The 57,671-nt window shown below is 42.4% G+C and carries 44 protein-coding genes, 1 tRNA gene and 1 pseudogene (2 of these 46 cut by a window edge); 19 read left to right on the top strand and 27 right to left on the bottom strand.

The annotated features are described in order from the left end of the window. From pgaB to sdhC, 11 genes and pseudogenes are all read right to left on the bottom strand, one after another. Window positions 1-113: the 5' end (the start) of a poly-beta-1,6-N-acetyl-D-glucosamine N-deacetylase PgaB gene (pgaB, locus tag ACTJIX_RS09145; RefSeq protein WP_392388378.1), read on the bottom strand. Its footprint begins 1,693 nt before the window's first position; only the first 113 of its 1,806 coding nucleotides appear in the window; the start codon lies at window positions 111-113; its stop codon lies beyond the left edge, outside the window. Then, a complete protein-coding gene (locus tag ACTJIX_RS09150) occupies window positions 113-2,566 on the bottom strand; it encodes a poly-beta-1,6 N-acetyl-D-glucosamine export porin PgaA (protein ID WP_076753229.1) in 2,454 nt (817 codons plus the stop codon). Before ACTJIX_RS09150 ends, pgaB begins: the two co-directional genes overlap by 1 nt. A 149-nt stretch (window positions 2,567-2,715) precedes the next feature. After that, window positions 2,716-3,606, bottom strand: a complete 891-nt coding sequence (gene sucD, locus ACTJIX_RS09155) for a succinate--CoA ligase subunit alpha (protein WP_004810828.1) — start codon at window positions 3,604-3,606, stop codon at window positions 2,716-2,718. Between the two features lie 11 nt (window positions 3,607-3,617). Continuing rightward, window positions 3,618-4,787: pseudogene (sucC, locus tag ACTJIX_RS09160) on the bottom strand (ADP-forming succinate--CoA ligase subunit beta); the annotation flags it as partial. A 179-nt stretch (window positions 4,788-4,966) separates the two neighbouring features. Continuing rightward, window positions 4,967-6,397 (bottom strand): dihydrolipoyl dehydrogenase, encoded by a 1,431-nt coding sequence (gene lpdA, locus ACTJIX_RS09165; RefSeq protein WP_440611369.1) that lies wholly within the window; start codon window positions 6,395-6,397, stop codon window positions 4,967-4,969. Window positions 6,398-6,464: 67 nt separating this feature from the next. Then, window positions 6,465-7,679, bottom strand: coding sequence for a 2-oxoglutarate dehydrogenase complex dihydrolipoyllysine-residue succinyltransferase (odhB, locus tag ACTJIX_RS09170; RefSeq protein WP_004810833.1), 1,215 nt, complete (start codon window positions 7,677-7,679; stop codon window positions 6,465-6,467). 18 nt (window positions 7,680-7,697) lie between these two features. Next, window positions 7,698-10,520 carry a 2-oxoglutarate dehydrogenase E1 component gene (locus ACTJIX_RS09175; protein ID WP_440611370.1) on the bottom strand — a complete coding sequence of 941 codons (2,823 nt, stop codon included), beginning with the start codon at window positions 10,518-10,520 and terminating at the stop codon, window positions 7,698-7,700. 837 nt (window positions 10,521-11,357) lie between these two features. Then, a complete protein-coding gene (locus tag ACTJIX_RS09180; RefSeq protein WP_004810837.1) occupies window positions 11,358-12,068 on the bottom strand; it encodes a succinate dehydrogenase iron-sulfur subunit in 711 nt (236 codons plus the stop codon). 14 nt (window positions 12,069-12,082) lie between these two features. Next, on the bottom strand, window positions 12,083-13,981 hold the full coding sequence (locus ACTJIX_RS09185; RefSeq protein WP_004810838.1) for an FAD-binding protein: 1,899 nt from the start codon (window positions 13,979-13,981) through the stop codon (window positions 12,083-12,085). A 12-nt stretch (window positions 13,982-13,993) separates the two neighbouring features. Beyond that, on the bottom strand, window positions 13,994-14,356 hold the full coding sequence (gene sdhD / locus ACTJIX_RS09190) for a succinate dehydrogenase, hydrophobic membrane anchor protein (RefSeq protein ID WP_004810840.1): 363 nt from the start codon (window positions 14,354-14,356) through the stop codon (window positions 13,994-13,996). Then, complete coding sequence (sdhC, locus tag ACTJIX_RS09195; protein ID WP_008301879.1) at window positions 14,356-14,754, bottom strand: succinate dehydrogenase, cytochrome b556 subunit; 399 nt, start codon at window positions 14,752-14,754, stop codon at window positions 14,356-14,358. The genes sdhD and sdhC overlap by 1 nt, the downstream gene beginning before the upstream one ends. Before the next feature lie 1,002 nt (window positions 14,755-15,756). On the opposite strand from sdhC, the gene gltA reads away from it, so the two are divergent. The 3 genes from gltA to ACTJIX_RS09210 all read left to right on the top strand — a co-directional run bounded on the left by gltA (window position 15,757) and on the right by ACTJIX_RS09210 (window position 19,679). Beyond that, window positions 15,757-17,031, top strand: coding sequence for a citrate synthase (gltA, locus tag ACTJIX_RS09200; protein WP_008301877.1), 1,275 nt, complete (start codon window positions 15,757-15,759; stop codon window positions 17,029-17,031). Window positions 17,032-17,217: 186 nt separating this feature from the next. Then, a complete protein-coding gene (locus ACTJIX_RS09205; protein ID WP_440611371.1) occupies window positions 17,218-17,712 on the top strand; it encodes a hypothetical protein in 495 nt (164 codons plus the stop codon). Between the two features lie 341 nt (window positions 17,713-18,053). Continuing rightward, window positions 18,054-19,679, top strand: a complete 1,626-nt coding sequence (locus ACTJIX_RS09210) for an NAD+ synthase (RefSeq protein WP_076753227.1) — start codon at window positions 18,054-18,056, stop codon at window positions 19,677-19,679. A 208-nt stretch (window positions 19,680-19,887) separates the two neighbouring features. Here ACTJIX_RS09210 and ACTJIX_RS09215 read toward each other — a convergent pair. Further along, window positions 19,888-19,964: transfer RNA gene (locus ACTJIX_RS09215), tRNA-Met, on the bottom strand. 175 nt (window positions 19,965-20,139) lie between these two features. On the opposite strand from ACTJIX_RS09215, the gene ACTJIX_RS09220 reads away from it, so the two are divergent. Then, window positions 20,140-20,544, top strand: a complete 405-nt coding sequence (locus ACTJIX_RS09220; protein ID WP_076754880.1) for a hypothetical protein — start codon at window positions 20,140-20,142, stop codon at window positions 20,542-20,544. Between the two features lie 259 nt (window positions 20,545-20,803). Next, a complete protein-coding gene (locus ACTJIX_RS09225) occupies window positions 20,804-21,250 on the top strand; it encodes a universal stress protein (protein WP_004810852.1) in 447 nt (148 codons plus the stop codon). Window positions 21,251-21,299: 49 nt separating this feature from the next. On the opposite strand, the gene ACTJIX_RS09230 is transcribed toward ACTJIX_RS09225, so the two are convergent. Together ACTJIX_RS09230 and ACTJIX_RS09235 are read right to left on the bottom strand one after the other, a co-directional pair. Then, window positions 21,300-21,632 (bottom strand): MGMT family protein, encoded by a 333-nt coding sequence (locus ACTJIX_RS09230; protein ID WP_076754878.1) that lies wholly within the window; start codon window positions 21,630-21,632, stop codon window positions 21,300-21,302. Window positions 21,633-21,752: 120 nt separating this feature from the next. Further along, window positions 21,753-23,252, bottom strand: coding sequence for a cation:proton antiporter (locus tag ACTJIX_RS09235; RefSeq protein ID WP_048882295.1), 1,500 nt, complete (start codon window positions 23,250-23,252; stop codon window positions 21,753-21,755). Between the two features lie 222 nt (window positions 23,253-23,474). On the opposite strand from ACTJIX_RS09235, the gene ACTJIX_RS09240 reads away from it, so the two are divergent. After that, complete coding sequence (locus ACTJIX_RS09240) at window positions 23,475-24,029, top strand: hypothetical protein (protein WP_076753226.1); 555 nt, start codon at window positions 23,475-23,477, stop codon at window positions 24,027-24,029. Between the two features lie 85 nt (window positions 24,030-24,114). Here ACTJIX_RS09240 and ypfJ read toward each other — a convergent pair whose 3' ends face one another. After that, entirely contained in the window at window positions 24,115-25,017 is a 903-nt protein-coding gene (gene ypfJ / locus ACTJIX_RS09245) for a KPN_02809 family neutral zinc metallopeptidase (protein ID WP_071319962.1), read from the bottom strand. A gap of 49 nt (window positions 25,018-25,066) precedes the next feature. Then, window positions 25,067-25,993: a DUF808 domain-containing protein gene (locus ACTJIX_RS09250; protein WP_076753225.1), complete on the bottom strand. Its 927-nt coding sequence runs from the start codon at window positions 25,991-25,993 to the stop codon at window positions 25,067-25,069. Window positions 25,994-26,182: 189 nt separating this feature from the next. Here ACTJIX_RS09250 and trpS point away from each other — a divergent pair, with 189 nt between their 5' ends. Next, window positions 26,183-27,196 carry a tryptophan--tRNA ligase gene (gene trpS, locus ACTJIX_RS09255; protein WP_071319960.1) on the top strand — a complete coding sequence of 338 codons (1,014 nt, stop codon included), beginning with the start codon at window positions 26,183-26,185 and terminating at the stop codon, window positions 27,194-27,196. A gap of 395 nt (window positions 27,197-27,591) precedes the next feature. On the opposite strand, the gene lysS is transcribed toward trpS, so the two are convergent. After that, entirely contained in the window at window positions 27,592-29,121 is a 1,530-nt protein-coding gene (gene lysS / locus ACTJIX_RS09260; protein ID WP_004810866.1) for a lysine--tRNA ligase, read from the bottom strand. Between the two features lie 376 nt (window positions 29,122-29,497). On the opposite strand from lysS, the gene ACTJIX_RS09265 reads away from it, so the two are divergent. Next, a complete protein-coding gene (locus ACTJIX_RS09265; RefSeq protein WP_004810867.1) occupies window positions 29,498-30,004 on the top strand; it encodes a YqiA/YcfP family alpha/beta fold hydrolase in 507 nt (168 codons plus the stop codon). A gap of 68 nt (window positions 30,005-30,072) precedes the next feature. On the opposite strand, the gene ACTJIX_RS09270 is transcribed toward ACTJIX_RS09265, so the two are convergent. Continuing rightward, the gene (locus ACTJIX_RS09270; RefSeq protein ID WP_005221224.1) at window positions 30,073-30,615 is read right to left on the bottom strand and encodes an adenine phosphoribosyltransferase; all 543 of its coding nucleotides are present in this window, start codon (window positions 30,613-30,615) and stop codon (window positions 30,073-30,075) included. 497 nt (window positions 30,616-31,112) lie between these two features. Between ACTJIX_RS09270 and rubA the strand changes: the two genes are divergently transcribed. The 4 genes from rubA to oxyR all read left to right on the top strand — a co-directional run bounded on the left by rubA (window position 31,113) and on the right by oxyR (window position 34,447). After that, window positions 31,113-31,277, top strand: coding sequence for a rubredoxin RubA (gene rubA, locus ACTJIX_RS09275; RefSeq protein ID WP_004783011.1), 165 nt, complete (start codon window positions 31,113-31,115; stop codon window positions 31,275-31,277). Window positions 31,278-31,355: 78 nt separating this feature from the next. Continuing rightward, window positions 31,356-32,534: an NAD(P)/FAD-dependent oxidoreductase gene (locus ACTJIX_RS09280; protein WP_440611372.1), complete on the top strand. Its 1,179-nt coding sequence runs from the start codon at window positions 31,356-31,358 to the stop codon at window positions 32,532-32,534. A gap of 56 nt (window positions 32,535-32,590) precedes the next feature. Next, window positions 32,591-33,535, top strand: a complete 945-nt coding sequence (gene estB / locus ACTJIX_RS09285; protein WP_004810873.1) for an esterase EstB — start codon at window positions 32,591-32,593, stop codon at window positions 33,533-33,535. A gap of 12 nt (window positions 33,536-33,547) precedes the next feature. Continuing rightward, window positions 33,548-34,447, top strand: a complete 900-nt coding sequence (oxyR, locus tag ACTJIX_RS09290) for a LysR family transcriptional regulator OxyR (RefSeq protein ID WP_004810876.1) — start codon at window positions 33,548-33,550, stop codon at window positions 34,445-34,447. 115 nt (window positions 34,448-34,562) lie between these two features. Here the strand turns inward: oxyR and ppk1 are convergent, their stop codons facing one another. Beyond that, on the bottom strand, window positions 34,563-36,644 hold the full coding sequence (ppk1, locus tag ACTJIX_RS09295) for a polyphosphate kinase 1 (protein WP_440611373.1): 2,082 nt from the start codon (window positions 36,642-36,644) through the stop codon (window positions 34,563-34,565). Window positions 36,645-36,772: 128 nt separating this feature from the next. Continuing rightward, entirely contained in the window at window positions 36,773-37,447 is a 675-nt protein-coding gene (gene mtgA, locus ACTJIX_RS09300; protein ID WP_440611374.1) for a monofunctional biosynthetic peptidoglycan transglycosylase, read from the bottom strand. A gap of 77 nt (window positions 37,448-37,524) precedes the next feature. Here mtgA and ACTJIX_RS09305 point away from each other — a divergent pair, with 77 nt between their 5' ends. Beyond that, window positions 37,525-38,343: a rhomboid family intramembrane serine protease gene (locus tag ACTJIX_RS09305; RefSeq protein ID WP_440611375.1), complete on the top strand. Its 819-nt coding sequence runs from the start codon at window positions 37,525-37,527 to the stop codon at window positions 38,341-38,343. A gap of 18 nt (window positions 38,344-38,361) precedes the next feature. Here ACTJIX_RS09305 and ACTJIX_RS09310 read toward each other — a convergent pair whose 3' ends face one another. After that, window positions 38,362-40,836: an ABC transporter permease gene (locus ACTJIX_RS09310; RefSeq protein ID WP_440611376.1), complete on the bottom strand. Its 2,475-nt coding sequence runs from the start codon at window positions 40,834-40,836 to the stop codon at window positions 38,362-38,364. 1 nt (window position 40,837) lies between these two features. Next, window positions 40,838-41,563, bottom strand: a complete 726-nt coding sequence (locus tag ACTJIX_RS09315) for an ABC transporter ATP-binding protein (protein WP_262467327.1) — start codon at window positions 41,561-41,563, stop codon at window positions 40,838-40,840. 78 nt (window positions 41,564-41,641) lie between these two features. Here ACTJIX_RS09315 and ACTJIX_RS09320 point away from each other — a divergent pair, with 78 nt between their 5' ends. Then, complete coding sequence (locus ACTJIX_RS09320; RefSeq protein WP_392388380.1) at window positions 41,642-42,208, top strand: arylesterase; 567 nt, start codon at window positions 41,642-41,644, stop codon at window positions 42,206-42,208. 35 nt (window positions 42,209-42,243) lie between these two features. Here the strand turns inward: ACTJIX_RS09320 and ACTJIX_RS09325 are convergent, their stop codons facing one another. Beyond that, a complete protein-coding gene (locus ACTJIX_RS09325; protein ID WP_004810892.1) occupies window positions 42,244-42,858 on the bottom strand; it encodes a carbonic anhydrase in 615 nt (204 codons plus the stop codon). A gap of 306 nt (window positions 42,859-43,164) precedes the next feature. Between ACTJIX_RS09325 and ACTJIX_RS09330 the strand changes: the two genes are divergently transcribed. Continuing rightward, window positions 43,165-44,202, top strand: a complete 1,038-nt coding sequence (locus ACTJIX_RS09330) for an alpha/beta fold hydrolase (protein ID WP_004810894.1) — start codon at window positions 43,165-43,167, stop codon at window positions 44,200-44,202. Window positions 44,203-44,216: 14 nt separating this feature from the next. Beyond that, window positions 44,217-45,224 carry a hypothetical protein gene (locus tag ACTJIX_RS09335; RefSeq protein WP_262467325.1) on the top strand — a complete coding sequence of 336 codons (1,008 nt, stop codon included), beginning with the start codon at window positions 44,217-44,219 and terminating at the stop codon, window positions 45,222-45,224. Between the two features lie 39 nt (window positions 45,225-45,263). Here the strand turns inward: ACTJIX_RS09335 and ACTJIX_RS09340 are convergent, their stop codons facing one another. Further along, complete coding sequence (locus tag ACTJIX_RS09340) at window positions 45,264-47,327, bottom strand: TonB-dependent receptor domain-containing protein (protein ID WP_262467323.1); 2,064 nt, start codon at window positions 47,325-47,327, stop codon at window positions 45,264-45,266. Between the two features lie 178 nt (window positions 47,328-47,505). Continuing rightward, window positions 47,506-48,144: a Fe-S biogenesis protein NfuA gene (nfuA, locus tag ACTJIX_RS09345; protein WP_004810902.1), complete on the bottom strand. Its 639-nt coding sequence runs from the start codon at window positions 48,142-48,144 to the stop codon at window positions 47,506-47,508. A 160-nt stretch (window positions 48,145-48,304) separates the two neighbouring features. Here nfuA and ACTJIX_RS09350 point away from each other — a divergent pair, with 160 nt between their 5' ends. Further along, the gene (locus tag ACTJIX_RS09350) at window positions 48,305-48,922 is read left to right on the top strand and encodes a rhomboid family intramembrane serine protease (RefSeq protein WP_008304768.1); all 618 of its coding nucleotides are present in this window, start codon (window positions 48,305-48,307) and stop codon (window positions 48,920-48,922) included. Window positions 48,923-49,123: 201 nt separating this feature from the next. Then, complete coding sequence (locus ACTJIX_RS09355) at window positions 49,124-50,665, top strand: hypothetical protein (protein ID WP_440611377.1); 1,542 nt, start codon at window positions 49,124-49,126, stop codon at window positions 50,663-50,665. A 371-nt stretch (window positions 50,666-51,036) separates the two neighbouring features. On the opposite strand, the gene ACTJIX_RS09360 is transcribed toward ACTJIX_RS09355, so the two are convergent. Continuing rightward, a complete protein-coding gene (locus ACTJIX_RS09360; protein WP_017401556.1) occupies window positions 51,037-52,656 on the bottom strand; it encodes an inorganic phosphate transporter in 1,620 nt (539 codons plus the stop codon). A 516-nt stretch (window positions 52,657-53,172) separates the two neighbouring features. On the opposite strand from ACTJIX_RS09360, the gene metH reads away from it, so the two are divergent. Further along, entirely contained in the window at window positions 53,173-56,859 is a 3,687-nt protein-coding gene (gene metH, locus ACTJIX_RS09365) for a methionine synthase (protein WP_262467321.1), read from the top strand. A gap of 99 nt (window positions 56,860-56,958) precedes the next feature. Here the strand turns inward: metH and ACTJIX_RS09370 are convergent, their stop codons facing one another. Continuing rightward, window positions 56,959-57,671: the 3' end of a hypothetical protein gene (locus ACTJIX_RS09370; protein ID WP_184103751.1), read on the bottom strand. It continues 3,070 nt past the right edge of the window; 713 of the gene's 3,783 nt are visible here — the last part of the coding sequence; the start codon falls outside the window, past its right edge — the gene reads right to left on this strand; it ends in the stop codon at window positions 56,959-56,961.

Here is a 57,671-nt window from a genome sequence, read left to right on the forward strand (position 1 = left end):
AGTGTTACGAACTGGTTTTCAGGCAGATCCATCGCTTTATTTTCAGCATGAGTATATGCCATAAAAAGACTTAAGCATCCTAATAGAGCGAGTTTATTTTTTATTGTTTTCATTAGAATCTCCCTTCAAATCCAAAACTTGCTTCGAGTCTATTTTCATCTTCACCGTCATAAGGGTGTTGCCCATAGGACACCCCATAATTCAGGGACCAAGTTCTGGTGATTTGCCAGAGGTGTTGATATTTCGCCAAATAAATCAGGCCTGAGTCATAATCTTCTTGGTCAAATACACCAAGATTTAATGAAAAACGTTGAGTCAACGACTGATCATAACTACGCCAGGTTACCCAATCATGTTCCAGACCTGCTTCTGCACTCCAACTTGAAGATGGATTGAAATAGGAAGTTTCTACATCATCTTTATTCGAGGCCCAAAATCCATATAAGTTCAAATGGGTTAAATGATGTGGAGCCTGGAAAATACGTTGCTTGAAATAGGTACCTAGTTCCTGACGCTCATTTCCGTCATCAATATCAGTAAACTGATAGCTCAATCCAGCCTTTGTAGATTCATGCTGTTGCCAGTTTAAGTCGAAACGATAAGACTGCCCTTCATGTTCATCCTGTATCTGCAATGGAATCTCTGCCTGGCTGTTATAAGCCAGACCATAATTCCAGTGATCACTTAACCAGTGATTCCAGGTTATATTCACACCAAAGCGATCACCCTCGGTCGCTTGTGAAAGTGCTATAGTGGCATACTTACGGTTATCGACCCATTCCAGTCCTACACCGATCCGTTGATCATCTCGCTTACCTTCTTCATACTCTCCACTACGGTACTGATGCTCCACAAAGGCCCGGTAATAATCCGAAAACCATGGGGTATTGAGTCGCGTCCAGCTTTGTTTCTCACGAGAACCATTCAGATTATTGACCAGATCTTGATCATCCGTTTCACTTTTCGCATAAAGACTATTATGTGAAATGGTAAACCGCTCACGATCTTTGAGCTCCTTATGACTACGTACTACCCCGGTATCAGTTCCTGCCCGCTCTAAAAGATCAGTATTGCTACTACGCCATGTCTGCACATCAAAGACAGCTTGTGCATTTTGCATGCTATTAATTCGGGTGGCTTGTGTTGATGGCTCTGTACCATTGAGTAAGGAAACCGTTGCCTGTGCTTGCAAAGGTTTTTCACGCCAACGCTGTATAGTCGCAAGATAATTGATGTAATTACGATTTCCTGGAGATTTATTTACCAGGTCCTGAAAATACAGTTCTGCCTTATCCAGCTGGTTTTTATAACTATAATGAAGACCTCTTAAGATCATATACTCATCCCGGTCCATATGAATCGTACGGTCTACACCTTTAGCCTGACTATAGAAGAAGATTGGTAAGCGCTGATCCATTTCCTTAATTACTTCATCAGCGGCTTTAAATTTTTCTTGTTCAATCAAGCTATAGTACAGACCTGCATAGACGTCATAGTCCACATAGTTCTTTTCTTTAAACAGACTGCGGTACAATATTTCCGCCTGCTTTGGTTTATGGTTGCGCAAATAGCTATCAGCTAGTGCATGTCTGGTATAGGCAGGCATCTGTTCTACCGGCTGATTGATTTTAGCCAGTTGGGCCAAAGCTTCAGCAGAACGTTGCCGTGCACTTAAGGCAAAAATATATTCATAATAAAATCTTTGACGTAACTCGGGATATTGGGCTAGCTCATTTTCATAAGCCTGCATTTCCGAAATCACCTGATCCAGCTCTGTATAGGCAATTTTGCCCTGATCCTTTTCACTTTGTACTTTATAGAAATCAATGGCATTACGAATATGTTGACTAAACTTGATCAGCTGTACTTCATGTTTGAGACGACTTTGCCCTTTACCCTGCTGCTGTAAATAACGGTTTGCACTGTCATAATCAGCACTGGCTGCCAAAGCCAGCACATACTGTTCCTGCACACTTTCCGAACGACTCATCGATAAAGCGCGAGTTGCGGTATTCAGTGCCTGTATAGGTTGTCTTAATAAGCGATAGGTATAAGCTAATTGTACCAGCTGATCAGCATTCAGCTGTTTCTGGTCAACTTTCCTGATTTGTTGCTCTGCCTGCTCCAACTGACCACTTTCCGCAAGCAACATGCCACGATATAAATCCCATGGAATATCACTTGTGCTGTTTTTCTGAAATTTTGCTGCATATTGTTCAGCCAGCAAAAATTTACCCTGATCACGCAATAACATCACTAGAGGCAGTTGCCCATAGACTGGATATATTGAAATTTTTAAGTGATTCAGATTGTAATCTTGCTGAATTAGGTTGGAATTATATTGTCGGCTTAACAAAATAAAGTCAGCCAGCAGGTTCATGTTCGCAGGATCTCTGCGTACCATTTCTGCGAGTATTTTAAAACCTTTTTGGGTATCCCCAGACTTAATTTGCTTGACCACCTGATGCCTTTGCGTGTCTGTAATAGCTGCATATAAAGGATTCAAGCTGATTCCTGTAGCAAGCAACACATAGGCGATTGAGTAATAATTATTGTTGTTTAGCATTGGCATTTGTCTTGTTATGTATTTTATTTATACAAACATTATAACAAAGTGCGATTTAGCTCACAATTTCATCCTGTCAGACCAAACTATTATGTATTTCTTCTAAAAAAAGCCCTCAATAAGAGGGCTTTATGTTGGACTTTTATTGTTTAGATTAAGCCTTTATCCTTCAGCAACTGATACATGGTCGAACCAAGCTCAGCAGGACTACGGGTATAAGCCATGCCAGCACGTTCAAAGGCTGCAAATTTTTCTTCCGCGGTGCCTTTGCCACCTGAAATAATCGCACCGGCATGTCCCATACGTTTTCCTTTCGGTGCTGTCACACCCGCAATATAACCCACCACAGGCTTAGTTACATTAGACTGGATATATTCAGCAGCTTCTTCTTCAGCTGTACCACCAATCTCACCAATCATGATAATAGCTTCTGTTTCAGGGTCTTCTTCAAACAGTTTCAAGCAGTCAATCTGGTTCATACCTGGAATTGGATCACCACCAATACCAATACACGTCGATTGACCTAGACCCAGTTTAGTCGTTTGCGATACAGCCTCATAAGTCAGAGTACCTGAACGAGAGATAATCCCGATCTTGCCTTTCTTATGGATATGGCCTGGCATAATTCCGATCTTGCATTCTTCAGGCGTAATAATACCTGGACAGTTTGGGCCAATCAGACGCGTGCCATTACCATTGGTTTCCAGATAGCGCTTGGCTTTTAGCATGTCCAGTGTTGGTACACCTTCAGTAATCACTACAATCAGCTCAATACCTGAGTCAACCGCTTCCACAATAGAGTCTAATACAAATGGTGCAGGTACATAAATTACAGAAGCATCGGCCTGAGTTTCTTTTACCGCTTCACGCATGGTATTAAATACTGGCAGATCCAGATGTGATTGACCACCTTTACCCGGTGTTACCCCACCGACCACTTTAGTACCGTAAGCAATTGCCTGCTCAGAATGAAAAGTTCCGTTTTTACCAGTAAAGCCCTGAACTAAAACTTTGGTGTCTTTATTAATTAATACGCTCATTGTGATACTCCTTAAGCTTTTACTGCAGCAACAATTTTTTCTGCAGCATCGGCCAGGCCATTTGCAGAAATTAATTTCAAACCAGATTCATCCAGTAATTTGGCACCAAGCTCAGCATTGTTCCCTTCAAGGCGAACCACAACCGGCACAGTGACATTTACTTCTTGAACTGCTGCAATAATTGCTTCAGCGATCATGTCGCAACGTACAATTCCACCAAAAATATTAATCAACACACCTTGCACAGAAGTATCTGCCAAAATAATTTTGAACGCCTCAATCACACGCTCTTTGGTTGCACCACCACCGACATCGAGGAAGTTAGCGGGCTGACCACCATAAAGCTTGATAATATCCATGGTAGCCATCGCAAGACCAGCACCATTGACCATACAACCAATATTACCTTCCAGGGCAACATAGTTCAGATCAAATTCAGAGGCTTTTAGCTCACGCTCATTCTCTTGTGATTTATCGCGTAGTGCCGCCACTTCAGGCAAACGATACAACGCGTTCGAATCGATCCCTACTTTGGCATCGACACAAAGAATGTCACCATTTTCACGGACTGATAACGGATTGATTTCAAACAGAGCAAAATCATTTTCCACAAAGGCTTGATAAGCCGCGGTCATGACTTTAACAAATTGGTTGATTTGTCCATCTTTAAGGTTTAAAGCAAATGCAACTTCACGTGCCTGGAACGGCAATAAACCAACGAGTGGATCAACTTCAACTTTAATAATTTTTTCAGGCGTTTCTTCTGCCACTTTTTCAATTTCAACACCGCCTTCAGTCGATGCCATAAAGGTAATACGGCGAGTTGAACGGTCTACCACAGCACCTAGATAAAGTTCACGCTCTACTGGATAAACATCTTCTGAGACCAGAATGCTGTTGACTGGTTGACCATTGGCATCGGTTTGATAAGTCACTAAACGTGAGCCAATAATTTGATTGGCATATTCAGCGGCTTCGTCAGCAGATTTAACTACCTTTACCCCACCCGCCTTACCACGCCCCCCGGCATGCACCTGTGCTTTTAATACGGCAAACTTTCCGCCCAGCTGTTGAAAAGCCTGTACGGTTTCTTCAGCATTTGTCGCAAGAATACCTTCCTGAACTGGCATGCCATATTTTTTTAATAACGCTTTTGCTTGATACTCATGTAAATTCATTGATTGACCTTTTACTACTTTTTCACTTTGTTATTACTGCGTCCAATATCCTGTGGCGCTGCAACATCGATATTGGAATTTATTAAAACGATGTTTTGATTCTTATCTTTATTTTTAGATGATTATTCATACAAAAACAACCACCAAATGTAAAAGAGCGGCCGGAGCCGCTCTTTTTTAGATTATTTACGCTTACGCTGGATCGCGTGAATTGCACGACCATCCACTGCCAAAGCAGCTTCATGTACGACTTCAGAGAAAGTTGGGTGACCGAAAGTCATCAACTGTAGGTCTTCTACTGAAGATACAAATTCAAGTGCGATCATACCTTGGTGAACGATGTCAGACGCAGCAGGTCCGATCACGTGCATACCAAGTAGACGGTCTGTTTTCGCATCAGCAACAAACTTCACGAAACCAGCATTTTCGCCAGCAGCCATTGCACGGCCGTTCGCAGCGAAACCGAATTGACCAGTTTTTACCTCAATACCTTTTTCTTTCGCTTGCTCTTCTGTTAAACCTACCCACGCCGCTTCTGGGTGTGTGTAAATTACAGAAATGATCGTGTCGTAGTTGACTTGTGCAGCGTGACCGTGAATACGTTCAACTGCCATTACGCCTTCTTCCATTGCTTTATGTGCAAGCATTGGACCACGTACCAAGTCACCAATCGCATATACGCCTTCAACAGAAGTTGCACACCAATCGTTTACTTCAACTAAACCACGTTCAGTCAATTTAATGCCTGAATCTTCAGCCAATAGACCTTCAGCATAAGCACGACGACCTACACAAACGATCAACTTGTCGAAAGTTTGAGTTTTGTCTTCGCCACCTTGAGTGTACTGAACAGTAACTTCACGGCCGTTAACTTCAGTACCAGATACTTTCGCACCAACACGGATATCCAGACCTTGCTTCGTCAATACTTTTTGGTAATCTTTTGCCAATGCTTTATCAGCTATTGGTAAGAATGCATCCATTGCTTCAAATACAACAACTTCAGCACCCAGACGACGCCATACCGAACCAAGTTCAAGACCGATTACACCTGCACCAATTACACCTAAACGCTTAGGCACTTCCTGGAATTCAAGCGCGCCAGTAGAGTCAACAATAATGTCTTGATCTACAGGAGCAACAGGAATATTTACCGGCACAGAACCAGTTGCAAGAATCACGTATTTAGGTTCTAAAACTTGAGTTTCGCCTTCATGTGAAACAAACTCAACTTTTTTACCAGCAAGTAATTTACCAGTACCTTTTAACCATTCAACGCCATTGCCTTTAAGCAGACCGTCGATACCCATGGTCAATTGGTTTACGATTTTATCTTTACGCGCAAGCATTTTAGACAAATCAAATGCGACTTCACCAGTCGTAATACCGTGATCATCTAGATGATGAACAGTATCTTCATAACGATGAGAAGAATCCAAAAGTGCCTTAGAAGGGATACAACCTACGTTTAAGCAAGTACCGCCTAGAGAAGGTTTACCTTTGTGAATACGTTTTTCGATACACGCAACTTTAAAACCAAGTTGAGCTGCACGAATAGCAGCTTCATAGCCGCCTGGACCACCACCGATTACAACTAAATCAAACTGAGACATTTGTATCTCCAAAAACGAGTTCAAAGGATCGCTTCGAACTCGCTCTGATTATTCTTAAAAACTAAAATTATAGATCAAGGATAAGACGTGCTGGCTCTTCTAACAATTCTTTGATTGTTACAAGGAAACCTACAGCTTCTTTACCATCGATTAGACGGTGGTCATAAGAAAGCGCTAGGTACATCATTGGCAAGATTTCAACTTGACCATTCACTGCCATAGGACGTTCCTGGATTTTATGCATACCCAGAATCGCAGTTTGAGGCGTGTTCAAGATTGGAGTTGAAAGCAATGAACCGAAAGTACCACCGTTGGTAATTGTGAAAGTACCACCAGTCATGTCTTCAATTGCAAGTTTACCTTCACGCGCCTTACCAGCGTATGCACGAATACCATTTTCAACTTCAGCATAGTTCATGCGGTCTGTATCACGAAGTACAGGAACCACCAGACCACGATCAGAAGAAACCGCTACACCGATGTCATAGTAACCGTGATAAACGATGTCGTCGCCATCGATAGACGCATTCACCGCTGGGTAGCGTTTAAGCGCTTCAGTTGCCGCTTTAACGAAGAATGACATGAAGCCTAGACGCGCACCATGACGTTTTTCAAACGCATCTTTGTACTGGTTACGCATTTCCATGATTGGTTTCATGTTGACTTCGTTGAACGTCGTCAGCATTGCTGTTTCTTGAGTTGCAGCAAGCAGACGTTCAGCAACACGTTTACGCAGACGAGTCATAGGTACACGTTTTTCAATACGCTCACCAACTGCAACACTTAATGGTGCAGCAGCAGGTGCTGCTGGTTTCGCTTGATGGTTCGCAACATCTTCTTTGGTGATGCGACCGCCACGACCTGTACCAGATACGTCAGATGCAGCAATACCAGATTCAGTTAAAGCTTTACGTACTGCAGGTGCCTGGTCAGCAACTTGAGTACGCTCAACGATCGGCGAATTACCCGCTTCAGTTTGTGCAGCAGCTTGCTCAACTTTCTCTTCAGATTGAACTGCTTGAGTTTGTGTAGCGCCAGAAACAGCACCTTCTTCAAATTGAGCAATCACTTCAGCAGAAAGCACTGTGTCGCCTTCATTTTTGATGATTGATGCAATTGTACCGTCAGCAGGAGCAACAACTTCTAAAACAACTTTATCAGTCTCAATATCACAGATCACTTCATCACGTGATACTGCTTCACCTGGTTGTTTGTGCCAAGTTGCGATCGTACCGTCCGCAACTGACTCTGGAAATACCGGTGCTTTAATTTCGGTTGCCATTACTTAGAATCTCCTGGATTATTCAGCATCGATCGCTAGAGCGTCGTTAACGAGCTGAGCTTGTTGTTTTGCATGCAAATATGGTGAACCACACGCCGGTGCAGCAGAAGCTTCACGGCCAGCGTAGCTAATACGAACCTGTTTACCAGACTTCATCACGTCGTCATACAGACGTGGCGCGATGAACAGCCAAGCACCTTGGTTCTTCGGTTCCTCTTGAGCCCAAACCAGCTCTTTCAGGTTTGGATACTGAGCAAGAACTTCAGCAAGACGTGCTTCTGGGTACGGATACAATTGTTCAATACGAACGATCGCTGTATTGTTCAATTCTTTTTCACGACGTTTTTCAACTAGGTCGTAGTAAACCTTACCACCACACAGCACCAGACGAGTTACGTCTGATTTGTTGATGTTATCTACTTCATCGATCACAGTCTGGAATGTGCCGCTTGCAAGTTCATCAAGGTTAGACACAGCTAACTTGTGACGCAGTAATGATTTTGGCGACATGATGATCATTGGCTTACGGATTGGGCGAATTGCCTGACGACGTAATGCATGGAAGATCTGTGCAGGTGTAGTTGGAGTCATCACTTGCATGTTGTCTTCTGCACATAACTGCAGGAAGCGCTCAAGACGTGCAGATGAATGCTCTGGACCTTGACCTTCGAAGCCGTGTGGTAGAAGCATAGTCAGACCACATACACGTTCCCACTTGGTTTCACCAGATGAGATGAACTGGTCGATCACAACCTGTGCACAGTTCGCGAAGTCACCAAACTGAGCTTCCCAGATGATCAAGCTCTTAGGAAGAGTCGTCGCATAGCCGTATTCAAATGCCAATACTGCCATTTCAGACAATAAAGAGTCATAGATCGCAACGCGTGGCTGGTTTACTTTGATATGGCAAAGTGGAATGTAAGTTGAGCCATCTACCTGGTTATGCAGTTTTGCATGACGGTGTGAGAATGTACCACGACCCACGTCTTCGCCAGTTAAGCGAACCAGGTAACCATCATCTAGAAGCGATGCATAGGCTAGAGTTTCAGCAGCACCCCAGTTCAATGGCATTTCACCAGTCTGCATTTTCAGACGGTCATCAATCACTTTAGAAACCTGACGCTGCATCACGAAGCCTTCTGGAAGCTCACGCATTTTACGACCAAGTTCTTTAAGACGTTCTAGATCACAAGTTGTATCCCACTCGTCTGTGTAGTCGTGACCTAAGTACGGAGACCAGTCTACGAACATTTTCTTGTTCGGCTCTAATACCAAGGCATTGGCAACGTGTTTACCTGCTTCAAGGTCTGAACGATAGTTTTCAACCATTTGATCTGCAGTTGCGCGGTCAAGGATGCCTTCTTGAACAAGTTTGTCAGCATACAAAGTACGAGTCGTCGCTTTCTTGTTGATGACTTGGTACATCATTGGCTGAGTTGCAGCTGGTTCATCCGCTTCGTTGTGACCACGACGACGATAACAGAACATGTCGATAACAACATCTTTACGGAAAGTATGACGGAAATCATGTGCAAGCTGAGCAACAAACAATACAGCTTCCGGATCATCACCATTGACATGGAAGATCGGTGCCTGAATCATTTTCGCGATGTCAGTACAGTATTCTGTAGAACGTGCATCACGTGGATCAGAAGTGGTGAAACCAACTTGGTTGTTCACAACAATGTGCACTGTACCACCAACGGTGTAGCCACGCGTTTGTGACATCTGGAAGGTTTCCTGATTGACACCTTGACCTGCAAATGCTGCATCACCGTGAACGATGATTGGTAATACGTCATCACCACCGATGTCTTTACGACGTACCTGACGAGCACGTACCGAACCTTCAACTACCGGTCCAACGATTTCAAGGTGTGATGGGTTAAACGCCAATGCCAAGTGTACTTCGCCACCTGGAGTCATTACGTTAGACGAGAAACCTTGGTGATACTTAACGTCACCAGAACCTTTCTTATGAAGAGACTTACCTTCGAATTCGCCAAACAGGTCAGCCGGGTTTTTACCCATGATGTTAACCAGAAGGTTCAGACGGCCACGGTGTGGCATACCGATTACAACTTCTTTACAGCCAACAGAACCTGCACGTTGAATCACTGCATCAACCATCGGAATGAAAGACTCACCGCCTTCAACACCGAAACGTTTTGCACCAACGAATTTATTACCTAAGTATTTTTCTAAGCCTTCAGCTGCAGTCAAACGTTCAAGTACATGTTTTTTCTGTTGTGTGTTGAAACCAAACTGGCCACGTGCACCTTCAAGACGTTGTTGAATCCAACGTTTTTCCTTGGTGTCAACGATGTGCATGTATTCTGAACCTACAGTACCACAGTATGTAGACTCTAATGCAGCAAGAATTTCAGCAAGTGTTGCTTCTTCTTTACCGATTGCAAGATTACCAGTATTGAATACTGTGTCTAAATCAGACTTGGTTAACCCATGCGCATCCAGTTCTAAGTCAAATGCTTGTTCGCGTTTTGCAAGACCTAATGGATCTAATTTGGCTTTCTGGTGACCACGGTTACGATAAGCCGCAATGAGTTGTAATACGCCAATTTGACGACGCTCGTGATCAGAACTTACTGTCGCTTGAATGACAGGCTGAACACGGCTTGAATTACGACCTAACAGTAGGAATTGCTCACGTACATTGCTGTGTGGTTGGTCACCTTTAGGGAACTTACCGAAGTATTCCTGCCAGTCAGCACCCACTGAGTCTGGAGCGGTCAGATACTGCTCATAAAGTTCTTCAATATACGCTGCACTATCAGCGCTAAGTTCAGTGTCAAGACGCAGAGCGTCAGCAACTTCTTGCATTTGTGGACCCATTTCCTATTGCAAAAACATTTTCAGGATGCTTTTTAAGCAAAACCCAGGATTAGTAATGTCAAATTGGTAAGATGACATTAGTCCCCCATAAGGCATAAGCCATGAGGCGCTATCACCACACCAAGAGCAACTCTTGATATGTTTAATGAACAATAACGCCCCTCAGCGGCATCATCACTCATCGAATACCCGATAAAAACCGAGCAATTTTTTTGCAAATCGACTTAGAAAAAACAAAGGCTTAAGCTGTATTTTTTCTAAAGCGACTCTGACTTACCTTTATATACCAGTCGTAGGTTTTTCCGTGTTTAAAAAGTGTACATTAATCCTTACATTTTTTGGATATAGTCTTATGCTAAATGCTATCACGATCTCGACTAATCAATTGATTTTTTTGACGAGAAATGTGTGTTTTTTAGTCAAATACATCAACCAGAAATTACTCTAACATAGGGAGCTTTAAATGAAAAACACAATCTCCGTAGACTAAAGTCCTACATCCATCCACTATACCACTGATAAACAAAAAGAGAGTAAATCTTCCAATCCACTCCCTTTGCAATCTTGCGTTATATAATAACATTATCGGGAATCTTTTTCAGGTCAGTTTTACATCTAAAAATCATAAATAAATCGAACTACATTATATTAGTGCACAAACCTGAGCAAAATGCTCTGAAATGATTCATCACCTTTTATGACTGCACCAGAGCTCCTGCTGATAACACTTGCTTTTCAACTAGTCTTCCCCTTTTCAGCGCCCCTATAAAGCAAAAAGCACACCAAGTGGTGTGCTTTTTGACAAACTGTTATTCGCAGTCTGAATTAGCCAGCCATATCTAGAAGCATGTTACGGATGTGACCGATTGCTTTGGTAGGGTTCAAGCCTTTAGGACATACAGATACACAGTTCATGATGCCTTTACAACGGAACAGCGAGAATGGGTCGTCAAGACGAGCCAAACGCTCTTGAGTTGCTGTATCACGTGAGTCAATGATGAAGCGGTAAGCATTCAACAATGCTGAAGGACCCAGGAACTTGTCAGGGTTCCACCAGAATGACGGACATGAAGTTGAACAGCATGCACAAAGAATACATTCATACAGACCATCAAGATGTTCACGTTCTTCAGGAGACTGCAGACGCTCTTTAGGCGGTGCAGGCTGATTGTTGATCAAGAACGGATGAATTTTGTTGTACTGATCGTAGAATTGATTCATGTCTACAACAAGGTCTTTAACTACTGGAAGACCTGGCAGTGGACGGATTGTGATTGTTTCTGGTAAATCATTCAGGTTCCACAGACATGCAAGACCGTTTTTACCATTAATGTTTACACCATCAGAACCACAAATACCTTCACGACATGAGCGACGGAACGTTAAAGATTCGTCTTGTACTTTTAATGCCAGAAGTGCGTCAAGCAACATACGGTGCTTGTCAGTCAATTCTAGTTTAAAAGTTTGCATGTATGGTGCTGCATCCTTATCAGGATCGTAGCGGTAGATATTAAATGTACGAGTACCTCTACTCATCTTACTTCTCCGAATTAGAATGTACGTGGTTTAGGTGGAATTGCATCAACCGACAATGGACGGTAACGTACTGGCTTATACTCAAGACGGTTGTCCGCAGAGAACCATAATGTGTGCTTCATCCACTCATCATCACGACGACCGTATGGGTATGCAGGATGGTCAGGAGACTCTTCAAAGTCTACCACCGTATGCGCACCACGGCATTCTTTACGCGCTGCAGCCGAAATTAGCGTTGCCTTAGCAACTTCATACAAGTTTTCAACTTCAAGTGCTTCAATACGTGCTGTATTGAATACTTTAGATTTGTCTTTCAAGTGAATGTTGCGCACGCGCGGTTCAATTGCAAGAATCTGTTTCACACCTTCTTCAAGAAGTGCAGATGTACGGAATACACCAGCGTGGTCTTGAACGATATCACGAATCGCATCAGCAACTTCCTGAGCATTTTCACCCGTAGTGGATTCGTCAAGTTTACGAATACGTGCAACAGTTTGCTCAAGTACAGTTGTAGGAAGCGGTTCATATTCATCACCGTGATGTTTAGTCACATAATCGATGATATGCTGACCAGCAGCCTTACCAAATACAACCAAGTCAAGCAGTGAGTTTGTACCTAGACGGTTTGCACCATGTACAGATACACAAGAACATTCACCAATCGCATAGAAACCTTTCACTGGTTTAGTGAAGTTACGGCCTTCTTGGTTAGTAGAGTATGTATCAGTGTTCTTGTCGTAGTGAGTAACCAGTGCTTCAGTTTCCGGAGACTCTGGAACAACAACCTGACCATGAATATTCGTAGGAATACCACCCATTTGATAATGGATTGTTGGCACTACCGGAATTGGCTCTTTGGTGATATCAACGTTCGCGAATTTCTTACCAATCTCAAATACAGATGGAAGACGTTTCATGATCGTATCCGCACCCAGGTGCGTCATATCAAGAAGGATATAATCACCTTTAGGACCACAGCCACGACCTTCTTTGATCTCTTGGTCCATAGAACGTGATACGAAGTCACGTGGTGCCAAGTCTTTCAAAGTTGGAGCATAACGTTCCATGAACGGTTCGCCATCTTTGTTACGAAGGATTGCACCTTCACCACGACAACCTTCAGTTAGCAATACGCCTGCGCCCGCAACACCTGTAGGGTGGAACTGCCAGAATTCCATATCTTGTAATGGAATACCTGCACGAGCTGCCATACCAAGACCGTCACCAGTATTGATATACGCGTTAGTAGATGCACGGTAAACACGACCCGCACCACCAGTAGCAAATAGAGTAGCTTTCGCCTGGAATACTGCAATTTTACCAGTTTCCTGATCGATAGCAGTTACACCAAGTACATCGCCAGCTTCGTTACGGATCAAATCAAGTGCGATCCATTCTACGAAGAATTGTGTACCCATTTTCACGTTGCTTTGATAAAGCGTATGAAGAAGTGCGTGACCTGTACGGTCAGCTGCAGCACATGCACGAGGAACCGCTTTTTCACCGTAGTTTGCAGAGTGACCACCGAATGGACGTTGGTAAATCGTACCGTCTGCGTTACGGTCAAATGGCATACCTAAATGTTCTAATTCATATACCACTTGAGGTGCTTCACGCGTCATAAACTCGATCGCGTCCTGGTCACCTAACCAGTCAGAACCTTTAACTGTGTCATAGAAGTGGTAGTGCCAGTTATCTTCTTGCATATTACCAAGAGATGCACCAATACCACCCTGTGCCGCAACAGTGTGTGAACGTGTCGGGAATACTTTAGTCAGTACAGCAACTTTTAAACCAGCTTGAGCAAGTTGGTAAGATGCACGCATACCTGAACCACCGCCACCCACGATGACAGCATCGAAAGTTTCATGTGGAATATTTGTGTAATCTTCTTTAGGGTTAATTGCGCCCATGATCTCTTCCTATCAAGCCCAGAAAATCTGGATTGCCCAGATTGCGTATGCTAATACAGCGATAATCACTGCTGAAGTCAATACAATGCGTAAACCTGATGCTGATGGACCCATTTGACGAGTAGTCACATAGTCAGTGAAAACCTGCCACATGCCAATCCATGCGTGTGCAACAAGAGAGAATACTGCCAATAAAGACAAAATCTTCATTGGTGTAGTCATCATAAAGCCGTACCACTGTTCAAAGTTGAAGCCACCATTCAGTAGAATCCAACCCAAAACGATAACAGTATACACAGCTAGAACCACTGCACTCACACGTTGAAGAAACCAATCGCGAGAACCTGAACCCGTTAAACCAGTAGCACTTTTCATTAGAGTACGATCCATACAAATGCTGCAACAATACCGATCGCAGACAAGATTAATGAAATAGTAGCTGCAGTACGGCCGCTTTGCAGTTCTTCTGCAACGCCAACATCTGCAAGTAAGTGCTTAATACCAGTAAACGTATGATAGATTAAGCCGGCTACAAATACCCATACAACAAAACGCACGATGAAACCGTTAAAGATTTCTTGCACTTGAGCAAAACCTTCAGGCGAAGACAATGACTTGTCTAAAATCCATAAAAGGACCGGTACGAGTAAGAATACGATCACACCAGAAAGACGGTGTAGAATTGATGCAATAGCCACAGGTGATTTTAAGTTTACTTCTAAAACTTGACCCATGGACAAATTGACAGGTCTGTTGCTTTTCACAGCGGGCATCCTGTAGTTAAAAACTCCATCCGGAGTTTGTTGGAATTAATTCGAAGGAAAGCTGGCATTGATTAGGCAAATACATGCCTAAACGTAAAACGACACTGAATTATAAAACGCTCACTATCAAAATACAAACAACTCTCATAAGCTTTTTGGCTAAAAATCCTTTAAATAAGAATCATTAACAATAAGATTAATCTGCAATAATTTTATAATTGCCTTCTAATCAATACTTATATATATGTTTTTAAATAATAAAGCCGATTAATTTAGTCCGATATGGAGATATAATAGAAACATCTGTTCTTTAGACTAAAGGTGAAGATTCAAGCACTTAGCGCTCGATTGAAAATATCACTCAAACTATACAGAACCCTCTATTTTTTAAAGATTTATGATAAGCCAAATAGTGAATACAAAACTATCTTTATAATAGTTGAATGAATACGTCACTTAGGCAGATAAAACGCATTTCAGTACCGATCTATACTATTCAACTTAAAAATGTGAAACAGGTCTCCAAATAAATCAAATTAGCATGATTTAATCGAGCAAAAATAAGTCATTTTTTAATCAAACAGACATTTTCAAATATTCTATTAAGTGCTTTTATTTATAAGACCTGACAAAAACTACCAACCCTTGAAAAAGCTGTAAGTAGTGAAATTTATATAGTTTTAGCCACTTTATCATTATAAACCTAATCATTTTAAACATTTTTTTACGATTAAAAGATGATGATTATCGCTGCAAACAATGCATTTTTTTCTGCACCTCCTGCATGTTTTATCTTATTATAGCGCGTTGATGCTGTGATTTTAATAAAGCTTTTTATACAGAGATTATGTGACTAAGCCGCTGTGTAACGTCATTTTTTATCCATAAGTATAATTGACAAAATTTCAGTACTCACTAATCTTATAGCAAATTTTTGATCCGTCCGTTTTGTACATTAAAAGATTGATAGACAACTCGGATAAACATTCACCAGGACAGGAGATCTATTGAATGTCTGAAGCAACTGGCAAGAAAGCCGTTTTACAGCTTGATGGCAAAGAAATTGAATTACCAATTTACAGCGGCACATTGGGCCCAGATGTAATCGACGTTAAAGATGTGTTGGCTGCAGGTCACTTTACTTTTGATCCTGGTTTTATGGCAACAGCTGCATGCGAGTCTAAAATCACTTTCATCGATGGTAATAAAGGTGTTCTTTTACACCGTGGCTACCCAATTGACCAGTTAGCAACTAAAGCTGATTACCTAGAAACTTGCTACTTACTTCTTAATGGCGAGCTTCCAACAGCTGAGCAAAAAGAAGAATTCGACGCTAAAGTTCGTAACCACACTATGGTTCACGATCAAGTAAGCCGCTTCTATAACGGTTTCCGTCGTGATGCTCACCCTATGGCAATCATGGTTGGTGTTGTTGGTGCGTTGTCTGCGTTCTATCACAATAATCTGGACATCGAAGATGTTAACCATCGTGAAATCACTGCGATTCGTTTAATCGCTAAGATTCCTACTTTGGCAGCTTGGAGCTACAAATATACTGTTGGTCAACCATTCGTTTACCCACGTAACGATTTGACTTACGCTGAAAACTTCCTGTACATGATGTTTGCTACTCCAGCAGACCGTGACTACAAAGTAGATCCAATCCTTGCGAAAGCAATGGACCGTATCTTCACACTTCACGCTGACCACGAACAAAATGCTTCTACTTCTACAGTACGTTTAGCTGGTTCTACTGGCGCTAACCCATATGCATGTATCGCTGCTGGTATCTCTGCACTTTGGGGTCCTGCTCACGGTGGTGCGAACGAAGCTGTTCTTAAGATGCTGGATGAAATCGGCACTGTAGAAAACGTTGCTGGCTTCATGGAAAAAGTGAAAACTAAAGAAGTTAAACTCATGGGCTTCGGTCACCGTGTGTACAAAAACTTCGATCCACGTGCGAAAGTAATGAAAGAAACTTGTGACGAAGTTCTTGGTGCTCTTGGCATCAACGATCCACAGCTTGCTCTTGCTATGGAACTTGAACGTATCGCACTTTCTGACGAATACTTCATCAAACGTAACCTTTACCCTAACGTAGACTTCTACTCAGGTATCATCCTTAAAGCGATTGGTATCCCAACAGAAATGTTTACTGTGATCTTTGCGCTTGCACGTACAGTTGGTTGGATCAGCCACTGGTTAGAAATGCACAGCGGTCCTTACAAGATCGGTCGTCCTCGTCAGCTTTATACTGGCGAAACTCAACGCGATATCGCTCGTTAATTCGAATCGCGTCGAAAGACCCAAAAAACCGCCCTTTCGGGCGGTTTTTTATGGGCAATGAAAATATTAAGCACAGCAGCAAATAAAAAGTTGAGATTATCGTCTTAAATAGAATGATAAAGATGCTTACAAATCCAAGCCTATAATCCCGTTATAATCAGGTCATCCTGACTATTCATAAATACTATGCCCTACCGTTTTTTATTCCTGCTGTTAAGACTGATCCGATTTCCACAATTTAAATGCCGTCAGCTGACTGCAGGCGAAATCCAGATGTGCCGTTCAGTGTTTGGAGACCGGATTGATTACGGCAAGGTGCATGTTATGAACCATCCTTTCCTGCCGTGGCAACCCAAGCATATTCTGATGGCACCTAATGGCTATATTCATGTACGCAATGCACTTTTTAAAGATGATTATTCCAAAGAGACTGCAAGTTATCGTGCAGTATTTATTCATGAGATGACGCATATTTTCCAGCATCAGCATGGCATTAATGTGGTATTGCGTGGCGCGATATTACAGACGGCTTATTTTTTGAGTTTTGGCCGCTATAATCCTTATCAATACTCCTATATTCCCGGCAAGTCTTTCTGGACCTACAATATTGAGCAGCAAGGTGATATTGCACGTGATATTTATCTTCAAAAGCTGCCAAATATCATTCAGGAAACGGATTAGAGAGTAATATATTAAAATTTTTATATATAAATCTTTTCGCCCTGGCCAGGCAGATTCGATACAAAACAATATGTGATCCCTTTATTTTTAATCATCCAGTTGCATTTCAACAATAAATCTATGCAAACAACGCTAGCATCTGCTTCAAATTTCGATAGAATAACTCTTGTATGATATTTTATTTCCAAAAATGAGATTAGGTATCAAGCTTTTATTATTGTGTTTATGTTTCCTGCCATTTGGCATTATGTAAGTACCAGATTGCATTCGGCTAAATAACTATAATTTTAAACAATAGCCGATTAGTGCAAAAAATCTATCAGGATTAGGATTTAGTTGGAATGAAAAGTTTTAAAATTGCCCTTGCTCAATTCTCTCCACATGTTGGCAATATCGATGCAAATACGCAAAAAATGATCGAACAGGCCAATCTGGCTAAAAAAGACAATGCTGACCTGATTATCTTTCCAGAACTTTCGACTCTGGGCTACCCTGCAGATGACTTGATTCTGCGTCCAAGCTTGACTAAACGCACCCAACAGGCATTTGATCAACTGGCACAAGTCAAAGATATCGTAATGGTCTTTGGCTTTGTCAACCAGACTGAAGATGGTCAGCGTTTTAACTCTGCTGCAGTGATGAAAGACGGTCAGGTATTGGGAATTTATAACAAGCAGACTTTACCAAACTATGCTGTATTTGATGAGAAGCGTTATTTTAATGAAGGTCATCAACACCTGGTATTTGAATACCTCGGTCATAAATTTGGAGTACTGATCTGCGAAGATGTATGGTCTCTGAATGTTGTTCAACAGCTGGCTCAGCTGAATGTTGATACTGTGGTGGTACTGAACTCTTCTCCATATGAAGTCGGTAAGCCACAACACCGTATTGAAACCATGGCAGCTTTGGTTAAACAGCTCAATATCAACCTGGTATATTGCAACCAGGTCGGCGGTCATGATGATCTTGTTTTTGACGGTACGAGTTTCGTACTGAATAAATCTGGTGAAGTTGCGCTGCAAGCAGCAAGTTTCCAGGAAAATCTATCTATTGCTGAATATGATGCAACTAACCTTGCGTTTAGCAAAACCAGCATTACCCCTACTCTTGACACCATGGCAGAGATCTATCAAAGCCTGGTCATGGCAACACGCGATTATGTACAACGTTCTGGTTTCCCGGGTGTAATTCTGGGTCTGTCTGGTGGCATTGATTCTGCCTTGACACTTGCGATTGCTGTAGATGCCATCGGTGCAGATAAAGTACAAGCGGTAATGATGCCTTACACCTATACGGCTCAGATCAGTGTGGAAGATGCAGCTGAACAGGCGAAAACACTGGGCGTGACTTTTGGTATTGCCGAGATCAACCCGATCGTAAATGGCTTCATGCAAACCCTGTATCCGTTCTTCGGTGATGCTCCAGTGGATGCAACTGAAGAAAATCTGCAGGCTCGTTCACGTGGCACACTATTGATGGCTTTGTCGAATAAATTTGGCAACCTGGTACTGTCGACGGGCAATAAATCAGAAGTAGCCGTGGGTTATTGCACTCTGTACGGTGACATGGTTGGTGGCTTCTCAGTACTGAAAGATGTGTATAAGACTATTGTGTTTGAACTGGCGAAATACCGTAACAGTATTGCAGACAAACCAGTGATTCCTGAGCGTGTGATTACCCGTCCACCTTCGGCAGAATTACGCCCAGATCAGGTCGATCAGGATTCATTACCTCCATATGAAGTATTGGATGCAATCCTTTACTCTTATATCGAAGAAGACATGAGTCAGGATGACATCATTGAGAAAGGCTTTGAGGAAGAAGTGGTAAAACGTGTGATTCGTCTAGTTGACGTGAATGAATATAAACGTCGTCAAGGTGCGATAGGTCCTCGTATCAGCTCACGTGCTTTCAGCCGCGAACGTCGCTACCCAATCGTAAATGGATGGAAAGCGGGTATCTGATTTAACCCTGTTTATTCAGAAAAACGCCCAAGTCCGCTTAGGCGTTTTTTTATTGGTAGTGATTTAAGATAAATGTATAACTCAAATATATTAATAAGTTGGCGCTGGAAAATTTAAATTAACAAGAATAGTGCAACAATTTTATAGGCTTAAATATATTTATTTGACACAAAAAAAGAGACCAAGCTGAGAGCTTGGTCTATAAAAATGGTGGCTATGACGAGACTTGAACTTGTGACCCCCGCATTATGAGTGCGGTGCTCTAACCAACTGAGCTACATAGCCGTAAACTGTGTGCGCATTATCGTAACTTCCGCATTCCTCGTCAAGCATTTTAACTCACAAATGTTCAGTCTTTAGGCAAATGCGTGTATTTGCATCAAACTTTAACCAAAATCAGTTTTTATTATGTATTTCACGTATTAATATGAATTTTAAAACCGTTTTAAGTTACTCAGATATGATTAAAACTAAAATTTTCTTGACCATTTCTACAGCACTCAGCCTGAGTGCCTGCCAATTGATTTCACCACTGATGGTAGATTATAACGGTGTACGCCGTGATGTCGCACATTGGATTAATAATCATCAACTTATGAGTATGCAACAAAAACGAAGTTTGGTTCAACTGAGTAAAGCACAGCAAAAACTGAAGCATTTTGCTGAATATGATGCAACTGAACAAATGAAAGTTACCCAAGAAAACCAAATCGCCCTGCATTGTGCACGCATACACATTACAGAATCCAAAATCTCCCAACTCCAACAACAAATTTATGGATCAGCCAATGTCTCTATTCAACAACAGTATCAACGGCTCGCACCAAAACTTAAAATAGACACGACACAAATTCAATGTGAATAATGCAGATGATCTATTAGGTGCGACCTTAGTCTGACAGCTTGAAGCATTTAAAATACAAATGAATCTATATTTTATTATTTTTAATATAAAACAATAATTTATAAAAAATATTTTTACTAAAACATTATTTAACCATATGGATTTACTTGGTTTTATTTTAACCTGATTAGCGTTATTATTTAAAAAATACCATGCCCGACGGATCATAGGCATTGTTTAAAATTTTTATAATACCCATAAATACATGTGGAGAATGACCATGGCTTTTCAACATATTTTAGTTCCAATTGATGGTTCAGAAACGGCTTATGCTGCAGTAGATCAGGCAGTACAACTGGCGAAAACTTTTAACGGTAAAATCACTGTAGTTCAGGTGATGACCTTAGACCCTTATATTGCGGCTGAATACATTACCGCAGCACAAACCAATGATTTAATTGAACGTGCACGTACTGCAATCCAGCAAAACCTGGATGAAGCGAAAAAACGTTTTGAAACAGCTGGTGTACAGGTCGATACCCAGTTGCTTGAAGGTCAGGTGGTAAATACCGAGATTGCCAAAGCAGCAAAAACTTTAGGTGCAGACCTGATTGTGATTGGCTCACATGGCCGTACCGGGTTCAAGAAATTCTTCCTCGGAAGTGTAGCTCAAAGCATTCTAGGACAGTCCGATGTTCCAGTGCTTGTGGTTCGTGGTCAAGCATAAATTATTATTTTATCCTCTTCAAAATACCTCATGTACACATGGGGTATTTTTATTGGATGCTGCCATCCCATTGGTAGAGTTTCAGATTAATTTTACCCTTAATAACTGCAACGCCTTCTTCCAGTAATTTACCTGCCTGAATGTTCATTCCCTGTTCATCCAGTTTTTGCACACTGATTTTGCCTTGCGAACTAACGACGCGATGCCAAGGCAGATCAGATGCTTCATCCATCTCTCTCAGTACTCGTCCAACCAGACGTGCATGGCGTGGCAATCCTGCAAGCTGGGCCAGCTGACCATAGCTAGCAACTTTTCCTTGAGGGATTAATGCAATCACACCAAGAATCATTCGGGCAAGTTCATCACTGGGTTTGGCTGGCATTTTCAATATATCCATTTAAGCTGCTTTGATCATAATATTTGGATTCAAACTCACCAAGTTAATATCTAGGAAATAAAAAAAGAGAATCCAAAAATTCTCTTTTTTTAAATCAAAATTATTTTAGAAGTTATCCGGACTTTCCAGACGTTTCACTTCATGCACTTTTTCAGGATTATGCACTGCTGCTACGCCATCTTCATCTTTTTCATCAATCAGGCTTTCAGGCTTGTACACTGTAATAATTTCATTGCCATTTGCATCTTCACCGATAATGTATTGGAAACCTTTACGGTTCATTTTATGGCACATCCGCTGATACCAGCCTTTCCAGCCTTCTTTTTCTTCATTCGGATTATAATAAAAGGCATTCATTACAGCTGGTAAACCCAGACCACAAACCACACCGGATAACAGCACCACAATAAAGGTATAACCGACCAGAATACTGCTGTACTCTTTTAGTTGCGGAACATTGGCAACAGCCAGAATCAAAGCTAAAGAAATTCCACCACGGACACCACCCCAAGAGAGAATTGCAAGACTGCCGTTATAACGTTTTTTACGCAGATGTGGAAACATGGAAAAAGACAGGAAGTTTGCTGCGAAACGCACTACATGCAGAATAATAAAAGCCACGATTCCACCCAGAATCAGGCTAGTGCTTAAATCCAGAATAAACAGTTCAAGACCAATCAGGGTAAACAGGAAAGAGTTAATAATTCCTTCAACCGTATGCCAGAAATGGTTCACATCACCAATATCGGCATCTGCCAGAATTTCCTTCCATTTATTACCAACGATCAGGCCTCCAATCACACAGGCAATTGGTGCAGAAGCATGCGCTAGCAAGGCCACCAGATAGGAACCACAAGCCAGTAATGCAGTGGTTAGAATCAGGGATTCCATTTCATGTTTGCCGCGAAGAATGCGTAGGATTGCCCAACCGAATACTACGCCAATGAATACAGCCACCACAATTTCGTAGAGCAGTGTTTGCAGTACGCCCAATAAAGTAAAGTTCTCACCCTGTAATACATTCAAAAGCGTCATAAACAAGGCAATACACATCGCATCGTTAAACAATGACTCACCTTCCAGTTTTACCATTAAGTGATGCGGTGCACGAACTGAACTGAGCACCCCTTTAATTCCGATCGGGTCCGTTGCACCTAATGCTGCACCCAGTAATAGCAATACCAACAGATCAACATGCTTACCGATCAGGAACTGGTAACCATAAAGGACTAAACCAAACAAGACTGCACAGATCACCAGTGCCAGACTGGCTAGAATTCCGATCGGACGCCAATGATTGCGCAAATCGGAAACCTTAAATTTCAGCGCAGATGAGGTCAAAATAAAACAGATGACACCGTTAATCAGAAAATCATAAAAATCGATATGCCGGACTGCATTTTCAATATTGGCAATATTGATACTGAAAAAAGGATTGCCCTGCAGCAGGCTCGCGCCCCATTGCAGGATAAATACAAAAATTGCAGAAACAATCGGAACACCAATCGCTTGAGGAAAACCCAGCACTCTTTTATTAAATAATGTCGTGGCAATAGATAATGCAAAAACAACGGTCAAAAGTTGTAAGAAAAAGAAATTGCCCATGGGTTCCCTTAAAGCGCGCCTCATTCCTGAAAATGAGTGATTTGGCTTATTTAAAAATAAAATATCAAATGAAAAAGCATTTCCAGATGAAATAATTTTAATCCTGTTTATTTTGCTATTTAGTTAAGTTTCTTTTCAATAGTTCCAAATGGTGGTTTATCATACAATTCTATCTTAGTACTTTGCTGTATTCTTTTACTAGTTCTTCTGAATCCTTTTTCCATGCATCAAACCGTTAAACTTGTTTTCCGTCTTTTTCTTGCTACTGTGATTTTTTTGGTCACGCTTGCATTGTGTTTTACCTGTTTTGCCAAAATTCAGGAGATCATGCAGGCCGAGCAGTATTATCAACAAGGCAAGTCACTTAACTTAACCAGCTCACCAGATCAGCAGTATGTTTTGCTGTCCAATAACCAGAAACCAGATCATGCCATTTTTGTTCTGATTGCAGGGAATGGTTATATTTCCAAAAGTAGTTGTACCCATTATACGGCGTTGTGTAGCGATGACTTTAATCAGTCTCATAACCGTCAGATTGATCAGGTAAAACTGTTTAAGGCAGGTCAGTTTTCTTATATTCAACAGGTTAAATATAAAGATAGCCGCACTGGTCAGGTTTCAGAATTTTCCTATTCTGCTAATGAGATCCAGCAATTTTATCAGCAAGACATTGCTGGGCTGAAATATGTAGTCTTTGGTATTAGCTTATTTGCTTTAGCTGCTTTATTTGTCAGCTTCAAGCTGATCAGGAATTTTCAGCGATTTCTGAATAAATAAGTTTTTCTATGCTCAAGAAAAAGGAGCAACTGCTCCTTTTTGATTTCATCTGGCACTTTAAATAGATCTAAATACCTTTAGGATATTAAATGCCTTTATTAAAAGTATCACAATCTGCCATTTGACCAGATTTCAGGCCGGTATTAAACCATTGCACGCGCTGCGCACTGGTCCCATGAGTAAAGCTATCTGGCACCACATGTCCTTGGGCTTTTTTCTGTAAATAGTCATCACCAATCTTATGCGCTGCATCCATGGCTTCCTGTACATCACCCTGTTCCAGGAATTGAGTACGCTCATGATTATGATAAGCCCATACCCCCGCCAGACAGTCGGCTTGCAGCTCCTGATAGACTGACAGCTGATTCGCTTGCACCTTTGTGGCTTGCTGGCGTGCCTGCTGTACCTGAGAAGAAATACCCAAGATGGTCTGAATGTGATGTCCAACCTCATGTGCCACGACATATGCTTGAGCAAAGTCACCAGCCTGATCATTACGCGATAGCTCAGTTGAATTCTGCTCACCACTAATACCCATCTGGCTACGCATATCCCTAAAGAAGGTCGTGTCGATATACACTTTCTGATCTGCCGGACAATAAAACGGCCCCATGGCGGATTGCGCCGCACCACAACCTGAGTTCACCACACCGCTGAAGAGTACCAGTTTAGGAGGAGTGTACTGCTGATTCAGCTGCTGCTGGAACACCTGTGACCAGGTATCTTCTGTATCGGCCAGAACAGTTCCGACAAAGTCAATTGCTTCTTGCTGCTCTGGCGTTGGATTTTCCAGACCACGCGTTTCAGCACTGGAAACACCTTGTGTCACCTGCTTGGTGGCTTGATAAGCTTGTTGTGGATCCACACCAAAAAATTTCCAGGCAACAAAGGCTACAATCAGCCCTAGAATACTGATACCACCCGCTTTGGCACCCCCACCGCGGCGGTCTTCAACATTGCTACTAACTCGACGACCTTTCCAGCGCATAGTAAGATTCCTTATAGTTTATTTTTGACTTACTTCTAGCCAACCAAAATTATGCCTGCTTTGATTTTGCTCTGATCTTTTGAATAAAGCCAATCACAATGAATACCAATAATCCTGCGATAAAACCAATGACTAAATTAATGAGTGTTGGCGTAACGGCACCTATAATACTGCCCATTGTAGGAATGTGCTCTACATACTCGACTGAATCTTCAGTGAAATGATGAAACCATGGAATGGCGTGAGCAATAATCCCGCCACCAACCAGGAACATGGCAATTGTTCCCACAATAGTTAAAGTTTTCATCAGTTTGGGTGCAAAAGCTAACAAGCCTCGTCCTACACTTTGCTTGAAACTCGATGCCTGCTTGCTCAAGTGCAAACCTACATCATCAATTTTCACAATCATGGCCACAAAGCCATACACTCCGATGGTCATGGCCACAGCAATCGTCGAAAGTACCATCACCTTGGTGGAAAAAGCAGCCGCTGCAACAGTACCCAAGGAAATCACAACAATTTCAGCTGACAAAATAAAGTCAGTACGAATCGCACCTTTAATTTTATCTTTTTCAAATTTAACCAGATCCGTTTCGATTGCGTTTAATTCTGCTTGCGCAGCTTCTTCAGTTTTGACCTTTCTATGCTTGAGACTATGCAGTACTTTTTCTACGCCTTCATAACACAGGAACAAGCCGCCAATCATCAATAAAGGATTAATTAACCATGGTGCAACCACACTGATCAGCAAGGCCAAAGGAACAAGAATAAGTTTATTGACAAAAGAACCTTTGGCGACGCTCCATACCACCGGAAGTTCACGTTCGGCACGTACACCGCTTACCTGTTGAGCATTGAGCGCCAGATCATCTCCCAAGACCCCGGCCGTTTTTTTTGCTGCCACTTTACTCATGACTGCAACATCATCTAGAACTGTGGCTATATCATCCAATAATATTAATAAGCTACTCGCCATTCTTGTTATTCCTTATAAATGTAAAAATATTCTAATCAAAAAGCAGCAGAAAGATTGTATTTACTTCTTTAATTTCAGAGATTTTTTATTACTGTGATTCATTGTGACTGACATTCAAAAACAGAATGCCGTACAATGTTGCGATCCTAAAAATTTGAATGTAGTACGACTACTGGTTTGGAATAAATAATGAGTAATCAAGATAATCGTCCAGTGATCTTGACTGGCGACCGTCCTACCGGACAACTTCACCTCGGTCACTTTGTTGGTTCATTACGCTCTCGCGTGGGTTTACAGGATTCTCACCATCAGCATCTTCTGCTGGCAGATGCACAGGCCTTGACAGACAATGCAGATAACTTCGAAAAAGTACGTCGTAACATCATTGAAGTTGCAACAGATTATCTTGCGGTAGGCATTGATCCGACCAAAACCACAATCTGCGTTCAGTCTTGCCTTCCTGCCCTCAATGAATTGACTATGCTTTACCTCAACTTCGTGACTGTTTCACGTCTTGAGCGTAACCCAACGATTAAGTCTGAAATTCAGATGCGTGGTTTTGAGCGTGATATTCCGGCGGGCTTCTTGTGCTATCCAGTGGCGCAGGCCGCGGACATTACTGCATTCAAAGCGACTGTGGTTCCAGTGGGTGAAGACCAGATCCCAATGATTGAACAGACTAACGAAATCGTGCGTCGTCTGAACCGTCAGGTAGGTCGTGAGCTACTTCCAGAATGTAAAGCCCTGCTATCTAACGTTGGCCGTTTACCAGGCTTTGATGGTAAGGCGAAAATGTCTAAATCTTTAGGCAATACCATTGTGCTAGATGCATCAGACAAAGATATCAAGAAAGCCGTTAACGCAATGTATACGGATCCGAACCACCTGCGTATTGAAGATCCAGGTCAGGTTGAAGGCAACGTGGTATTTACTTACCTGGATGCGTTCGATACCAACAAAGAAGAGCTGGAAGAACTAAAAGCCCATTACCGCCGTGGTGGTTTGGGTGATGGTACAGTGAAAAAACGTCTTGAAGGTATTCTAAAAGAATTAATTGGACCAATTCGTGAACGTCGTATGGAACTTTCTAAAGATCCTGACTACATTATGGATGTACTCAAGACTGGTACAGACAAATGCCGTGATATTACTCAAGCGACTTTGGATGAAGTTAAAACTGCCCTTGGCGTGTTCCACTTCTAATGCTTGGATAAATTTTGAAAAGCCCTTCACATGAAGGGCTTTTTTATTGAATTCCTACACATTTGATTCATATTTTCTTTTTCCTGTCACACAAAGGTAGAAAAACTTACTTTAGTTAACAGCTCTTTACACGTTTACCAATGTAAAAATAACAAGCCAGTTTTAATATGAAAACATATTCAGGAAATAGCAAGAAACATTCTCCACAGTTTCATTTGCAACAAGTTTTTCCTTTTTCTACGCAATGACAACCCCAATCATTGCGTTTTTTTTGTCTGAAACTTTTATAAAAACTATTTTAGCTTACGCTGCTCTTTTACAATGTCTAGCTTATGTAGCGAAAAAACTAATAAAAAAACCCGCAACATGTGCGGGTTTTTTATTAGTTTTTTTACTTAAGCGTGTTTATGACGCATGTGCGGGAACAGGATCACGTCACGGATACTTGGCGCATTGGCAAAAATCATCACCAGACGGTCAATACCGATACCTTCACCCGCTGTTGGAGGTAAGCCATATTCTAATGCTTCAATAAAGTCTGCATCGAAGTGCATTGCTTCATCATCGCCTGCGTCTTTCTCGGCAACCTGTGCCTGGAAGCGCTCAGCCTGGTCGATCGGATCATTCAATTCTGAGAAACCATTTGCCAGCTCACGACCACCAATAAAGAATTCGAAACGGTCAGTGATATGTGGATTGTCATCATTACGACGAGCCAGTGGAGAAGTTTCTGCTGGATATTCAGTAATGAATGTTGGCTGACGCAGTTTAGTTTCTACTGTTTCCTCAAACACGATAGTTTGCAGTTTACCCAAACCAAAACCTGGTTTCACCTGTTCTTTCAGCTCTTCCTGAACGTATTTTGCCAGAAAGTCACGGTCGCCTACATTTTCAGGCGTGAACTGTGGGTTGTGCTCAAGAATCGCATCAAACATTGAGATTTTCTTGAATGGACCTTTGAAGCTAAATACTTCTTCGCCATAAGGCACATCAGTTGTACCCAAAATATCCAATGCCAGTTTTTCCAGCATTTGCTCAGTCAGTTCCATCAGGTCTTTATAGTCTGCATAAGCCTGGTAGAACTCGATCATGGTGAATTCCGGGTTATGACGAGTTGAAACACCTTCATTTCGGAAGTTACGGTTAATTTCGAACACTCGCTCAAAACCACCGACAACCAGACGTTTCAAATAAAGCTCAGGCGCAATACGCAAGAACAATGGCATGTCCAACGCATTGTGATGTGTTTCAAATGGACGCGCAGAAGCACCACCTGGAATCACGTGCATCATTGGTGTTTCCACTTCCATATAACGTTTTTCAGTCAGGAAGTTGCGGATACCAGCGACCACTTTAGCGCGGATTTCAAAAGTCTTACGTGTTTCTTCATTCACGATCAGATCCAGATAACGCTTACGATACTTCACTTCTGTATCTGTTAAGCCGTGGAATTTGTCTGGAAGTGGACGAAGTGATTTTGTTAGTAATTCGAATTGTTCGATATGTACATACAGATCGCCTTTACCCGAACGACCGATATAACCTTCAACGGCAATGATATCACCAAGGTCTAGACCTTTAATTGTAGCAAGTACTTCAGCATCTAATTCTTTACGAGGAACATAAAGCTGAATACGGCCAGTCATGTCCTGAATCACAATGAATGAACCACGGTTCAACATCACACGACCCGCAACTTTTACATACACCTTTTCGCCTGCTTCAATTTCTTCTTTTGATTGGTCAGCGAACTGGTCTTGAAGATCTTGCGCATAGTGCTCACGCTTGAAAGTATTTGGCCATGGGCTCTTGCCGGTTTCCTTGGCTTGATCTTCGATTTGCTTTAACTTGGCATGACGCTGTGCAATTAAATCGTTTTCGGAAATGATTTGTTCAGAAGTCGATTGAGCGTTAGTTTGCGTCATCTCTGCCTCGAATAAGATTAGTTAAAAAATAGAAGGTGCATACAATAGCAGATTTTGCAGTTAAATCGTAGCGTCCAGCAGCATCTCAATTGGCTTTTCTTTTCTAATATCTCGGGAAGACTCAAATTCCTCTTTTGGGCAGGGCCTTTCACCCTAACCAAGCCGAGGAATATACAGTTTTAATTGACCAATTAATCAAAAAATAACGTTTTAATATCAAATTCTTTACAGAACCTTTCAGTCTTTTTGACTAAGGTCGGCTTGGACTAAAGTCTTTAGACCAAATGCTAACTTCATTCCCTGTATAGAAGTTCTACAATGCTCCCTGACGCAAATCATTGCCGAACTATAAAACGAATTGATACGAACCACCATAATGAGCCAATGCACCTCTAAAATCCTGTTTTTTCATGGACTTGATTCTTCACGAGAATCTACGAAATTCCATGCCATCGATGCCGATCATAAATATTGCATTGATGTGGATTACCGCAACCTCAATTATGCGACTGTGGCAGAGTTTTATAACGAGATGATTGAAAAAATTCATCCAGATATTCTGGTTGGGCACAGTCTGGGGGGTTACTGGGCATTGAAAATGTCACAGCAACACCAGATTCCTTGTGTAATTGCCAATCCAAGCCTAGCCCCCTATTTCCGCGATGATTATCCTGCAATTTGTGATAATGACCTACAACATGACATTCCTCAGCTTGCCTATATTGAGTTAGGCGATGAAATACTGGATATGCATGCAGTACAGTCCCAACTAGAAGATTATATGCAGGTAGAAGCGGTTCCCGGTGGACATCATCGCCTTGAAACACCGGAACGGATCAATCCCCTGATCCTGCAAATCCAACAGAATCTGCAAAAAAGTTAAGTATTACATTTAAAGAAGCCATAAAAAAAGCCCTGCATATTGCAGGGCTTTTTATTCATCTTTTGCCCTTAAGCGGCATTAGCTTCAGGCTTAGATTTGTCATCCAATACAGACCAGATATTCAGCCCAAGATCACTATGTAAATCAGGTAGATCAAGAAAAATGCTCGCGCCGAGTACTTTATGATTACATTTTTCAGCCAGTTCATTGACAGCTTTCAATGTACCGCCAGTAGCCAATACGTCATCTACAATAATCACTTTTTGTGATTGAACCTCAGCAGACATTTCCAGACGGTCCAGACCGTATTCCAGGCTATAACCCACACCAACCACTGGAGGTGGTAATTTACCTGCCTTGCGAACCAACAACAGGCCCTTGCCGGTACGTTGTGCCAACAAGCTTGCCAATACAAAGCCACGTGCTTCAACAGCAATAAAGCTATCTACTTCTGCCAGTTTTTCAGCAGGAATGCTTGCAATCAAAGCATCAGTTAATGAACCGATGTTATTCATGAAAAGCGGTGTTAAGTCAAAGAAACTAATACCCGGCTTTGGAAAATCCTGGACAGTACGAATGTGAGACCACAATGAAGTAGACATATTGCTCATGGGAGATCGTTAGATAAGAAAAAGGAACCGGCAAATTTTAAACTGAATTACGACTAAAGGATAGGGAAAACCGAGTATTATTGCAGCAACACCCCTATTGACATGCAATTATTTACTTATATTTCATTAATTTATAAGAGCACTTTTTTCATAAAAACTTTAATGATTGTTTTAAATCCATGAATCATTACCCGACGGTAAAATATTGTTTTATTTCTCTCAGTGTGAGAAACAATAAGCTTTTATTTATTTGCATAAATAAAATTATATTCCGGCATTTCTAAGAGAATAAAAAGCTTGAGTAAAGGACTTTTACTGAACCGGATCACTATTCTGCTTTTAATTTTGCTGTTTAAACTGTTATCTACTTTACTTTCTGAACAGAACTGCGTAAAAATTTAGCCAAATATGTCCGCTATTAAATGCCATATTATTAGAGTCTTGCCTGTTTAGGATTTTTGAGCCAGCTTCCATATTCGCTGGTTTTGGAGAGTTACATGAAAAAATATCAATGCATCGTTTGTGGATGGATTTACGACGAAGCGGAAGGTTGGCCTCAGGACGGGATCGTCCCTGGTACTAAATGGGAAGATATTCCAGATGACTGGACCTGCCCAGACTGTGGCGTTTCTAAAGTCGATTTTGAAATGATCGAAATCTGATTTCGCCCAAACAAAGGCCATATTGAGTGGTCTTTTTTTATGCCTTTCTACTATCTATAAAAAAGCATGGAGTTAAATATGCATCCTATCGTCATCATTGGTTCAGGTATGGCAGGCTATGCTGTCGCACGCGAATTCCGCAAGCTGAATCCAGACCATGAACTCGTCATGATTTGTGCCGATGATGCAACCAACTACGCCAAACCGACACTTTCCAATGCTTTAGTGGGCAAAAAAGCACCCGAAAATATTGCCTTGGGCGATGCTACCAAAATGGCAGCTCAGTTAAATATGCGTATTGAAACGCATACTTGGGTTAAAGCCATAGATGCTACTGCACATGAACTGACTGTTGTAAAAGATCAGTCTGAGCAAAAACAGGCATATTCAAAACTGGTTCTTGCAGTGGGTGCACAGCCAATTCGTCTGGCAATTGCCGGTGATGGCAGTGATGACATTCATGTGGTCAACAACCTGAATGATTATAAAGCTTTCCGTGCCAGCCTGGAAAAGCGTGAAGATAAGCGCGTAGTGATTTTGGGTGCCGGTTTGATTGGCTGTGAATTTGCCAATGACCTTCAGCACACGGACCATCAAGTGACTGTAATTGACTTGGCACCTCAGCCTCTAGCCCGTTTATTGCCTTCACATGTTGCAGATGTTTTCCAGCAAAACCTGGAAGAAACTGGTATTAACTTTGTATTAGGCACGACTGTAGAGAAAGTCTCTAAAGTCGAAAATGGTGACTACCTGGTGACATTAGCCAATGGTCAGTCAGTCGTTGCAGATGTGGTTCTGTCTGCGGTGGGCTTGCAACCAAATGCCTCGGTAGCCAAAGAGTCTGGTGTACAAATCGGTCGCGGTATCTTGACCAATAGCCAGCTCGAAACGAATTTAGCTGATATTTTCGCTGTCGGTGACTGTGCTGAAGTGAATGGTACTTTATTGCCTTATGTGATGCCAATCATGCAGCAGGCGCGTGCGCTGGCTAAAACCTTGAATGGTGAAACGACAGCAGTGCATTATCCAGCAATGCCTGTTGCGGTAAAAACACCTGCTGCCCCCCTGACTGTACTGCCTGCACCCGCCAATGTTGATGTGACCTGGGACACTGAAGAGTTTGAGGATGGCATGATTGCCAAAGCCACAGATACTGAAGGAACCCTGCGCGGCTTTGTACTATTAGGCGCTACCGCAGCGAAACAGCGTCTTACATTGACTAAGCAGGTTCCTGACTTGATTCCTGTATCAGTTTAAGGTTTAAATACAAAGGACATTCTTTGTACAGAATGTCCTTTTATAGGGAACTTAACATGAATAGTCATGTGCAATCGAGTCTATTACCATCACCATATACTGCTTTCATGCATGAAACCAAGGTTGACCTTGGCAATGGTATTGAATTGCATGTAGAGGTAGGTGGTCAGGAGAATCACCCGACCTTATTGCTGATTATGGGCCTGGGTGCACAGATGCTGTATTGGCCGGACTTTTTCTGTAAATCTTTTATCGACCAAGGTTTCCGGGTCATCCGTTTTGATAACCGCGATATTGGCCTATCCTCTAAAGTCCATCATAAAGGTCCACGATTAAATACCATTAAACTGATGAGTCGCTTCATGCTAGGCCTGGGTAACCAGGGAGCACCTTATACCCTGTATGACATGGCAGATGACGTCAGTCTGTTGATTGATAAAATGGAATTGGATGAGGTGTATGTGCTCGGTGCTTCGATGGGTGGTATGATTGCCCAGATTCTGGCAGCACGTTATCCTGAAAAGGTTAAAAAGCTGGCTCTGTTATTTACCAGTAACAATCAGCGTCTATTACCTCCACCATTTCCAAAACAGCTCTTTAGTCTGATTGGCAAACCCGCTTCGCAGGATGAAAATGGTATAATTGACCATAGCTTGAAACTGTTTAACATTATTGGCTCGCCTGGTTATATTAATCAGCTTGAGGCAATGCAGACCGCCCGTAAATTATATAATCGAAGTTATTACCCAGCGGGTGTACTTCAACAGTTTTTAGCAATATTATGTACGGGCTCGTTGCTGCAACTGGATAAGCAAATCCGACAAGAGACACTTGTAGTTCATGGTTCTCAAGATCGCTTGCTACCACCTAGCCATGGTAAGGCTGTTGCGAAAGCAATATCAGGTGCTAAATTTGAATTAATTGATGGAATGGGGCATGATATCCCACCGCATTTTATTCCATATCTTAGCGAATTATTTGCTGATCATTTTAAATCATAAAATTAGGACACTATGGCTGCATTACCATCCCTAAGACAGCTGTCATATCTCGTAACACTGTCTGAGACGCTGCATTTTACAGAAGCTGCTCGCCGTTCATTTGTGACCCAGTCCACCCTATCGGGCGGGATCATGGAGTTGGAGCGTTTACTCGGGGGCGTTCTTGTTGAACGTGATCGCCAGAATGTACGCTTGACTCCACTCGGAGAGCAAGTGGTTGCACGCGCTCGTGTTCTACTGGCTGATGCTCAGGACTTGATGCGTTTAAGTCGTGAGATGAGTGAACCTTTAACAGGTGATCTGCATTTAGGTGTGATTCCGACCATTGCGCCGTTCATTCTGTCGCAACTTCTTGATGAAGTGCATAAACAGTTGCCGAAAATTCAGCTGCATCTGCACGAAGCACAAAGTGAAAAAATTGTTGAAAAACTGGAACATGGCAACCTGGATATGGTTGTACTGGCCCTGCCTTTTGATACACGTAGTCTAAAAGTTGCTGAAATTGTGAAAGAAGATCTGTATGTGGTTCACCACAAGTCAGATCAGAATGCAGCTCAGGCCACTTCCTTAGAAGATCTGGATCTTTCTCGTTTGATGTTACTTGAAGAAGGCCACTGTCTACGTGATCATGCTTTAAGTGCTTGTCCAATTGGTGAGCGTAAGAATGATCATCGCCTGAAAGCAAGCTCATTGCCAACGCTGATCGAGATGGTATCTTCCGATCTTGGTTTTACCCTGTTGCCTGAAATTGCACTTCATACCAACATGATTAAAGCCAATCCTGAGCTTCAGGTGAAAAAGATTGCTGCTGCACCAAGCCGTACCTTGGCATTGGTGACACGCAAGAGTACACCGCTACAAAGTGAATTCGATGTACTGCTACCTATCCTGCAAAAGATCGCGCAGCAATAATGATACTGCTATAGCGTAAAAAAGGAGCTCACACTGGCTCCTTTTTTGTTTTTAGAGACAGCATATTTATATAAAAAGAGACTGAAAATTCAGTCTCTTTCTAAAAGATTATGTCTTATTTAAAGGTTTCCAGTAACACGCGCTGTGCATTATGCGGCTGTTCACCTTGCGCAGGTTGTGCACGGATCCAGGTACCATCACTTTGCAGCAACCAGGATTGCTGGTTATCTTTGAGATAGTTTAATAAGCCTTGCTGATAGATGCGTTTCTTCAATGTTTCATCTTCAATCGGGAAACAGGCTTCAACACGATTAAACAGGTTACGGTCCATCCAGTCTGCGCTTGAGCAATAAATGCGGGAATTGCCATTATTGCTAAAGTAATACACGCGAGTATGTTCCAGGAAACGTCCGACGATGGAACGAACGCGGATATTTTCCGACAAGCCCGGCAAACCAGGACGTAAACAGCAGATCGAACGGATAATCAGGTCAATCTGCACGCCTGCTTGCGATGCTTCATACAATTTATTAATGAGCTGTAGTTCTGTCAGCGCATTCACTTTGACAATGATCTGAGCCTTTTTGCCTTCTTTGGCATTGGCAATTTCATTGTCAATGTAATTCACCAGCTGGGTATGCAATGTAAATGGTGCATGTAACAGCTTTTTCAGCTTGGCCATTTTTCCCATACCGGTAAGTTCCTGGAAGATACGGTGTACATCTTCACATAGTTCTTTGTCTGTAGTTAACAGTCCATAATCGGTATAGATACGTGCATTACCCGCGTGATAGTTCCCGGTACCCAAGTGTACATAGCGCACCAGCTTGTTATTTTCACGGCGTACCACCAGAATCATCTTGGCATGAGTCTTATAGCCAACAATGCCATAGACAACTACGGCCCCCGCTTCTTGCAGGACATTGGCTACAGCGATATTAGACTCTTCATCAAAACGCGCACGCAATTCGATGACCGCAGTCACTTCCTTGCCATTCCGTGCTGCTTCAGCCAGTACCTGAACAATTTCCGAGTCCGCTCCACTACGGTATAAAGTCTGCTTGATCGCCAGTACTTGTGGATCACGCGCAGCCTCACGCAGTAATGAAATTACGGGCGAGAATGATTCAAAGGGATGATGTAGCAAGATGTCCTGTTTTTGCATCGCGCTAAAGATATTTTCTGATTTCTTTAGTACTTTCGGTACGATTGGCGTATGTGAATCATAACGCAAATGTGGACGTTTAAAATTCGATAACAGACGTGCCAGATTCACCGGTCCGGCAACCTTGTACAGATGCTCTTCTTCTAAATCAAATTCATCCAGCAGGTATTCATAAATATGTTTTGGACAGTTTTCTGTAACTTCCAGACGTACTGCACGTCCAAAACGACGCGAGTTCAATTCGCCTTTTAAGGCAATCGCCAGATCTTCGACATCTTCGTTTAAAGCCAGATCAGCATTACGGGTTACACGGAACTGATAGCAACCTGTTGCAGTCATACCCGGGAACAGGTCAGAAACATGTTCATGTATAATTGCGGAAAGCATCACATGATGTTCCTTGCCGCCTGTTAATTCATCCGGTAAACGCACCACACGTGGTAGTGAACGTGGTGCAGGAACAACAGCCAGATCGATCTGACGGCCAAAAGCATCCTTCCCTTCCAGCGTCACAATAAAGTTCAGCGACTTATTCACCAAACGCGGGAATGGATGGGCTGGATCCAGGCTGATCGGGGTTAAGACGGGTGCCACCTGTTCCTGAAAATATTTTTTTATCCATTGTGACTGTGCTGGTGTCAGTTCACCGCGGCGCAGGAAACAGATATCTTCTTCACGCAGTTTAGGCAGAATTTCTTCATTCAGAATGCGGTACTGGCGTTCAATGGCAGCATGCGCAGTTTTGGAAATTTGATCCAGCACCTGCTTAGGCATTAGCCCATCCGGACTACGACTTTCATTGCCCAGATCCAGCTGTTCCATCACCCCAGCTACACGAATTTCAAAGAACTCATCCAGATTACGCGAGAAAATCAGCAGAAAGTTCATGCGTTCAAGCAGTGGATGTAAAGGATCGACAGCCTGTTCCAAGACACGCAAATGGAAATCCAGAATAGACAATTCCCGGTTAATGTACCGGTCATTATAGGTATATTCAGTTTGTACCGAAGGGCTGTTGGCTGCCGTATTCATATTGAACCTTTAATCGTTTTAAAGCCTGAGTCAATAGTATCAGTATGCTTCAAATTTATGACAATTTCATAAAAAAAGCCCGAATTCTCGGGCTTTATGGCAATTTTTTTTATAACGATTTTTTACTGTCAGGGTAATTCTGCATAGCGTATATAACGTTGAATCATGCGTTTACGTGCTTTTAAAGCAGAAGCATTGCGATTTTCTTCAAAATATTTTGGATTGGTCAAAATTGCCGCCAAGAAAATTGCCTCTTCTCTGGTCAGACTTTCTGAAGTTTTACCAAAATAATGTTTGGCGGCCGCTTCCACCCCGTAAATATGATGACCAAACTCAATCGAGTTTAAATACACTTCAAGAATACGCTCTTTCGACCACATGCGTTCCATCATCCAGGTGGCAACCGCTTCCTGACCTTTACGCAGGAAAGAACGTTTGTTGAACAGGAACAGATTTTTTGCCAGCTGCTGGGAAATGGTAGATCCCCCCGCAACAACTTTACCCTGCTCTTTATTACGGCTTAAAGCTGTTTGAATCCCATCCCAGTCAAAACCATGATGATGCACAAATTTTCCATCTTCCGCAGTCACCACTGCTTTTTTCAGATTGGTACTGATCTCATCATAAGGACGCCATTGGTGTTGAATGGGCTTGGAGGGTTCAGTCCAATAATCGATCCGCATCATCATCGTGGTATTGACCGGATTAAAACGCCACCAGGCCAGGCTGGCAAAGATCCAGAGTTGAATACATAAAACCACACTGAACAGCAGCAAGAATATTCGGATTAGAAAAGCTTTCATGTCAGTGGGTTACTCCTGAAGATGTTATTTTTTCGTGTTAAGCTTATTTGAAATATCTCATACAGCGCAAGAATAGCATGTCTGAATACGCACCTCCTTCCATTCACCGTAAACTGGACGTCCACACCTGGTGGTTTACTGCGGTATTGATTGCAGTGAATGTCGGATTGTTTGCCTGGCAGATTTTTACTGGCACAGATGCCAGCCATCCAAGTACGCAAGATGCCATCCGCTGGGGTGCTGATTATGCACCTTTTACTTATCTGGCGGAACCCATTCGCGTATTCAGCAGCATGTTTTTTCATTTTGGCCTGATTCACTTAATGTTAAACATGTGGGCGCTTTATATTTTTGGCAGCGTGGCAGAACAGCTATTTGGGCGCTGGTATTTTGTTGGCCTCTATCTTTGTGCTGGGCTGATGGGCAGTCTGTTCAGCGGTTATATGAATATTCAGGATAGTTATGCCTTAATTGAAGGTGGGGTCGCCAATCCAGGACTTTTACCAAGCGTAAGTGCTGGTGCATCGGGTGCTGTCATGGGCCTGGGCGGTGCACTGACAATCTTGTCGATTCTGCCAGTTCTTCCACGTCAGCGCTTTATTTTAGATAAAAAAACCCTGCTGATGGTGATGGGGATTAACCTGTTTATGGGGTTTATGATTGCTGGCATTAACAATGCTGCACATATTGGTGGCATGATTATGGGCGCTGTGCTGGCTGTACTCTGGTATGCCGGGCAAAAGCTACAACGCGCAGGTTTTATTCAATTCATCGCACTCATAGCTGCTTTAGCAGCCTGCTATGGGCTTTATCAATATAACTTGATCCAGATTGATCCTATTAAGCCGCTCTGGCAGGAAATTCTGGAGATGATGCGTCAGCAGTTAAAACTGTAACTGACGCATTTTCAATTTTTATTGATTCAGTTCGCGCAGACTTTGCAGCGGTGGAATATCACTCAGATAACTCAGTCGATAACGACCAATCAGTGCACAGAGTAAAGTCATAAAGATCGGAAGAATCAGCCAGATTTCCCAGTGTGGCTGAATCGGTAATTCCATGCGGTAACTGGCGACGGCGCTAATCACTTCGGCAAACAGGCAAGATACAATTCCGGCACATAGACCAATAAAACCAATTTCCAGACTAAGCATGGTTTTCAGTTTCTGTTTGGAACTTCCGAATGAGCGAAGTAAAGCCACCTCTCGCTTACGTTCATCCATGAGCAGATTCAGACAGGCAATCAGAACCAGTATTCCGGCCACACTCACCAGTAAGGCCAGGATAGTCACGATCTGCACCAATACATTCACAATACGCTTGATCTCGTTCAGAATCAGGCTGACATCGATAAAGACCGTATTAGAAAACTGCTGGATCAGCTGAACCAGTTTTGGTCGTTCCTGTTCCGGCACATAGAAACTGCCCAGATAACTACCGGCATTGGCATCCATGGTATTCGGAGTAAAGATAAAGAAAAAATTCGGACTAAAGCTTTCCCACTCCACACTACGCAGATTCACCACTTTGGCTTCCAGTGGTCCCTCAGGTAAGCTAAACGTCAGCTTATCTCCAATCTTGATTCCCAGTTCTTCCGCAGTCGTGGCTTCAACTGAAACTTCTCCCGGCTGTTTCAATTGCGCTTCGCCACTTAAAATCACATTGTCTTGTGGATACTGATCGGTCTGGGTCAGGTTCAGTTCACGGCGTAGTGTATTACTCTTTTTGACTAAGTCTGCAGCAAATGGCTGATCATTTTTGGCAATCAGACGGCCACGAATATTCGGATATAGCGGCGTACTGTTCCAGCCATTTTGCTCTAACTCGGCCCTCAACTGTGGCATCTCAAAAGGCGGCAAGCCATAGACAAACTGGTTCGGTGTACCTTCTGGTAACTGCTGTTGCCAGCGTTCCAGTAGATCGGTACGCAATACGGCTAATACAGTAATCAGACTCAGGCCCAGTGCCAAAGCGGTGATCTGTAATGCAGTCTGATACGGTGTCCGTACATAAGCAGAAATCCGGGATTTTGTATTACGCAGGACTTTCAGCAAGCCCCATACGGTGAGATACAGCACAGCGCAAAGCAGAATAATGGCACCAATTACCCAAGCCGTTAATACAATATTCTCGGTGAGCACCACACTGAAAATAATCAGGCTCAGTGTCCCACTCACCAGCATCCACAACATGGAATGTACGGATTTTTCTTCCTGACGGATAACCCGGATCGGTGCAGTATTGAGTAGTTGCCACAAACTTGGCAGCACAAAACCAAGCAACACCACAGCACTGGTCAGCATCGCAATCGGTAATGGACCTGATAGCATCGCCATTGCCGAGAATTGCAGCTGCAGATGTGGAATCAGCTGTAACATGAGTTGCAGCAAAGCATAACCTAAACTGATGCCAACAATGGTGCCTATGAGCATTGCGATTGCCAGTACCAGTCCAAGTAATGCCAGATAAGCCGCCAGAATTTGCTGTTTCGTCGCGCCGATACAACGCATTAACGCAATATGATCCTGATTCTGCTGTACATAGCGCTGTGCGGTTAAGGCAATCGCGATACCACAAAGCAAGATGGTCAAAATATTTGCCAACTGCAAAAAGGTATCCAGATTAGCAATCGGCTTCATCAAACGGGTATTGCTTTCACTGGCATTTCTTAGACGCCGACTATTCTGCTCCTCAAACTGTTGTTCCTCAGCTTCTGTATTCACACCCGGTTTAACAATCTCCTTAAAGTCTTTTTGATAGGTTTGAACGCTGTCCGGATCACCTGCCATGAGCAGGCGATAATCAATCCGGCTACCAACCTGAATCGCATTGGTTCGTGCCACATCTGCCTGAGAGATAATTACGGTCGGTGAGAAACCTGAGAAGCCTAATTCCTGATTAGAGTCATAGTCAATCACGGCAGTAATCTTGAATGAGGCATCGGCAATATTGACCTGATCCCCCACTTTAACTTTGAGCAGATCCATGGCACGCTGACTGAGCCAGATTTCACCCGGTTTTAATTGTTTAGCTTCAGGTTTGACTCTTAGCTCACCGCGTAAAGGAAAAGCAGTATCAATCGCTTTGACATTGACCATGACAAATTCGTCATTGATATGTGCCATACTGCCAAATACAGTAACCTCCGATTGCTGCAAACCCAGCTGATCAGCCTTTTCTCGCCAAGCATCTTCGATTGGCTCGTTATTACTGAGTAGCAGATCTCCAGCCAGCATTTCCGCAGCTTGCAATGCCACGGCATTCTGAATCTGCTCATTACTGAACTTAAGCGCTGTGGTCGCGCTAATTGCCAGGGTCAATGCAATAATCAGCAGATAAATGCCCGTAGTCTTAAAACTTTGAGTCAGTAAAGGACGGAAGAGGTTCATATCATCCTCCATTCACATGTTCAGTTAACTGACCATTGCTTAACTCAAAATGACGCTGGCACAGTTGCGCCAGTTTCTGGTCATGGGTCACGAGAATTAAAGTGGTACCCAATTCATGGTTTAACTGAAATAACAGCTGTTCAATTTCCTTGGCGGTCTCCCCATCCAGATTACCAGTCGGTTCATCAGCAAAAATGATTTTTGGCTCACTGACCAGAGCACGGGCAATCGCAACACGTTGCTGTTCCCCGCCAGAAAGCACTTTAGGGGTTTGCTGGGCCTGACGGTCCAGCCCTACTCTTTGCAACAGATTCAATGCCTTTTGTTCAGCTGCGGCATAATTGAAATTTGGCTGTAAACGTAAGGGCAACATCACATTTTCTAATGCAGTCAGGTGTGGCAACAGCTGAAAAGACTGAAACACAAAACCGATATTTTCCAGTCTGACCTTGGCTCGCTGTTCTTCATTCATTTCAGTAATGGATTCGCCACAGACCTTTAACTGACCTGAACTGGCCTGATCCAAGGTTGCCAGTATGCCCAGTAAGGTGGATTTCCCAGAGCCGGATCGTCCGGTAATCGCTACCTGTTCTCCAGCCAGAATCTCCAGATTGAGGTCCTCAAAAATCGTCAACTGTTTTTGTGATAGTTGTATCTTTTGTGTCAATTGTTGAGCAGAAATTATTGGCTGTGGCATGATGGTAGCTTTCTGGCGATCTTGAATCATACTTTTCCTATGCATCTGAATATTCAAATTCTAAAGTCTTATCTATTCCGCAGCTTAGCACTGTTTGGCCTGTGCCTGATGCCGGTGCTGGTTTCAGCAAAGACCATTATGATTCTGGGTGACAGCTTAAGTGCGGGTTATGGTATTCAACCTGAACAGGGTTGGGTCAATCTGTTGCAAAAACGTTTAAACCAACAGTATCCGAAACAGCATAAAGTGGTCAATGCAAGTGTGAGCGGTGAAACCACCAGCGGTGCACTGGCACGTCTGCCTAAACTCCTCCAGACCCACAAGCCACATATTGTCGTGATTGAACTGGGTGGTAATGATGGCCTACGTGGTCAGCCGCCACAGATGATTCAGAAAAATCTGGCAAATCTGGTTCAGCAAAGTCAGAAAGCCAAAGCAAAAGTCATTCTTTTTGGCATGAAAATGCCGCCAAATTATGGTCAAAGTTATACAAAAGCTTTTGAAAATAATTACAAGGTGGTGAGCCAGCAATATAAAGTGAAATTGTTACCATTCTTTTTGAATGGGGTGGCAGGAAATAAAAACTTGATGCAACAGGATCTGGTACATCCAAATGCCAAGGCACAAAGTACCCTGTTAAACAATGCTTATCCATATATTAAAGGCGCCCTCTAAAGCGCCTTTAATATCATTCATTCTTAAGATTCAAATTAGAAATCAAAAAAGGTGACTTCACCAGTTTCCAGTGAGTATTCAGCACCCACCACCAGTAATTTGCCTTGTGCAATGAGATTTTCCAGTACTGCTGAACCATGACGTAACTGGTTCACAGAAGCAAATACATTCGAACGTACTGCATGCTTAGACAGTTTGTTCAGGTCATCCTTCAGTTCAGTCTGCATTAGAATTTCAACTGATGGACGTACACGGTTAACAATTGACATCAGATTTGCAGATGGCGGAGTTGCCGGATTGGTCAGTGCTTCAATCGTAGAATGAATTGCGCCACAATGTGTATGACCCAAAACAATGACTACAGGACAACCAAAGCTTTCTGCAGCAAACTCAACACTACCAACCTGAGACGGCGCGACAATATTCCCTGCTACGCGAATGACAAACAGATCACCCAAACCTTGGTCAAATACCATTTCTGCTGGCACACGTGAATCTGAACATCCTAAAACAATAGCAAATGGTTCCTGACTTTCTGCCATTTCAGCACGTTGCTGATGCGATAATAATTTTAAATGCTGCGTTTCACCGTTGACAAAGCGTTGGTTACCCTTTTTAAGACGTTCTATAGCTTCCTGAGCTGTGAGCATTCGTGTTTACCACCGTTGTTTTAAGTTGCAATATTTTAATCCTCTGATTTATGAATGTCACTTGCAAAAAATCAGCTTGTCTAAATTTCTATCAGTAGACCTGTATCACACTAATATTTCAATTTTAATCAGAGTTCACATGAAAACTGAATTTTTTTCACTTATGTGGATAACTTATTGGTGACATTACTTCACAATTATTTACAATAGAAATAACTCTATGATTTTATCCGAACAAGGTGGATTTGCTTCAGGATAAAACTGTTTTGAACAGTACACTGGATGCAAGACAAGGAATGTGACGCCATGATAAGAAAATTAATAAAGCGCTCAAAATTACTCTGCGCCATGACCCTAATATTAGCCCCAAGCTTCAGCACACTAAGTCAGGCCCAAGTCAGTTTTCCTACGCGTGCTCAGCCAGGCAATAATATTCTTAGCCAGTATCTGGTTCAGGAACGGCTACAGGCGGGTCTGAAAAGCAAAACGCTGAAAGTCGGTCATATTTCCTGGAGCTATAACGAGGGCGGGAATGTCAATAAACCCTCTATTTTACTGATTCATGGTCTGGCGGGCACCAAAGACGACTGGAATCGTGTCGCACGGTTTCTTACCCCTTATTATCATGTGATCGTTCCAGATTTACCCAATAATGGTGACACCCGTACACCCGCAGATTTTGATTTCTCAGTACCGAATGTAACCTCTCAACTGCGTATCTTTCTGGAAGCTTTGGATGTCGATGAGAATCTGCATGTTGCTGGACATTCTCTAGGGGGGTCGATTGCCACAGTTTATGCTTCTCAATATCCTTTCGATACGCAAAGCCTGTTCTTACTGAATAGTGCCGGAATCTATAAAAACGCCAATACGCGCTATACCCGTGATCCATATGCTTTAAAGAACCTGATTGTAAGCAAACCGGGAGATCTGGAAGATGTCAGTCATAAACTGATGCAGCATCCGCCCGCTCTCTCAGATCAGTTAAAACACGCCCAGGAAAAACTGCTGATTTCCCGTTCCGAGCAGACCAGCAAAGCCATTGATCAAATTGTCATGCTGAGCCGGATCTATACCCCGGAAACATTTGCTCGTTTGACCCGTACTGTAGAAGCACCAACGCTGATTTTATGGGGTAAGCAGGATCGTATTATTAATGTTGAGGTGGCTAAAGAGCTGCACTCCTTATTTAAACGTGCCGAAACACCAGTTATTCTGAACAATGTTGGTCATATACCGATTCTTGAAGCAGAAAGACAGGTTGCACAGTATTATTTACCTTTTCTTGCAAAGACACAGACACTAAAAAATCCACTTGCTGATAAACTCATCCCTTTAAATTAACTTTTAGAATCAATATGCAGAAACACCCGATGATTGAGCAATTGATCGAAGCTCAGCTTGACTTTCTAGATCAGTCATTTGTTCAATCTGAAACGATTCAAAATGAGTTTCAGACTTTTTATCTCTGGTTCCGCAAACAGACCCTGAAAGATCTGTGGAGTCCGATGCAAATTAACCTGCTATTGCAAAAACAAATATTAGGCACAGCAGCCAGCTCTTTTCTGATTGAACAGATTGCAGAACATATCCGTTTTGCTCTGGTCCACCCTGCAAATGACAATACCAAGATTGCCGATGTGATTCCTGTACTGACCATTGATAAGATTGCTCAGTATGTCGCAAGTAAAAGTGGTCATCGTCAGCGCCTGATCAAGAAAGTAGTGAGTAATCCGGCCTTCTCTGCCATGATCAGCCAATTGATCCAGCATTCAATTCAGGATTATCTGGATAATTCGGTGATTGCCAAAAGCGTACCCGGCGTTTCCCGCTTTATGAAAATGGGCAAGTCTGTACTGGAAAATGTCACTGATACCAGTCTGGACAATACCATTGCCAAATACTTGCAAAAGAATATTCTCAAGCTTGGCCAGTTGAGTGAAAATATCCTGAACCAGCATTTTGATGATGAAAAACTCTATCATTTTCAAGCGAATCTCTGGCATAAAATCAAAGACATGCCTCTGTCCGTATTAAAGAATTATATTGAAGTACAAGATCTGACCCAGACTGTGAATTTGGGCCATGAAATCTGGGATCACATGCGCCAGACCGATTATCTGCAACAGCAGATACAGGATGGCGTACATGCCTGGTATGTCCGTAATCAGGAGCACACTTTTGATCTGCTACTTCGTGATCTGAATATCGATGAGTCGCTGATTCAGCATGAACTGAATGCCTTGCTGACACCGATTATTCAGCAGATGATTTCACAAGGCTATTTACGTGAACGTGCACGCCAATATCTGGAACAGTTTTATTATTCCAAAAGTACACTGAATATCTTAAAGATTGAAGTATAAAAAAAGCCGCTTCACGCGGCTTTTTTTATACTCACAGATTTAGAATTTTGCATTTAAGCTGATACCGTAACGACGACCATCTAATAATTGGTCACCATCAATATCTTCTGCTTTTTCATCCAGCAGATTATAGACCCCAAATTTACCTGTCAGGCTCGGGCTAAATTTGTAGTTAAAACCAAGGTCTATAAATTGATAGCCTGGATTCGGCTGGGCTATAGAGGTACGACTCAGGTAAGCAGATGTTTCAGAACGATGGTGCAAGCGGCTCCATACATTTAATGCATCGCTTAATTCATAATCTACCCCGATATTGAACATATGTTCTGGCATCTGGTTCAGTGGCTGACCTTTAAAATCACCCGACTTAAACTCGGAATCTGTATAAGTATAATTTGCAGTTAATGTCGTATAGTCATTTAAAGTAGCTTCTAAAGTAGCTTCCACACCACGAATTTCTGCTTCATCCACGTTAATACGCTCACTGATGAAGTAAAACGGCGTGTCTCCTTCGAAACATGTCCAGTTTTGCCAGTTATTTCGGTTTGTCGTTGTACCACCGGTATCGGTTTCACAGGCACGCACTTCGGTAATACGGTCTTCATATTTAGTGATAAAGCCGGTAATAGAAGTACTGATATAATCATTTTTCCAGTTGAAGCCCAGTTCAGTAGATAGACTCGATTCAGGTTCTAAATCCGGATTCGCACGAATGATGCCACGCCCTGTTGGTAATGGTGAACCGCTACCACCGGTAACACTATAGAAACCTTCAGTGGCTGCACGAATATCAGGTTGTTTATAACCTGTAGCTACACCGCCTTTTACAACAAAATTATCATTTATAGCGTACACCCCATACAGACGTGGTGATAAATGACCACTATAGTTTTCATCATGGTCATAACGTAAGCCGGCTGTTAAATCGAAACGATCTGTCATGCTCCAGGTATCTTCCAAGAACGCTGCAGCAGACCAGCGCGTCAATTCACTAAACTCAGGTGAATTCGGATTACGGTTAGTGGCTTTATCTTCGAGCTTTTCATCTTTAAAATATCCACCAAATGATAAAGTATGGTCACCCAACAACAAATTCCATTGACTGTTAGCAGTCCAGGTATCTAAGGTAATTCCTTTGGTACCCAGTTCCGTATTGCCTCGATCCGGATTTTTTGAATTTTCATATTGAATATATGATGAACTGTCCAAGTTATCGTTATAACGGCCATTATGAGTTACTGAATAAACATTACGATAATTGCGCGAGAACGAATCTGCAGCACCTTGAGCGGGTGCTACCGTTTTACCGACTGAAGTCGTAGATTCCTGTTGCACAAAATTGGCTTCAACTTGTACATCATGATCATCATTAATCGCATAGGTCAAACGCGAGTTTAAGCTTTCACGCTCGGTGCCACGGAAGCCGCCAATATAACGATCTTCATTACGTTCCTGCTTATTGACTGTCAGTTGCAAGCCAAGCTTATCTGCAATTAAAGGACCGGCAAGATATACAGAACCATTTTTGATATCACCTGAGCGGTTACTATCCTGAATGATGGTCCCTAACTCAATATTGCCAGACCATTCATCAGACACTTTTTTGGTAATGATATTGACTACCCCGCCCATGGCGTCTGTGCCATAAAGAGTTGATGCTGGACCACGGATAATTTCAATACGTTCAATTGCGGCAATTGGTGGCAGGATATTTTTTTCAAAACCACCGTCATCACCATTTGGGTTCACATCTTTACCATATTGACGCTTACCATCTACTAGAAACAAGGTGTAATTTGAGCTCATGCCACGAATACTGATGGTCTGTGCAGAACCTGCACCTGAAACTACGACCCCTGGCGTATTACGCAATACATCGGTAATGTCGTTATATTCACGCTTTTCTAATTCTTCACGATCAATGACCGTAATGGATGCAGGTGCTTTAGCCAGGTCTTGTTCATAACCTGTTGCAGTTACCACAATCGTTTGCAGTTTCGCAGCTTCAACTTGTGGAGCACCAACTTCTACTGCAAATGTATTGCCCGCCATTGCCGAGCCGATTGCAAAAGCTAACGTCGATTTCAAAAACGGTGTGTTCATACTCTATTTACGCCCCAAAAGTAGATTTATGAAGAAATATTGATGGAATTGTGACGCATTGTATCAAATGTTACTCTAAATACAATTACTATTGATAATTATTATCATTATTAAATACAAATAAAAAAAAGACCTCAATATTTGAGGCCTTTTTTATAAGCTAAATTTTATTCGCTACTTACTTGAAGTATGCACCTTCAGCCTGACTATGGTCAGTCTGGTCAACCACACGTGCAAGTTCTGGAACGTGCTGTTTCAAAGTCGTTTCAACGCCTTGTTTCAAAGTCACGTCAATTGCTGAACAGCCCTGACAGCCGCCGCCAAATTTAAGTACAGCAGTCAAACCGTGTTCAGGATCTTCAACCACTTCAACCAGTGCACAGTTACCACCATGACCTGCCAGACCTGGATTAATTTCTGACTGAAGCACGTAAGTGATACGTTCTTCTACAGAGGCATCAGGACCTACACGTGGCACTTTAGAGTTTGGTGCGCGGAAAGTCAGCTGACCACCAAAACGGTCTTTGTTGTAATCAATTACTGCATCAAGCAAATAAGGAATAGATGGAGTATCGATGTACGCAGGAAATTCTGGATAATCCTGTTTGTAATCTGTCGGTACAACTTCATCTGGTGCACTATAAGCCATGCAACATTCAGCGCGCGGTGTACCCGGATTTTCCACGAAAACGCGTACACCAATACCTGGTGTATTTTGCTTTTCCAGTAGATCCTTTAAATACTCTTGTGCAGTCGGTGTAATCAATAGATTTGGAATTTCTTCTGTAACTGCAGTGCTGCTGTTCTCAGTCGACATAACAATAATTTCCTCAAGCTGAAGCTGCCATTTTAACTGAAGATGCGGGGTAAATTTAAAATTTCAACTAAAATTGTCGGATTTATTATAAAAGTACTACCTAAATGTCAGAATAATGGCAAGATTAGGGATCACTACTTCAGAATTAGAACTGCCGTCTATGCTGCATTTACCCTTTAATCATACCGTTACCCTTATTCTGATTACCTGCATCATCTCTTTTATTGCCTTTTCCAAAGAGCAGGTCATGAACCGTCTGATTTTCTGGCCACCAGCAATTCAACGTGGTCAATATGACCGTTTTATTTCGCATGGCTTTATTCATGCAGATGGCACACATCTACTGTTCAATATGATTACGCTGTTCTTCTTTGGTAGTATTATCGAGAGCTTTTATCGCCAGTATCTTTATGATCTGGGCTTTGTCCTGTTCTATCTGGGTGGTCTGATTGCAGCCATTATTCCGAGTTATCTGCAAAATAAAAATAATCCACGCTGGGCAAGTCTGGGTGCCTCGGGTGCAGTATCAGCAGTATTATTTGCCTATATTCTGTTTGAGCCATGGAAACTAATTTTCGTGTTTTTTATTCCTGTGCCGGCCATTATTTTTGCAGTACTTTATGTCGCTTATAGTGTCTGGTCTGGCAAACGCGGGAACAGCAATATCAATCACAGCGCCCACCTTTGGGGGGCGGCTTATGGTGTGATTATGACCATTATCCTGGAACCTCGCCTTATTCCACACTTCCTGAATAAACTGGCTCAACTCCCCTTCTAGATTCTTTCATTCATCAAGGGTACTGAGAATTAGTTTTTTAAACGAGTGATGATAAGGAAGCCATATGCTTCCTTTTATTTCGAAACATCTCGTAATAATTTTAAAAGTCAGGATGTCATATATTGCCAACCTTGGAGTGGATTTTGCAGTGATAATGTATACATCTGTATATTAATTGCTGTAAATCGCGAGATATTTTGCATGTCCAATTCCCCAGACGGTCTTCAATTCCCTATTTCTGCTTCACAACAAAAACCTAGCACTTCAAAAATTGGCCGCACTATCATTTCTGAAGCCTTAAACGCTGTTAATCCTGTACATGCCAGCGCAGCTCAACAGGAAAAAAACTGGCGTAAGCAATATCCGGTTCACTTTAAACATCTGGTTGAAGACGGCCTGCGCTCTCCAGGTGCAGCACTGAATATTGCCCAACAAGGTCTGGAAACAGCGCATGCCAGTTTTGAATATTACCGTGATGGCCAGAAGCATCTACTCAAAGATGTAATGTCTTTACCTGCGCAAAACCTGAGTACCTTTCAGCTGAAAGGTCAGTCTGAAAAAGCTCCTGAATGGTATGTGCCTTATCATGGTAAAAAATTGCAGGGACAAGCCCTACTGAACCAGATCCAACTATGGGAAGAACGTGGTATCGTCGAGCCAAGTCATGCTCATGCCCTGCGTGAATGTATTGCCCATCCGGAATGGTTTGACCTGTCAGATCGTACCACGGTGCTGTTCGGTGCTGCTTCTGAAGCGGGTCCACTGACCTGGTTATCTAAATGGAAAGCCAATATCGTGGCAATTGACCTGCCAAATACCCGTGTCTGGAGCAAGATTCTGGATACGGTAAGTGAAGGTAATGCTACTTTATATGCGCCTTCAGCTGAAACTCTGCCAGCGGATACTTCAATTGAAGTTCTAAAAGAAAAGCTCGGTGCCAACCTGCTGATGCAAATTCCAGAAATTGCCCAATGGCTGATTCAGTTCAAGCAAAACCTGGATCTGGCAGCAATCGCCTATCTAGATGGTGAAAAACATGTGCGTGTTTCCATGGCAATGGATGCAATCATGAAACACGTTAGCGAGCAGAAAGCCAATACCAGTTTGATGTATATGTGCACGCCAACTGACGTCTATGCTGTGCCAGAAGAAGTGGTTCAAGCATCACAAAGCAAATACCAGCAACTGTCTAAATTGGAAAGCACTTTGACCAAAGGTATTTCGCTAATCTCACGCAAACATTTCTTTAAGAAAAATGCACAAAATTTATTCAAAGTTGCTGATCAATCCTATGGCATATGTGACTGCTTGGTGGTTGAACAAGGCCCGAACTATGCGCTGGCAAAACGTATCCAGCAGTGGCGTGCGACACTGGCACGTGCCAATGGCCAACGTGTCAGTATTAATATCGCACCTTCTACAACCACTTATTCTGTAACCAAGAATCCGCTGCTTAAAGCTGCGTTTAATGGTGCCAGCCTGTTTGATGTCGAAGCTTTTGCACCAGAAACTACCAATGCGATTATGGCAGCCTTATGGATTCATGATCTGCGTAATCCGGAGTCTGTTGCTAATCCAGATGTAAAACTGAATCATCCACTTGAGCTGATGATGTCCGGTGCAAATCATGGTGGTTTATGGAGAGTGGCTTATCTGGCACGTACTGCACTGCCATTTGCTGCGCTGTATGGTTTTGCGACGGATAAGTTGCCGAAAGGATTGTTAGGTAAGTTGAAGAAGTAAATTGAAAGTTCTTTTTCCTCCTAGGAGATGAGCAGCACTGCTGCGCAAGGAAGAGGTCAATATAGGCTTTGAATCTTTCAAATTTTTATGAATGGACTTTAAGCAGATTGAAGTTGATCCATTCTATACATTCTTTTTTTCTTTACTTTTGAAATATGAGAAGCATGTCTTCGCAAGGTAACAAAAATCTTTTGTTAGGCTGATGATATATCCTGAGTAATTTTTTAAGTATTGCTTTAAAAAATTACGCAAGACAGCCTAACCGCGACATCCCTGTCGCCTTTATCATAATTTAAAACCTTTCGATTTTTAAACTTTTCAAAACGTCATAAAAAACGCTGCCTCAGCAGCGTTTTTTAAATCAAATTTTCTTAGAAAACTTTTAACAGTACCCAGTATAAACCACCTGACAGACAGATCGTCGCTGGCAGTGTGAACACCCAGGCAGAGAGAATCGTTTTCACCATCTGGAAGTTCAGGCCAGACTTGTTCGCTACCATCGTACCTGCAACCGCAGAGTTCAGGACATGAGTCGTTGATACCGGCATACCGAAACCGTCTGCAGCAGCAATTGTAGTCATGGCTACCAGCTCCGCAGACATCCCCTGACCATAAGTCATATGTTGTTTACCAATACGCTCACCTACAGTCACTACAATACGTTTCCAGCCCACCATGGTACCTAGACCAAGTGCCAAAGCAACCGCCACTTTTACCCAAGTCGGGATGTATTGCAGGAATGAATCCAGGTTATCACGATAGTCGTCAACTGTTTTTTCCTGTGCAGCAGTCATCGCAGGTAAAGCTTCTGCTTTATCCAAGCGTTTAAATGCTGTGGTGCTCAAGTACATGTCATTACGGAATTCTGAAACTTGCGCCTCAGGCACATCTTTAATATTCGTGTATGAACCGACTTTTTCACCCAAATGATCCGTTAAGCTTGCCAATGCTGGCACAACTTCAGCATTTAACTCTTTAGTCTGAATATATTTGGTAATTACGGCACGTGCCTGCTCATCCGGAATATCATCATGCTGTGGATAGATCACATCAGCAGTTTGAGCAGATAACTGACCGAAAGACTGGATATGCTGTGCATCAAGATTCTTGTTTAACGAGTATGCCAAAGGTACACAACCGATCAAGATCAGCATGATCAGGCCCATACCTTTTTGACCATCATTTGAACCGTGGGCAAAGCTTACACCAGTACAGGTAAAAATCAGAATGGCACGAATCAGTGGTGGTGGTGGCTTGTTACCTTCAGGTGGCTTAAACAGTTCTAGCTGCTTTCTGAAGATTTTTTTCACCAGCAAGAACAGGATTGCAGCAAAAGCAAAACCGATCAAAGGCGAAAATAACAGCGCCTTACCGACTTTCATCACCTGTTCCATGTCCACACCGGAAGCACCGCCACCTGCATTGAGCAGATAGTTCATGATACCCACACCCAGAATCGAACCAATCAGGGTATGTGAACTAGAAGCAGGAATACCCAGGAACCAGGTGCCCAGATTCCAGAGAATCGCGGCGATCAGCATGGCAAAGACCATGGCAAAACCGGCCCCTGTACCCACGTTCATAATCAGTTCAACAGGAAGTAATGCAATGATCCCGTAAGCAACGGCACCACTGGCCACCATTACCCCAAGGAAATTACAGAAACCTGCCCACATGACTGCAACCGGTGCAGACAATGCGTTGGTATAGATTACGGTGGCAACCGCGTTGGCTGTATCGTGAAAACCATTGACGAATTCAAAGCCCAGCGCAATAAATAGCGCTGTGGCTAAAAGAATCATCGAATACAGACCGATTGCTGGAACATGCGCCAGATCTGAAGTCAACTGAAAGCCGATATAAATCAGCGTAGAAATAATTACAGTCAGAAACACCGGCATAAAAAATTTCGGTGTTGGCACATGAACATTAGTCGACTTATGTGAAGGCGACTGATGGGCTGAACCTGAGGGAGTTTGATTAGAATTCATGCAAGCAGGAATAGAGGATTCAAGAATCCCCATATTGTTCAGTTTAATTGTGACAATTATATGACAAAGCGCCGTCATATAGACCAATTTTTTAGACTTTCTTGCTGCCGTTCATCCTAAAGCTACATACTATCAATGTTAAAACTAAAAAATAAAAATCAATAATTTATTTAAATAAAAACCGTTTATCCACTCAACTTCATTCATGTTTTGCAATAAAATTGATCATTTTCTCAGGACTGTCATTTTCCTGAGCCGGTCACAGTTGACTCTATATTGCCCCAGCCATATGACACTTTCATGAAACTCATTTATATTTTATTTTCGGTTCAATTCCTCCATAACTGACTTAGGGCTTTCTGTTTTCTATCTGTTTTCAGCTTTCTATGTACAGTTCAGTTTGCTTATCAGATTTTCATATCAGCCATATCCAGCATTCTGAATAATGGCTACAGAAAACTGCGCACTAATCTGTTAAGATTATTGCCGTTTTTGATGCTTACTGAGAAAGTCTGAATGTCCACACTTGCCACCCTAAAAGAACTTCTTGCCAAGAGAATTTTAATTATCGATGGTGCGATGGGTACCATGATCCAACGCCATAAATTGGAAGAAGTCGATTATCGTGGTGAGCGTTTTGCTGATTGGGCATACGACCTTAAAGGCAATAACGACTTACTTGTGCTGACTCAGCCACAGATTATTCAAGGCATTCACGAAGCCTATCTTGAAGCGGGCGCTGACATTATTGAAACCAATACCTTTAACGGTACCCGTGTTTCAATGTCGGATTACCACATGGAAGATCTGGTTCCAGAAATTAACCGTGAGGCAGCACGTCTTGCCAAAGAGGCCTGCGCGAAATATTCAACCCCTGAAAAACCACGTTTTGTGGCAGGTGTAATTGGTCCGACTTCACGTACCACCTCTATTTCACCAAACGTAAATGATCCTGCATTCCGTAACATTACTTTTGATGCATTAAAAGTCGACTATATCGAATCGACCAAAGCACTGATTGAAGGTGGTGCGGACATCATCCTGATCGAAACAGTATTTGATACCTTGAATGCCAAAGCTGCCATTTTTGCGGTAAAAGAAGTGTTTAAAGAAATTGGTTATGAATTGCCAATCATGATTTCAGGTACGATTACCGATGCATCAGGCCGTACATTGACCGGTCAAACCGCTGAAGCGTTCTGGAATTCAATGCGTCATGCAGAACCGATTTCAATCGGCTTTAACTGTGCGCTGGGTGCAGATGCGATGCGTCCACACGTAAAAACCATATCTGACGTTGCTGATACTTTCGTTTCTGCACATCCAAACGCAGGCTTGCCAAATGCTTTCGGTGGTTATGATGAAACCCCTGAAGAAACGGCTGCATTCATTAAAGAATTTGCAGAAAGTGGCTTGATCAATATCACCGGTGGTTGCTGTGGTACTACGCCGGATCATATCCGCGCGATTGCACAAGCAGTTGAAGGTATTGCGCCACGTCAGATTCCTGAAATTGAACCTACGTGCCGTTTAAGTGGTTTAGAGCCATTTAACATCACCAAAGATTCGTTGTTCGTGAACGTCGGTGAACGTACCAACGTGACTGGTTCTAAAAAGTTCCTTCGTTTAATTAAAGAAGAAAACTTCACAGAAGCTTTAGACGTTGCCCGTCAACAAGTTGAAGCTGGTGCGCAGATCATCGACATCAATATGGATGAAGGCATGCTCGATTCACAGGGTGCAATGGTGCACTTCCTGAATCTGATTGCGTCTGAGCCAGATATTTCACGTGTGCCAATCATGCTTGATTCTTCAAAATGGGAGATCATTGAAGCAGGTTTGAAATGCGTGCAAGGTAAAGCGGTTGTTAACTCGATTTCCTTAAAAGAAGGTTATGACGAGTTTGTAGAACGTGCCCGCCTCTGCCGTCAGTATGGTGCTGCGGTGATCGTGATGGCCTTTGATGAAAATGGTCAGGCGGATACTGCTGAACGCAAAAAAGAAATATGTAAGCGTTCTTACGATGTGCTGGTGAATGAAGTCGGCTTCCCATCCGAAGACATCATCTTTGACCCGAACGTGTTCGCGGTGGCAACCGGTATCGAAGAACACAATAACTATGGCGTAGACTTCATTGAAGCAACAGGCTGGATTAAACAAAACCTGCCAAATGCAATGGTATCAGGCGGGATCTCCAACGTGTCGTTCTCATTCCGGGGTAACGAACCTGTTCGTGAAGCGATCCATGCAGTGTTCCTGTATCACGCGATCCAGAAAGGCTTGACCATGGGGATCGTCAACGCAGGTCAGCTTGCGATTTACGATGATATCGATGCAGAACTGAAAGAAGCTGTTGAAGATGTGGTCTTGAACCGTAATCAAGGTGAAAGCGGTCAGGAAGCGACTGAAAAATTACTGACTATTGCTGAAAAATACCGTGGTCAAGCAGGCGCACAAAAAGCCGAAGAAAACCTTGAATGGCGTAATGAAAGTGTTGAAAAACGTCTTGAGTATGCACTGGTAAAAGGCATCACCACTTACATCGATCAGGATACGGAAGAAGCCCGTTTAAAATCTGCACGTCCTTTAGATGTCATTGAAGGGCCTTTAATGGCAGGTATGAACGTGGTTGGTGACCTGTTTGGTGCCGGTAAAATGTTCCTGCCACAAGTGGTAAAATCTGCACGTGTGATGAAGCAAGCTGTGGCTTGGCTCAACCCGTTTATTGAAGCAGAAAAAACCCAAGGCGAAGCCAAAGGTAAAATCCTGCTGGCTACAGTAAAAGGCGACGTACACGACATCGGTAAAAATATAGTAGGTGTGGTACTTGGCTGTAACGGTTATGACATCGTGGACCTTGGCGTGATGGTGCCATGTGAGAAGATTCTACAAACGGCAATTGATGAGAAAGTTGACATCATTGGTCTATCTGGTTTGATCACACCTAGCTTAGATGAAATGGTTTTTGTTGCCAAAGAAATGCAACGTAAAGGCTTTAACATTCCACTGATGATTGGTGGTGCGACCACATCGAAAGCGCATACAGCGGTGAAGATTGCTCCGCAATATCAAAATGATGGTGTGTTCTATACTGCCGATGCATCTCGTGCTGTAGGTGTGACCACACAATTACTTTCTGCTGAAATGAAACCACAATTAATGGCGGACTATGCAGCGGATTATGAAAAAATCCGTACCCGTCTTGCCAACAAGCAGCCAAAAGCAGCAAAACTGTCTTATGTTGAATCAGTTGAAAATGGTTTCAAAATCGACTTCGACAAGAATGCACCAGTAAAACCAAACTTCATTGGTTCTGAAACATTCACCAACTATCCTTTAGAAACCTTGGTGGAATACTTTGACTGGACACCGTTCTTTATTTCTTGGAGCCTGGCGGGCAAATTCCCGAAAATTCTTGAAGATGAAGTGGTCGGTGAAGCAGCACGTGACTTGTATGAACAAGCGCAAACCATGTTGAAAGACATTATTGAAAATAAACGTTTTGATGCGCGTGCAACTTTTAGCATTTACCCTGCGAACCGTGTAGCAGCAGATACCGTTGCGGTGACTGATGAAAATGGCAATGTAACACACAGCTTCGAGCACCTTCGTCAGCAGTCTGACAAAGTCACCGGTAAAGCAAACTACTCTCTGGCTGACTTTATTGCGCCAAAAGATGTGGCGCAGGATTACTTGGGTGGCTTTACCGTGTCGATCTTTGGTGCGGAAGAACTTTCTCAAGAATACAAAGCCAAAGGCGATGACTATAACGCGATTATGGTTCAAGCCTTGGGTGACCGTTTTGCCGAAGCCTTTGCAGAGCATCTGCACCAGCGGATCCGTAAAGAGTTCTGGGGCTATCAGGCAGACGAAACTCTGGACAATGATGAATTGATCAAAGAGAAGTATGTCGGCATCCGTCCTGCACCGGGCTACCCTGCTTGTCCTGAGCATTCTGAAAAAGCGCCACTGTTTAACTGGTTAGGTACAACTGACAAGATTGGTACTTACTTAACGACAAGTTTTGCGATGTGGCCACCTTCATCAGTGAGCGGTTTCTATTATGCAAACCCTGAAACTGAATACTTTAACGTAGGCAAAATCTCTGGCGATCAGCTAGAAGATTATGCGAAGCGTAAAGGCTGGACACTGGATGAAGCGAAACGTTGGTTAGCGCCAAATTTGGATGATTCTGTGGTGTAATCCTCCTCCTTGCGAAGCGATGCTTCTCACCTTTGATAAAGGGGAAGAATCCATTCGTATCGAATATGAAAAATCCCCTCTTATGAGGGGATTTTTTAATCACCATTCAAATCGCTCATTTCGTTGTTTTTCATTTTCTTCATCTCTTTGAGCTTGTCTATCAATAGCAATTATCCACTCTTTTTCTTTAGCAATGATCAGCGACTCTAATTCTGGAAATATTGGTACTATTTTTTCTTTCAAACTTTGTATAGATGGTAATCTTCTAGACATTTCTTGTGACCAACTACCACTTGCTTGTGTAACCTTAAATATTGATTCATTAAACAAGTGTTCTAGCAGGCTTCCCCTTTCTTCTGACAATTTTAATAACTCCACTAATAAATCTAGCCATACAATCTTACTTTTTGTTTCACCTGTAGTTTCCTCTTGATAATTTTTAACACAAAATAATCTAGCATTTTCTATCCAAAATTTGATTTTGTCTTGATCGCCATCTATCCACTTCAGTAAATTATTTGAATCAGCAAAAAATAAAACTTTATTTAAATCATCTTTCCAAAATTTTGATAAAAAAGCATCATCCTCTAAAAATTCTTTTATAAATTTTATTGTATTTGTCTTTATTAATAATTTTAATATCTTAAATTTTTTATCCTCCCTATAAAGAGAAATGTATCGCTCACCATTAAAATAATCTTTAACATCATTAAATATTTTATTTTCAAAATCCTCTCTACAACCTAATAATACTTTTAAACCATCCTCATAGTGATTGAAGTTACTCTCACTACTAATAAATTCAGGAACAT

Origin of the sequence: Acinetobacter sp. 22323 (genome assembly GCF_052044895.1) — a bacterium.
In the GTDB taxonomy this organism is placed as follows: Bacteria; Pseudomonadota; Gammaproteobacteria; order Pseudomonadales; family Moraxellaceae; genus Acinetobacter; species Acinetobacter schindleri.

Coding starts and splice junctions, on each gene's coding strand:
- ACTJIX_RS09150 (WP_076753229.1), bottom strand. CDS start 2,566: ATGCTAAACAACAATAATTATTACTCAATCGCCTATGTGTTGCTTGCT.
- sucD (WP_004810828.1), bottom strand. CDS start 3,606: ATGAGCGTATTAATTAATAAAGACACCAAAGTTTTAGTTCAGGGCTTT.
- lpdA (WP_440611369.1), bottom strand. CDS start 6,397: ATGTCTCAGTTTGATTTAGTTGTAATCGGTGGTGGTCCAGGCGGCTAT.
- odhB (WP_004810833.1), bottom strand. CDS start 7,679: ATGGCAACCGAAATTAAAGCACCGGTATTTCCAGAGTCAGTTGCGGAC.
- ACTJIX_RS09175 (WP_440611370.1), bottom strand. CDS start 10,520: ATGCAAGAAGTTGCTGACGCTCTGCGTCTTGACACTGAACTTAGCGCT.
- ACTJIX_RS09180 (WP_004810837.1), bottom strand. CDS start 12,068: ATGAGTAGAGGTACTCGTACATTTAATATCTACCGCTACGATCCTGAT.
- ACTJIX_RS09185 (WP_004810838.1), bottom strand. CDS start 13,981: ATGGGCGCAATTAACCCTAAAGAAGATTACACAAATATTCCACATGAA.
- sdhD (WP_004810840.1), bottom strand. CDS start 14,356: ATGAAAAGTGCTACTGGTTTAACGGGTTCAGGTTCTCGCGATTGGTTT.
- sdhC (WP_008301879.1), bottom strand. CDS start 14,754: ATGCCCGCTGTGAAAAGCAACAGACCTGTCAATTTGTCCATGGGTCAA.
- gltA (WP_008301877.1), top strand. CDS start 15,757: ATGTCTGAAGCAACTGGCAAGAAAGCCGTTTTACAGCTTGATGGCAAA.
- ACTJIX_RS09205 (WP_440611371.1), top strand. CDS start 17,218: ATGCCCTACCGTTTTTTATTCCTGCTGTTAAGACTGATCCGATTTCCA.
- ACTJIX_RS09210 (WP_076753227.1), top strand. CDS start 18,054: ATGAAAAGTTTTAAAATTGCCCTTGCTCAATTCTCTCCACATGTTGGC.
- ACTJIX_RS09220 (WP_076754880.1), top strand. CDS start 20,140: ATGATTAAAACTAAAATTTTCTTGACCATTTCTACAGCACTCAGCCTG.
- ACTJIX_RS09225 (WP_004810852.1), top strand. CDS start 20,804: ATGGCTTTTCAACATATTTTAGTTCCAATTGATGGTTCAGAAACGGCT.
- ACTJIX_RS09230 (WP_076754878.1), bottom strand. CDS start 21,632: ATGCCAGCCAAACCCAGTGATGAACTTGCCCGAATGATTCTTGGTGTG.
- ACTJIX_RS09235 (WP_048882295.1), bottom strand. CDS start 23,252: ATGGGCAATTTCTTTTTCTTACAACTTTTGACCGTTGTTTTTGCATTA.
- ACTJIX_RS09240 (WP_076753226.1), top strand. CDS start 23,475: ATGCATCAAACCGTTAAACTTGTTTTCCGTCTTTTTCTTGCTACTGTG.
- ypfJ (WP_071319962.1), bottom strand. CDS start 25,017: ATGCGCTGGAAAGGTCGTCGAGTTAGTAGCAATGTTGAAGACCGCCGC.
- ACTJIX_RS09250 (WP_076753225.1), bottom strand. CDS start 25,993: ATGGCGAGTAGCTTATTAATATTATTGGATGATATAGCCACAGTTCTA.
- trpS (WP_071319960.1), top strand. CDS start 26,183: ATGAGTAATCAAGATAATCGTCCAGTGATCTTGACTGGCGACCGTCCT.
- lysS (WP_004810866.1), bottom strand. CDS start 29,121: ATGACGCAAACTAACGCTCAATCGACTTCTGAACAAATCATTTCCGAA.
- ACTJIX_RS09265 (WP_004810867.1), top strand. CDS start 29,498: ATGAGCCAATGCACCTCTAAAATCCTGTTTTTTCATGGACTTGATTCT.
- ACTJIX_RS09270 (WP_005221224.1), bottom strand. CDS start 30,615: ATGAGCAATATGTCTACTTCATTGTGGTCTCACATTCGTACTGTCCAG.
- rubA (WP_004783011.1), top strand. CDS start 31,113: ATGAAAAAATATCAATGCATCGTTTGTGGATGGATTTACGACGAAGCG.
- ACTJIX_RS09280 (WP_440611372.1), top strand. CDS start 31,356: ATGCATCCTATCGTCATCATTGGTTCAGGTATGGCAGGCTATGCTGTC.
- estB (WP_004810873.1), top strand. CDS start 32,591: ATGAATAGTCATGTGCAATCGAGTCTATTACCATCACCATATACTGCT.
- oxyR (WP_004810876.1), top strand. CDS start 33,548: ATGGCTGCATTACCATCCCTAAGACAGCTGTCATATCTCGTAACACTG.
- ppk1 (WP_440611373.1), bottom strand. CDS start 36,644: ATGAATACGGCAGCCAACAGCCCTTCGGTACAAACTGAATATACCTAT.
- mtgA (WP_440611374.1), bottom strand. CDS start 37,447: ATGAAAGCTTTTCTAATCCGAATATTCTTGCTGCTGTTCAGTGTGGTT.
- ACTJIX_RS09305 (WP_440611375.1), top strand. CDS start 37,525: ATGTCTGAATACGCACCTCCTTCCATTCACCGTAAACTGGACGTCCAC.
- ACTJIX_RS09310 (WP_440611376.1), bottom strand. CDS start 40,836: ATGAACCTCTTCCGTCCTTTACTGACTCAAAGTTTTAAGACTACGGGC.
- ACTJIX_RS09315 (WP_262467327.1), bottom strand. CDS start 41,563: ATGATTCAAGATCGCCAGAAAGCTACCATCATGCCACAGCCAATAATT.
- ACTJIX_RS09320 (WP_392388380.1), top strand. CDS start 41,642: ATGCCGGTGCTGGTTTCAGCAAAGACCATTATGATTCTGGGTGACAGC.
- ACTJIX_RS09325 (WP_004810892.1), bottom strand. CDS start 42,858: ATGCTCACAGCTCAGGAAGCTATAGAACGTCTTAAAAAGGGTAACCAA.
- ACTJIX_RS09330 (WP_004810894.1), top strand. CDS start 43,165: ATGATAAGAAAATTAATAAAGCGCTCAAAATTACTCTGCGCCATGACC.
- ACTJIX_RS09335 (WP_262467325.1), top strand. CDS start 44,217: ATGCAGAAACACCCGATGATTGAGCAATTGATCGAAGCTCAGCTTGAC.
- ACTJIX_RS09340 (WP_262467323.1), bottom strand. CDS start 47,327: ATGAACACACCGTTTTTGAAATCGACGTTAGCTTTTGCAATCGGCTCG.
- nfuA (WP_004810902.1), bottom strand. CDS start 48,144: ATGTCGACTGAGAACAGCAGCACTGCAGTTACAGAAGAAATTCCAAAT.
- ACTJIX_RS09350 (WP_008304768.1), top strand. CDS start 48,305: ATGCTGCATTTACCCTTTAATCATACCGTTACCCTTATTCTGATTACC.
- ACTJIX_RS09355 (WP_440611377.1), top strand. CDS start 49,124: ATGTCCAATTCCCCAGACGGTCTTCAATTCCCTATTTCTGCTTCACAA.
- ACTJIX_RS09360 (WP_017401556.1), bottom strand. CDS start 52,656: ATGAATTCTAATCAAACTCCCTCAGGTTCAGCCCATCAGTCGCCTTCA.
- metH (WP_262467321.1), top strand. CDS start 53,173: ATGTCCACACTTGCCACCCTAAAAGAACTTCTTGCCAAGAGAATTTTA.